Annotated in this window: 47 protein-coding genes (2 of these 47 cut by a window edge); 18 read left to right on the top strand and 29 right to left on the bottom strand. The window is 59.1% G+C overall.

Features of this window, described 5'->3' with window-relative positions:
• Together QRN31_RS12425 and QRN31_RS12420 are read left to right on the top strand one after the other, a co-directional pair.
• Positions 1-1,116, top strand: partial view of a transglycosylase domain-containing protein gene (locus tag QRN31_RS12425; protein ID WP_285432293.1) — the 3' portion only. The gene continues 2,001 nt to the left of window position 1, outside the view; only the last 1,116 of its 3,117 coding nucleotides appear in the window; its start codon lies off the left edge, out of view; the stop codon is at positions 1,114-1,116.
• Between the two features lie 390 nt (positions 1,117-1,506).
• On the top strand, positions 1,507-6,324 hold the full coding sequence (locus tag QRN31_RS12420) for an NEL-type E3 ubiquitin ligase domain-containing protein (protein WP_350310384.1): 4,818 nt from the start codon (positions 1,507-1,509) through the stop codon (positions 6,322-6,324).
• 47 nt (positions 6,325-6,371) lie between these two features.
• Here the strand turns inward: QRN31_RS12420 and QRN31_RS12415 are convergent, their stop codons facing one another.
• The 6 genes from QRN31_RS12415 to QRN31_RS12390 form a co-directional block, all read right to left on the bottom strand.
• The gene (locus QRN31_RS12415) at positions 6,372-7,589 is read right to left on the bottom strand and encodes a hypothetical protein (protein WP_285432290.1); all 1,218 of its coding nucleotides are present in this window, start codon (positions 7,587-7,589) and stop codon (positions 6,372-6,374) included.
• Between the two features lie 50 nt (positions 7,590-7,639).
• On the bottom strand, positions 7,640-8,140 hold the full coding sequence (locus tag QRN31_RS12410; RefSeq protein WP_285432287.1) for a CS1 type fimbrial major subunit: 501 nt from the start codon (positions 8,138-8,140) through the stop codon (positions 7,640-7,642).
• Positions 8,141-8,155: 15 nt separating this feature from the next.
• Complete coding sequence (locus QRN31_RS12405; protein ID WP_285432285.1) at positions 8,156-8,896, bottom strand: molecular chaperone; 741 nt, start codon at positions 8,894-8,896, stop codon at positions 8,156-8,158.
• A gap of 43 nt (positions 8,897-8,939) precedes the next feature.
• Positions 8,940-10,211, bottom strand: coding sequence for a hypothetical protein (locus QRN31_RS12400; protein ID WP_350310383.1), 1,272 nt, complete (start codon positions 10,209-10,211; stop codon positions 8,940-8,942).
• Positions 10,212-10,242: 31 nt separating this feature from the next.
• A complete protein-coding gene (locus QRN31_RS12395; RefSeq protein ID WP_285432283.1) occupies positions 10,243-12,765 on the bottom strand; it encodes a TcfC E-set like domain-containing protein in 2,523 nt (840 codons plus the stop codon).
• Positions 12,766-12,874: 109 nt separating this feature from the next.
• Positions 12,875-13,360: a CS1 type fimbrial major subunit gene (locus tag QRN31_RS12390; RefSeq protein ID WP_285432281.1), complete on the bottom strand. Its 486-nt coding sequence runs from the start codon at positions 13,358-13,360 to the stop codon at positions 12,875-12,877.
• A gap of 499 nt (positions 13,361-13,859) precedes the next feature.
• On the opposite strand from QRN31_RS12390, the gene QRN31_RS12385 reads away from it, so the two are divergent.
• Together QRN31_RS12385 and QRN31_RS12380 are read left to right on the top strand one after the other, a co-directional pair.
• Positions 13,860-14,438, top strand: a complete 579-nt coding sequence (locus QRN31_RS12385) for a PadR family transcriptional regulator (RefSeq protein WP_259156627.1) — start codon at positions 13,860-13,862, stop codon at positions 14,436-14,438.
• Positions 14,435-15,220, top strand: a complete 786-nt coding sequence (locus QRN31_RS12380) for a siderophore-interacting protein (RefSeq protein ID WP_285432279.1) — start codon at positions 14,435-14,437, stop codon at positions 15,218-15,220. Before QRN31_RS12385 ends, QRN31_RS12380 begins: the two co-directional genes overlap by 4 nt.
• 124 nt (positions 15,221-15,344) lie before the next feature.
• Here the strand turns inward: QRN31_RS12380 and QRN31_RS12375 are convergent, their stop codons facing one another.
• Together QRN31_RS12375 and QRN31_RS12370 are read right to left on the bottom strand one after the other, a co-directional pair.
• A complete protein-coding gene (locus tag QRN31_RS12375) occupies positions 15,345-16,016 on the bottom strand; it encodes a Pr6Pr family membrane protein (RefSeq protein ID WP_285432277.1) in 672 nt (223 codons plus the stop codon).
• A gap of 2 nt (positions 16,017-16,018) precedes the next feature.
• Positions 16,019-16,249: a VF530 family protein gene (locus tag QRN31_RS12370; RefSeq protein ID WP_259156632.1), complete on the bottom strand. Its 231-nt coding sequence runs from the start codon at positions 16,247-16,249 to the stop codon at positions 16,019-16,021.
• 285 nt (positions 16,250-16,534) lie between these two features.
• Here QRN31_RS12370 and QRN31_RS12365 point away from each other — a divergent pair, with 285 nt between their 5' ends.
• The 9 genes from QRN31_RS12365 to cmoB all read left to right on the top strand — a co-directional run bounded on the left by QRN31_RS12365 (position 16,535) and on the right by cmoB (position 28,862).
• Positions 16,535-17,917, top strand: a complete 1,383-nt coding sequence (locus QRN31_RS12365; RefSeq protein ID WP_285432275.1) for a carbohydrate porin — start codon at positions 16,535-16,537, stop codon at positions 17,915-17,917.
• Positions 17,918-18,126: 209 nt separating this feature from the next.
• Positions 18,127-20,535, top strand: a complete 2,409-nt coding sequence (locus QRN31_RS12360; RefSeq protein WP_285432273.1) for a glucose/quinate/shikimate family membrane-bound PQQ-dependent dehydrogenase — start codon at positions 18,127-18,129, stop codon at positions 20,533-20,535.
• A gap of 551 nt (positions 20,536-21,086) precedes the next feature.
• Positions 21,087-21,464 (top strand): DUF6124 family protein, encoded by a 378-nt coding sequence (locus tag QRN31_RS12355; RefSeq protein ID WP_285432272.1) that lies wholly within the window; start codon positions 21,087-21,089, stop codon positions 21,462-21,464.
• Between the two features lie 452 nt (positions 21,465-21,916).
• Entirely contained in the window at positions 21,917-22,294 is a 378-nt protein-coding gene (locus tag QRN31_RS12350; RefSeq protein ID WP_285432271.1) for a DUF6124 family protein, read from the top strand.
• 1,033 nt (positions 22,295-23,327) lie between these two features.
• Positions 23,328-25,745, top strand: a complete 2,418-nt coding sequence (gene lon / locus QRN31_RS12345) for an endopeptidase La (protein ID WP_285432270.1) — start codon at positions 23,328-23,330, stop codon at positions 25,743-25,745.
• A 201-nt stretch (positions 25,746-25,946) separates the two neighbouring features.
• Positions 25,947-26,339 carry a protease inhibitor I42 family protein gene (locus QRN31_RS12340; protein WP_285432268.1) on the top strand — a complete coding sequence of 131 codons (393 nt, stop codon included), beginning with the start codon at positions 25,947-25,949 and terminating at the stop codon, positions 26,337-26,339.
• A 2-nt stretch (positions 26,340-26,341) separates the two neighbouring features.
• Complete coding sequence (locus QRN31_RS12335; RefSeq protein ID WP_285432267.1) at positions 26,342-26,977, top strand: lysoplasmalogenase; 636 nt, start codon at positions 26,342-26,344, stop codon at positions 26,975-26,977.
• Between the two features lie 152 nt (positions 26,978-27,129).
• Positions 27,130-27,909 carry a carboxy-S-adenosyl-L-methionine synthase CmoA gene (gene cmoA, locus QRN31_RS12330; protein ID WP_197678923.1) on the top strand — a complete coding sequence of 260 codons (780 nt, stop codon included), beginning with the start codon at positions 27,130-27,132 and terminating at the stop codon, positions 27,907-27,909.
• Positions 27,906-28,862 carry a tRNA 5-methoxyuridine(34)/uridine 5-oxyacetic acid(34) synthase CmoB gene (cmoB, locus tag QRN31_RS12325; protein WP_285432265.1) on the top strand — a complete coding sequence of 319 codons (957 nt, stop codon included), beginning with the start codon at positions 27,906-27,908 and terminating at the stop codon, positions 28,860-28,862. The genes cmoA and cmoB overlap by 4 nt, the downstream gene beginning before the upstream one ends.
• A gap of 190 nt (positions 28,863-29,052) precedes the next feature.
• Here the strand turns inward: cmoB and tadA are convergent, their stop codons facing one another.
• Both tadA and QRN31_RS12315 read right to left on the bottom strand, forming a co-directional pair.
• The gene (gene tadA, locus QRN31_RS12320; RefSeq protein WP_222588315.1) at positions 29,053-29,550 is read right to left on the bottom strand and encodes a tRNA adenosine(34) deaminase TadA; all 498 of its coding nucleotides are present in this window, start codon (positions 29,548-29,550) and stop codon (positions 29,053-29,055) included.
• A complete protein-coding gene (locus QRN31_RS12315; protein WP_285432263.1) occupies positions 29,550-30,926 on the bottom strand; it encodes a multicopper oxidase family protein in 1,377 nt (458 codons plus the stop codon). Before QRN31_RS12315 ends, tadA begins: the two co-directional genes overlap by 1 nt.
• Positions 30,927-31,145: 219 nt before the next feature.
• Here QRN31_RS12315 and QRN31_RS12310 point away from each other — a divergent pair, with 219 nt between their 5' ends.
• Entirely contained in the window at positions 31,146-34,124 is a 2,979-nt protein-coding gene (locus QRN31_RS12310; protein WP_285432262.1) for a membrane-targeted effector domain-containing toxin, read from the top strand.
• A 70-nt stretch (positions 34,125-34,194) separates the two neighbouring features.
• Here the strand turns inward: QRN31_RS12310 and guaA are convergent, their stop codons facing one another.
• The 4 genes from guaA to QRN31_RS12290 form a co-directional block, all read right to left on the bottom strand.
• Positions 34,195-35,772 (bottom strand): glutamine-hydrolyzing GMP synthase, encoded by a 1,578-nt coding sequence (guaA, locus tag QRN31_RS12305; protein WP_285432261.1) that lies wholly within the window; start codon positions 35,770-35,772, stop codon positions 34,195-34,197.
• 99 nt (positions 35,773-35,871) lie between these two features.
• On the bottom strand, positions 35,872-37,341 hold the full coding sequence (guaB, locus tag QRN31_RS12300) for an IMP dehydrogenase (protein ID WP_090180524.1): 1,470 nt from the start codon (positions 37,339-37,341) through the stop codon (positions 35,872-35,874).
• A gap of 117 nt (positions 37,342-37,458) precedes the next feature.
• Positions 37,459-38,007 carry a sugar ABC transporter ATPase gene (locus QRN31_RS12295; protein ID WP_285432260.1) on the bottom strand — a complete coding sequence of 183 codons (549 nt, stop codon included), beginning with the start codon at positions 38,005-38,007 and terminating at the stop codon, positions 37,459-37,461.
• A 74-nt stretch (positions 38,008-38,081) separates the two neighbouring features.
• On the bottom strand, positions 38,082-38,849 hold the full coding sequence (locus QRN31_RS12290; protein ID WP_285432259.1) for a sulfite exporter TauE/SafE family protein: 768 nt from the start codon (positions 38,847-38,849) through the stop codon (positions 38,082-38,084).
• Between the two features lie 100 nt (positions 38,850-38,949).
• On the opposite strand from QRN31_RS12290, the gene QRN31_RS12285 reads away from it, so the two are divergent.
• The 3 genes from QRN31_RS12285 to QRN31_RS12275 are packed head-to-tail and all read left to right on the top strand — an operon-like array spanning position 38,950 to position 42,129.
• Complete coding sequence (locus QRN31_RS12285) at positions 38,950-39,897, top strand: LysR family transcriptional regulator (protein ID WP_285432257.1); 948 nt, start codon at positions 38,950-38,952, stop codon at positions 39,895-39,897.
• Between the two features lie 27 nt (positions 39,898-39,924).
• The gene (gene xseA, locus QRN31_RS12280; protein ID WP_285432256.1) at positions 39,925-41,304 is read left to right on the top strand and encodes an exodeoxyribonuclease VII large subunit; all 1,380 of its coding nucleotides are present in this window, start codon (positions 39,925-39,927) and stop codon (positions 41,302-41,304) included.
• Between the two features lie 3 nt (positions 41,305-41,307).
• Positions 41,308-42,129: a peptidoglycan DD-metalloendopeptidase family protein gene (locus tag QRN31_RS12275; protein WP_285432255.1), complete on the top strand. Its 822-nt coding sequence runs from the start codon at positions 41,308-41,310 to the stop codon at positions 42,127-42,129.
• A gap of 136 nt (positions 42,130-42,265) precedes the next feature.
• Here QRN31_RS12275 and QRN31_RS12270 read toward each other — a convergent pair whose 3' ends face one another.
• Positions 42,266-42,622, bottom strand: a complete 357-nt coding sequence (locus tag QRN31_RS12270; protein WP_285432252.1) for a hypothetical protein — start codon at positions 42,620-42,622, stop codon at positions 42,266-42,268.
• A gap of 398 nt (positions 42,623-43,020) precedes the next feature.
• On the opposite strand from QRN31_RS12270, the gene leuA reads away from it, so the two are divergent.
• Complete coding sequence (leuA, locus tag QRN31_RS12265; RefSeq protein ID WP_090180500.1) at positions 43,021-44,700, top strand: 2-isopropylmalate synthase; 1,680 nt, start codon at positions 43,021-43,023, stop codon at positions 44,698-44,700.
• 179 nt (positions 44,701-44,879) lie between these two features.
• Here leuA and QRN31_RS12260 read toward each other — a convergent pair whose 3' ends face one another.
• The 14 genes from QRN31_RS12260 to hscA all read right to left on the bottom strand — a co-directional run.
• Positions 44,880-45,674, bottom strand: coding sequence for an amidohydrolase (locus QRN31_RS12260; protein WP_285432250.1), 795 nt, complete (start codon positions 45,672-45,674; stop codon positions 44,880-44,882).
• Positions 45,662-46,810 (bottom strand): pyridoxal phosphate-dependent aminotransferase, encoded by a 1,149-nt coding sequence (locus QRN31_RS12255; protein ID WP_285432249.1) that lies wholly within the window; start codon positions 46,808-46,810, stop codon positions 45,662-45,664. Before QRN31_RS12255 ends, QRN31_RS12260 begins: the two co-directional genes overlap by 13 nt.
• Positions 46,811-46,968: 158 nt before the next feature.
• Complete coding sequence (gene der, locus QRN31_RS12250) at positions 46,969-48,438, bottom strand: ribosome biogenesis GTPase Der (protein ID WP_090180494.1); 1,470 nt, start codon at positions 48,436-48,438, stop codon at positions 46,969-46,971.
• Positions 48,439-48,578: 140 nt separating this feature from the next.
• The gene (gene bamB / locus QRN31_RS12245; RefSeq protein ID WP_222588328.1) at positions 48,579-49,730 is read right to left on the bottom strand and encodes an outer membrane protein assembly factor BamB; all 1,152 of its coding nucleotides are present in this window, start codon (positions 49,728-49,730) and stop codon (positions 48,579-48,581) included.
• Positions 49,723-50,364 carry a tetratricopeptide repeat protein gene (locus QRN31_RS12240; protein WP_222588329.1) on the bottom strand — a complete coding sequence of 214 codons (642 nt, stop codon included), beginning with the start codon at positions 50,362-50,364 and terminating at the stop codon, positions 49,723-49,725. The genes bamB and QRN31_RS12240 overlap by 8 nt, the downstream gene beginning before the upstream one ends.
• 40 nt (positions 50,365-50,404) lie before the next feature.
• On the bottom strand, positions 50,405-51,694 hold the full coding sequence (gene hisS, locus QRN31_RS12235) for a histidine--tRNA ligase (RefSeq protein WP_090180486.1): 1,290 nt from the start codon (positions 51,692-51,694) through the stop codon (positions 50,405-50,407).
• Positions 51,695-51,731: 37 nt separating this feature from the next.
• A complete protein-coding gene (gene ispG, locus QRN31_RS12230; protein WP_008147751.1) occupies positions 51,732-52,841 on the bottom strand; it encodes a flavodoxin-dependent (E)-4-hydroxy-3-methylbut-2-enyl-diphosphate synthase in 1,110 nt (369 codons plus the stop codon).
• Between the two features lie 3 nt (positions 52,842-52,844).
• Positions 52,845-53,897, bottom strand: a complete 1,053-nt coding sequence (locus QRN31_RS12225) for a RodZ domain-containing protein (protein ID WP_285432248.1) — start codon at positions 53,895-53,897, stop codon at positions 52,845-52,847.
• Entirely contained in the window at positions 53,897-54,655 is a 759-nt protein-coding gene (gene pilW / locus QRN31_RS12220; RefSeq protein WP_222588332.1) for a type IV pilus biogenesis/stability protein PilW, read from the bottom strand. Before pilW ends, QRN31_RS12225 begins: the two co-directional genes overlap by 1 nt.
• 12 nt (positions 54,656-54,667) lie before the next feature.
• The gene (rlmN, locus tag QRN31_RS12215) at positions 54,668-55,816 is read right to left on the bottom strand and encodes a dual-specificity RNA methyltransferase RlmN (protein ID WP_046054692.1); all 1,149 of its coding nucleotides are present in this window, start codon (positions 55,814-55,816) and stop codon (positions 54,668-54,670) included.
• 28 nt (positions 55,817-55,844) lie between these two features.
• The gene (gene ndk, locus QRN31_RS12210; protein ID WP_007903599.1) at positions 55,845-56,270 is read right to left on the bottom strand and encodes a nucleoside-diphosphate kinase; all 426 of its coding nucleotides are present in this window, start codon (positions 56,268-56,270) and stop codon (positions 55,845-55,847) included.
• Positions 56,271-56,358: 88 nt separating this feature from the next.
• Entirely contained in the window at positions 56,359-56,559 is a 201-nt protein-coding gene (iscX, locus tag QRN31_RS12205) for a Fe-S cluster assembly protein IscX (protein ID WP_285432245.1), read from the bottom strand.
• A gap of 14 nt (positions 56,560-56,573) precedes the next feature.
• Positions 56,574-56,915: an ISC system 2Fe-2S type ferredoxin gene (fdx, locus tag QRN31_RS12200; RefSeq protein WP_222588333.1), complete on the bottom strand. Its 342-nt coding sequence runs from the start codon at positions 56,913-56,915 to the stop codon at positions 56,574-56,576.
• A 2-nt stretch (positions 56,916-56,917) separates the two neighbouring features.
• A protein-coding gene (gene hscA, locus QRN31_RS12195) for a Fe-S protein assembly chaperone HscA (RefSeq protein ID WP_285432244.1) crosses the window boundary here: on the bottom strand, positions 56,918-57,671 show its 3' portion. The gene runs 1,109 nt beyond the window's last position; 754 of the gene's 1,863 nt are visible here — the last part of the coding sequence; its start codon lies beyond the right edge, outside the window; it ends in the stop codon at positions 56,918-56,920.

The raw sequence follows: 57,671 nt of genomic DNA, 5'->3' as shown, positions 1-57,671 counted from the left end.
GCCGACCGCGAAGGCACATCGTTCCTGCTGAAGTTCTGGAAGAAGTACAAAAACAAGGACACCCAGGCACGACTCGACACCTTCCTCGACAGCATGCGCCCGACCCCGATTCGCATGGCGGCGGTGCACCGTTATCTGCTGCCGCAGGCCAGTCAGGAAAGCTTCAACACCTTCGTGCGCTCGCACCTCAAAGGCGCCAAGCTCACTGAAAAACTCACCGACGAGCGCCTGCAACGCCTCTACGAAAATTACAGCCCCGGCGCCTATGACCTGCCGGACCAGGGCTTTATCGCCAAGGTTCACCCGCTGGACCTGTGGCTGATGGGCTATCTGTTGAACAACCCGGATGCCAAGTGGAGCCAGATCGTCAAAGCCAGCCAGTTCGAACGCCAGGAAGTGTATAGCTGGCTGTTCAAGAGCCGTCACAAAGGCGCCCGCGACAGCCGCATTCGCACCATGCTGGAGATCGAGGCGTTTCTCGATATTCATCAACGCTGGCAGAAAGTCGGCTATCCGTTCGATCACCTGGTGCCATCGCTGGCCACCGCCATCGGCAGCTCCGGCGACCGTCCCGCAGCGCTGGGCGAGCTGATCGGCACCATCCTCAACGATGGCGTGCGCATGCCGACCCTACGTATCGACACCCTGCACTTCGCCGCCAACACACCGTATGAAACCAAGCTGATCAACGACCCGGATGTCGGCAAACGGGTGATGCCTTCCGAAGTGGCGGCGGCGATGCGTGAAGCCTTGTCGCAGGTGGTGGATGCCGGTACAGCCAAACGTGTTTCCGGCAGTTTCGTGAGCCCCGATGGCAAACCACTGGCCATGGGCGGCAAGACCGGGACCGGCGACAACCGCATCGAGGCCATTGGTTCGGGCGGACGGATTCTCAGTTCGAAGTCGATCAACCGCACAGCGACCTTCGTGTTCTACATCGGCGACAACCATTTCGGCACCCTGACAGCCTTTGTTCCCGGGCGCTCCGCCGAAGCGTTTAAATTCACCTCGGCGTTGCCGGTGCAAGTGCTCAAGGGCATGGCGCCGATCCTGACACCGTACCTGCAGCCAGGGAGTCACACAGGATGCCTGCCTGTTGAAGTTGCCCGACGTTAATAGGGGCGGTAATTAATTATTTTCGGCATTGATAATCTCAATGCGTCGACACGTATCCAGCTGTATTCAACAGCAGGAATTCAGACTTTTACTTTGAGCCTCGGGCGTTAGGCTGATGCCTCTCTTCAACGCTCAAGGTTTAAAAAGATGCCTGAAATACAAGGAAGTATATTCAACGGCCCCTTGCAGGGGGCCGACGATACCAAAGGCCGCCATTACCCCTTTATAAAGAACCGGATCCACCCCACCTTCACCAGCGCTTCATTGCAAAGGGCCCGGGAGCTGAGCCTCACTCAGAAGGCAAACGGGCAATGGATAAAGAGCGCCAGCGACTTTGATCATGACCGGTTACAAGAAGCCAATCTCAAACTCTGGTCCACTCAAAACAGGGTGGATCGTTTTATCGATAAGTTACAAAACATCTATAAGTTCGCCGAACCGTTACTCACCGACGCATTAAGTAAACAGTACGACGTCAACGTGGACGTCAAGACGACGTATTTACACCTCTACTTGCCCAAAGAGCGCCCTTGGTATGTGGTTGACCTCTCCGGCGGTGTGGTGACCCGCACGGTTTCACTGCTGGACGCGGCGCTGCACAACTTTGCGCTGAGCGAAACCTGCGAACCCGACTCGGACTTCATCAGCCAGCCCGATGCGCGCGGGCACTTCGACATTCAGCCCATCAAACAGAAAATGTCCATCGCACAGTTCCAGGCGTTATGTCGCGAACTGGACATCGGCGCGCGCTACTCCCGGTACCTCAATGAACAGCTGCTGCCCAGTGACGGGCTGGCGCGGATTTTTTTGAAACGTAACGTGGTCGAGCACGAGAAAGCTGCGTTCAAGGCGGCTGCGCAACAGGCCGTGATGACCCATGACATAGACGCCAACGCTTGCGACCTGATCCTGAAAATGCTCGAGGGTCAGCGCAACCTCACCCGCAAGGGCCGGGTGATGCAATTCACTCAACTGTTCATGCAGGACAGCCTGCTGGCCGGGATCGTGTTGATCACCCCGGACCTGGAACGAACCCGCGACGTCGTGCCGATTTTTGCCTATGTCCCGCAAGACCCCGAGCATCCCCTCAAAGAATATCCGTCAACCGTCGCGTTCATGAATGAGCTGACTCGCCAGCTGCGTGACAACAAGGTCATCTCGTCGACCGCCATGACTTATCGCCAGTACTTCAGCCGGTTTGTCGACCAATCCGCGCGCGGGCATTTTTTCGGCGGATTGCAGCAACGTCTGTTCGAGATCAAATGGCATCCCAAAGAACCGCTGGACCCACGTCCAAGCTGGCGTGAAGAGCCGGTCAGCAGCCCCAATCTGCTGTTCAGCGCCGAACCGATCAGCGGTGACGTGTGGGAGTACCTCTATGAGCAGAAGCTGAACAAGATCTTCAATGATGCGCGGAATATTGCCGTGTCCACCGCCGACACCGATCGCAATGCACGATGGGCCTGGTGGGAAAACTTCAAGAAAGTCGTCTCGGACCTCTTCAACGTCGCGCTGCTGGTTCTCACCCCGTTCGTCCCGGGACTGGGTGAATTGATGATGGCGTACACCGCCTACCAGATCACCACCGACGTCATCGAAGCCGTCGTGGACCTGACACTGGGCCTGTGGATTGAGGCCACCGAACATATTGTCGGGGTTGTGACGGATGTCGTTCAATTGGTCGCCTTCGCCGCCGGAGCGCAGATCGGACAGATCGCCCGCCTCAAACTCTCACCGCTGATCGAAGGTATGAAACAGGTGGAACTGCCCAGTGGCCAGCAACGCCTGTGGCATCCCGACCTCAAGCCCTACGAGCAGCCGAACGTCGAGTTACCGGCCGACTCCGTGCCTGACACATTGGGCCTGCATACCCACGCAAGCCAAAAGATTCTGCCGCTGGACAACACACTTTACGCCGTGCAAAAAGACCCGAAAACGGGCACCTACCGTGTCAAACATCCCCATCGCGGCGAGGCCTATTTACCCGAGCTGAAACACAACGGTTTGGGTGCCTGGACACATGAAGCGGAAAACCCGCGAGACTGGGACCATCCGACGCTGATGCGACGTCTTGGTTACCGCGTCGACGGATTCAACGATGCACAACTGGAGCAGATTCGCATTGCCAGCGGCACCGAGGCGGCGGCATTACGCCAAATGTACGTCGAAAACAGCGCACCGCCGCCGTTGCTCACCGACGGCCTTGATCGCGCAGACATCCAGCAGCAAACCGAGCAGGCAATTGATGACATTCGCTACGGACGGCCAATCGATCCCGCTTCTTACTGGTTCGAACCGCTGGCGACTTACCTCGAGGGCTGGCCCTCGGACAAGGCTCTGAGGGTCTACGAAAACGCCGAACTGAGGGGCCGCTTTCGTACCTACGGTAATGCCTTGGCAAGCGACGAACAGACACTCGCCATCAGTCTGTCGCGCCTCATGCAGGGTGACCTGCCACAGCAACTCGTCGAGTTCCTGAGCGAAGAAGAACTTCAAGCGCTGCTCGGCCCGGGCGTCGCCAGGGAGGAACAGCTCCAGGCGCTGCGCAATCAACTGGCTGACGAGGCAGACCGCCTGCGACCCGATATCTTCAATCAGCGCTATCAAGCGTCACAAGCGAGCGCCAACCCGCAGGTCCAACAGCTGCGCGAGGTGGCTCCAGAGCTGCCGAGCCGAGCGGCAACGGTACTGCTCAACAATGCCAGCGGCGCCGAGCTCAAACGCATGACGTGGGACAAACGCCTGCCACTGGACCTGAAAAACCAGGCGCGTGAAGCGGCGTTTGAAGCGCGGGCCAACCACGCCTATGAAGGCTTCACCGACGATGCGCGTTGGGGGCCCGGAACCGAGCGACTGGTGCTGAATGCGCTCAGGATTCACACCGATGCATTGGGCGATTTGCGTATCGACGTACGCCAGGGCACCGACATCGGGCCGCTACGATGCAGCGTGGGGGCAGAAGACGCGTCGGTCATCCGGGTATTGATCAAGGACGCCGGGGCACGCTACGAAGTGTGGGACGCCGACAACCAAAAATTGCAAGACGCCGACGACTTTTACGAATCGGTACTCAACGCCCTGCCGGACGACAAACGCCTGCAACTCGGGTATCGACCCGGCCAAGGGGCCTCGTTCAGACAATGGGTACTGGTCAAAACCCAAGCCCCCGCCGAGCGCCGGATCGCGCTGGCAGAGCCGCCGATTCGCCCGGTCGGCGAACCGGACACTTTGTTGCTGTTGCGTGGCCCGGGCTTTTCCATACAAAGGGCCACCCTGGCGGAACGGGTGCAAGGCATTTACCCGCACTTGAACGAGCGCGAGATCAGCACCTTTGTCAGCTCGCTGGGCGAAGAACCTCAGGCGCGCAAGACCCTCGATAGGCTTGACCGCGAACTGTACGATCTTCAAGTCATACTCAACAAATGGCGGTATCGCCAACCAGAAGCCTGGGGCCCGAATCATAGCGGGTTCATGAACGGTGGCGGGCTGCACATTTACGAGCGGCTCATCGCCTGTTTTCAAAGAAAATCGATGGCTTTTGGCGAACGCAGCGCAACACTCGAAGGCGGGTATGTGCTGGACCTGTCAACGGAGTTCAACACCCTTGATCTTGAACTGTGGTGGCGCGAACTGCCTGATCTCAAGTATTACCTCGACCAGGTCAGTACGCTGAATCTGGACCGAACCGGCTTTTCCACCAGCGACACAGGGCTGTTGAAGGATTTTCCTAATCTTCGGCAACTGAGTGCCCGAGGCTGCGGATTGGAAAAGCTGCCGGTAACGATCGGCAAAATGCATTTCCTTCGCACGCTGCGTTTGATGAACAACCGGATCCGGTTGAGCCGGTCAGCCGTCGAGCAATTACGCCATTTGACGCACATGGAAACGCTCAGGCTCGATGACAACCCACCGTTGGGTCTGCTGCCGAACGTCGAACGCATGCCGAAACTGAAGATTCTGAGTTTGAGCAACACCGGCGCAACCGCTTGGCCTGAAGGCCTGTTCGCAAGGCATCGCCCGCGCGGGTTTTATCTGGACCTGATGCAAAATCCGTTGCGCGACATCCCTGTGGTTGTTCCCGGCTCGGACGCCGCGCGCCTCGTGGCACGCACGCGACTGTTTCCGACCGATCTTTCGGATACCAACCAGATTGTCTATACGGACTACCGGATGTCAGTCGGCATCAGCCCGGATAATCTGTACTCGGCTATCGCCGATCGTGCGATCGATCAGTGGCCTATGTCCGACGATTCCCAATGGTGGAGCCACAACTCTGCAGGCCTGGGAATCTTCAGGGTGGAAGCCTGGCATGACCTGATGACCGAGCCAGACTCCCAAGGGTTCTTCAGCTTGATCCAGAAGCAGACCGAATCGGCCGACTACCGCGCCGGTGGCGAGCGGCGCAAACAACTGAGTGACCGTGTATGGCGAATGATCGAAGCCATTGACCTGGACAAGGCATTGCGCCGGGAGCTGTTCGATATGGCCACCGCCCCAACCACCTGCGGTGACGCCGGAGCCCAGGTATTCAACAACATGGGCATCAAAGTCCTGGTCAGCGAGGCCTATGCCCAGTCGACATCGACCGCGATCCTGGAAGGCAAGCTGGTGGCCCTGGCCAAAGGCGCCGCGCGTCTTGAACGGGTGGATGACATCGCCCGGGCGGATTTCTCCAGCCGAAAAGGTCATCCTGATGAAGTCCAAGTGTTTCTCGCTTACGAGACCGGCCTTGCCCAGCGTCTCGGTTTACCCTGGCAATCGCAGAGCATGCTCTATCGACCCATTGCCGGCGTGAGTGCCAAAATGCTCGATAGGGCCTTCGATACCGTGATGTCGATGGAGGGCGGCGACGGTTTGATCAACCACATGATCGAGCAGTCGTTCTGGGAAAAACACCTGCATGACACGTATCCCAGGGAGTTCAGGCGCAATGCCCGAACGTATGAAATCAGAACCGATCAATTGGATGAATTGCGCGAGGCCCAGCGTTCCTGGGCGAATTCCAAAGGACAGGTGATTGCGCAAAGACAAGCGATCAAGAAGCGACTGCTGGACCTTGCCAACCAACTGAACGTTCAGGAAAACCGCGTGCTCACCGATGAAGAAATGACTGACGAGGTCTACGGCGGATTGCTGAACGACATCGGCTACGAGGAGAAACAGCTGAGCAGGCGGTTGACCCGACAGGCGCTGCTCAACGCCGGCTAACCGCCAGTGCCCTGAAGGCAAACAAACGCCTTCAGGGCATGCTGCGCTTATCCGATATCCGAATCCCAAACCACGGTGAAGTTTCCGGAATATTTGGAGGCCTCGCCCGGCTTCAACATGTAGTTCACGTAATAAGGTGCAATCTCGAAATGCAGAATGCCCGGCGCACGATCCAGGTAAAAACCGGGTTTGAATTCTTGTGCATTCACCTGCCCGATATGCAACGGACGACGCTTGACCGGTTGCCCGCTGGTATCCGTCAAGCCGTTCGGCAAGCTGACACTGAGTTGCACCACCGCGGCGCGTTGCGAAACGGGGTCGCGAATCATGCAATCGAACAATCCCGGAATGTCACACTCCAGATGCATCTTGAAACGGCTCGACGAAGAGATATTGAACGTCTGATCACGAAACAGTCGTGTCGGTTTACGCCCCTGAGCCAGCCAGGACTGCCAGCCACCTTCCGGGACCAGCTCCACACGATCACCGCCAGGAGGTATATCCACTTTCAAAGTGTGTTCAACCGTCAGGCTGAAGTTGAGGTTGATCAAATCGTCATCGGGCAACATGACATCACCCATATCAAAATCCTGCTGCGGCCCTACGGTGTAGTTCATGACGCCCCGGTAAGTGCCTGTCGACATCTTCAGCGGATCAGGTGTGACCAGCTCATATGAAAAACTGACATCCTGATAGGCAAATCCAAGCGTCTCGGGAATCGGTTGGTAAGCCCGTTTCGCACAGCTCCCCGCGTTGGCCGGCACTCGCCAGAAAAACGCGTAGTAATACGCGCTCCCGTAACCTACGCCGCCATAATTGCACGGCGCAGGCGCATTGACCCAAGAGGCGTCCCAAACGCCGACAGGAAGCGGTTCCTTGATGGTGTAAGCCGCCCCTATGCCATTGACGCGCATCTTTACCGTCTCGGCCTTTCCGCTGCCATCATGGATGACCGTGACTTCCTTCCAGTACGACGGTGTCCGGAACATCGGGCCTTGACGCTCGGCATGCTCAGGCAGGATAGGCGCGATGGACCTGAAGCGAACCGGTAAAGCGATGCTGAAAACGCCATTTTCGCAATACGCCGGATGATCCTTGCAATACCCCCCTTGCGGGGTCGTATTCTTGAATTCGTTGTGCATGGGCTTTGCCGGGTCAGGCCGAAACACGGCCGTCAAATCCACAGACACCGCGCCTGCCGACGCAGTAAATCCCCCCGTCAATACCAGCGCACTCAACTGGCTCGTTATTCTGATTTTGTCCATGGTTCATACAGTCCTTTTGGGTGCTTCTGTGCAAATCCGATGGGTGCGCATCACGCTCCAGGCAACACCGCATTGAAAATCAGATTGACGCTGCCAAAGTAATTTCCAGGCTTGTAAACGCCGTCGACCGGTGGAAATGGCACGACCTCCAGCAGCAACCGTTTACCCAACGCCGCTTCGCTCATCGGCAGCACTTCGCGGTTATCCAGCTCACTCAACAGAACGCCGTTGAACAGTACTCGCAAGCCAATGTCATGGGCATCAGTGCCGTTCGACAGATAAGGCCGACCCTCAAGCTTTGCTTCAATCGAGCCGGCCTCATTTTTCACATCGAAGTACTTGCGCAGACTGCCCAGTGTCGACGTCGAGAGGTTCCACGGCAGGCGTTGTTCACGATGAATCCAGCCAGGGTCAGAGGGGATCACGTAGAACGCCAGGGTCGGAATCGTCACGAACACGTCGAACGTGTGCGCTTCTCTGGCCGAGTAGGCCCACGAGCTTGCCAACAAGGCGGCAGCCAGCACGGGCATGACAGTCAGTTTCTTGAACATGGTCACCACCCGGGGTCAGCCCTTCACGTCTATTTTTTTGCTGCTCTCACCTTCGACCAAGGTGAAGCGGTACTCGCGGCCGGCCTGCTTCTCGAACTGAAACGTGCGACCAGCCAGAATGTGATGCTTGGTCGTTGGCTGGCAGTCCTGCTCGTTCTTGATCGAGCAATCCTTGAACTCGTCGATCACCACCACCGTGTTGCCGTTGTTGCGGATCCGGTAGTTGCCCGACTCGTTCTCGATCGCGCTGTCGAAACGCGCGTCCTTGGGCCGCACGAAAAACACCGCACCGTAACCTGCCAGCACGGTGACCCCGGCGGACAATGATTTTTTGTAGTCTTCGCGCTCTTCGCTGGAAACGGCGAACTCGTCTTCCTTCTCTGGAACCACCGGTATGAAACGCACCCGGAAGTAGCGCTCCCGGTCGCGTTCCCCCATGTACAGCAACCGTGTGCCCTGCATGCCTTTGGCCGGCACGATCAGCCGCGCCGGACTGGCCATCAAGCCATCCCGGGCATTGCCGTCGGCCTGGGTCTTGAGCGGCACTTCGCGCGAGGTGCCATCGGCTTCATAGAGGATTTCAAGGATGTTGACCTTGACGAAGGCCGTGCTGTCGCCGCCATTGAATACGCGCTTCAAGTAGGTACTTTTGTCGCCGTCCAGGTAGTCGTAAACGGTCCCGATATTGATGCTCGGCGCGGCGTGCGCCAGTTGCGCGAAAAGATAAAAACCAAACAGTGCCAACAGGTGTTTCATCGTACTGAACCTCATTGAATTGAATGCTGCAAAGGGCGGCTCGCTAGATGTCTGAATCCCAGATCACCGTCACATTCCCGGAGTACTGGCGTTGTTGCTCGGGCCTTATCATTTGCGCGACTTCGTCGGGAGGAATCTCGAAGTGCAGCGTTCCCGGTCTTCGCTCCACATAAAAAGCCGGTTGAAATAATCCGGTGCCGCTGCCGTCACGCAACAGGGGGCGCCGTTCGACAGCGAGGCCGTTGGCGTCATTCAAACCCCGAGGCAGGCTGACGCTGACGTTCAGGGGCACGATGTGACCGGACACCGGTTCGCGTAACGAGCAGGTCTTGCCGTCCTGGGTGTATTCACACTCCATATTCATCTTGAAGCGCGAACTGGCCGTGATATTGAAAGTCTGGTCGCGGGACAGGCGTGTGGGTCTGCGCCCCTGCTGCAACCAGGCTTGCCAGCCGCCTTGTGGCAACAGCTCGACCCGATTGCCACCGGGGGGTATCTCGACTTTGAGGGTGTGTTCGACGGTCAGGGTGAAGTCGAGTTGAATCGTGTTGTCCGAGGCCACGACGACATCGCCAAGATCGAAGTCGCCACCGGGGCCGATGGTGTAGACCTGCGTGCCCTGGTAGACGCCCGAGGACATCTTCAGCGGATCCGGCGTGCGCAGTTCGTAGGTGAAATCCAAAGACTCATAACCAAACCCGGGAATGAGGAATTTGGCCTGTTTGCCACACACAGCCTCTGTAGGAGTCAGCCAGAAAAATCCGAAGCCCGTGTTACCGGAATGGCTGATCGGGCCGATTGCTACGCAGGGAGTGGGCGCGTTTTGCCAATGATCGGTTGCCCACAACACCCGATGGGAAAAGTACATATTCGGCTCCCCCGTGATCTCCCTCACATCGTCGCTAAGCCGATAAATAGCGCCCATCCCGGCAATACGAACTTCCACTGTGGTGGCTTCGCCCGTTTCGCGGTTGGTGACCATCAATGAACGCCACGCGGCAGGTGTCTTGATCATTGCTCCCTGTCGTACATCTGTGTGGTTGGGCTGGATGGGGCCGATAGATTCAACACCTCTGATATGTGAGCGCAGACTGAAAATATTGTGAGCCTTACAGGTGGCTGATTGACTGAGGCAAAATCCTTCATTGCGCGTGGTGTTCCTGAATTCGTTTTTCTGCGGATTGCTCGGATCCGGGCTGAAAGTGGCAGTGATCTGTTTAACCACCGCTCCCACTTGCGACGGCGTGACAACCAGGCAGGCCGCAATGAAAAACGTTCTTGCCGTGCGCCATGGCACAGTCAATAAACTCATCATTTTGTGAACTCCAGACATTGAGCGGCCTTCATCAACCGGCGCTCTGCGCGGCATCACCCACATCCGCCAACGTGTCTGGCGTGCAGCGCAAATCCCCAATCATCAACACATTGTTTTCAGTTCGCCCCTGGCTAGGGTCCAGCCGGAACTGACACAGCAACTGATTGCCGTGGCGCACTTCCAGCGTCGGTGAGCCGGCGTTCATTTCCATGGAGAAGAACCCGTCCACCTCACTCACACCGCGACTGGCGTGGTTGATGATGTGGTGGCCCTTGAGCGGATTGCCCTGAGGGTCGATCAAGCGACCGAGCACGGTGAGGGTTTGCATCACGCGAATTTGCCGATAACCCACGCCGCCCTTGTTCAGGTGATAGCTGGAACGGGCCGGTTGAATGGTCGCGGCGGGGACGTCCGTGCCCTCGAAGTCGAAACTGACCGAGCTGCTTTTGTAAGCCGTGATCGGCACAAAATTGCGCCCGGGTTTGAGCACCGCACTGCCACCGCTCAAATCGTCGGCGCGCAGGATAATGCCGTCGATGTCCGATTCGACATCGATGATCATGCCGGCACCATTGCGGTGGTATTGGCTGGTCACGACCATTTTTTTACCGCCGACGGCCACGGTGCTGTCCAGGTTCAAACCGCCGGTGAGGTCGTTGTTGAACGAGGAGCGCTGGATAAACCCGTCACCGTTCGCCAGGTCCGATTGCATCGACCCCATCGCGTTCAAACCGATACCGTAGGTGTCGCTGATGACCGTGGCCGAGACGTTTTGCAGCAGATGATCCTGCAAGTCTTTGCGGTAGGTGAGCGAGGCATTGTTATCGCGGCCACCGTCACGGGCGGTGCGCGTGCCGATGCTGCCGGAGATCTGCTCACCGGGGCCGCCCAACGCAATGTTCACACTTAAGTCGATGCCCCGATTACGGTCGTCTCCCGAGCTCACGCTGCCTGGACGATCGAACAGCGACAGGCGCCAATTGGCATCGCTGCCGAACAATCGAGAACGTTGGGTCCATCCCAGATCCACACCCGTGCCATTGGTGTTGCCTTCGCTGTGGGACACCCGGACGTTAGCCGAACTTTTGCTGGTAAGCCGGTGGTTTACCGATAACGACGAGTTACTGGTTTGCCCGATGAAGACGTTGCGCTGCTGCACCCGCGTGCCGTCCGGCAAGGTGTCGTACAGCCGAGTCGTGTCGAGCCAGCTGCGGTTATGGCTGGCGACGAGGCTGCCGCTGCCATAGGAATAGAGTCCCTGCACATCGAGGCCGGTGCCGTAGTCTTCGGTTTTGTAGACGTTGGCGAAAAGGCTGGCGTTGTTGACGATTGCCCAGTCAATCGACGTGCCGTATTGCAGCGAGTCGCGCACCTGCCGCCCCGTCAGACCAAGGATCACACGCGGGTGCCACAGGAAGTTGAGCGCGGCACCGGCGGTCATGTCGCCATCGGCCTGCTGTTCCCAGTTGCTGAGCAATTTGGATTCGCGACCGGCGAACAGGTTGTAGCGCCAGCGCTCGTCATGATTGCGCCAATTGTTCGGTTTGTAGACCAGCTCCAGGGTGCTGGAAGTGATCTGGCCGTCTTCGATCAGGCGCACTTCCACTTCATAAATACCGCCGGGCAGCGGGCGCGTATCGAGGGTCTGCAACCCTGCCGGGACGGCCTGAGTGTTGATCAGCAACCCGTCGCGGTAAATCTCCACAGAACCCTGTCGATTGGCCGTGACATAGATCGGATAAACCGCCGGTTTCGGATTGTTGATCGCCAGGCTGTCGGAGCTGCCATACATGACACCCAACGCGGTATCGGGGCTCGCGCCAAACGAACGCGGCTGACGGGTCAGGCCTTCGGAGTTGGGCGTGAAGTAGCCCAGGCGCACAAAGTTGCCCTGCAATTCACGCTGGGTAAACAGCTCATGCACGGCGTGATTGGTCTGGTTGTCGACACCGCCCAGGCGCGACAGCTGCATATTGACCGCTTGGGTCCAGTTGCCCAGGCTGCTGCTGGCTTCCAGACCGTAACGACCACCGAGGTCCTGGTTCTGGCCACCATTGAGGTTCAATTGGTTGCGCACGATCAAGCCAGTGCTGCCGCCTTCGGGCAGGTTGTAATACTGCTGCACCTGATCGTCCCGTTCGGCGTTTTCCGTGAGAATCGACACCAGCGAGTTTTCGAGGCTGTAGTGCACGGCCAACAGTTGTTCGGGGCAATTGGCCTGGCAGGCGCCCAGCGCCACGCCTTGTTTCAGATAGTTGGCCCAGATCTCGCGTTCGCTGGGTTTGATGGTGCTGTCGCTGACATCATTGAAGTCAACTAAGGTGATTCGATCATCGCGGGTCAACACGACCATCGCCTCACCAAGAAACTGTTGATCAAGTTCCACGCGCACCGCCAGCGGCACATCAAAGAAGTGTTCTTCGAAGTCGCTCGGTAACCCCTTGGCTTGCGCAAGCAAACTTCGAGGTGTGTGGCCGTTGTCCGCTGGCGCGGCCAGGGCGGTTGCACAAAAACATAGGGCAAGCGCCGTCGCGATGGGAGTCATCGGGAACATGAACGAAATACTCTGAAGATAAATGCGTTGAAACCCGATCGACAGGCAGTGGATACCCATCGACCGGTAAGTGCTAACGAATAAGGCTGAGCCTTAAGTCATGGCTGACTTAGATGCGCGGAACGGCATCGAAGATCACGACTGGATTGGCCGTGTAAAGACCTGTCTGACTGTTCCCCGGCAGGGCGGCGGTAATCAACAGATCAGCCCGCATGCCCCCGTTGGATTCGGTATCGCCGACCACTTCTTTAGGCATACCGGTCAAGGTTACGCCGTTGAAGGCATAGGTCAGCGCGATGGTGCTGTTGCCGTTGTACAGGGGTTGCGGACCACCTTCCACATACGCATGGACCGAACCGTTAGTGTGGCGGATATCGTAAGCCGCACGCAGCGGGGCCAAGCTCTCGGTTATCACGTTCCAGGCCATTTTTTCATCTTTACCGAAGTCAGGATTTACCGGTTGGGCATAGAAAGCATCGGTAGGGATATAAGCGCTGATGTTGATGGACGAGCGCGCTTCTCCCGCAGCGAACGCCATCGAAGAGCTCAGTGCCAGGAGGGTCATCGGAACGGCGATTGCAAGCTTCTTGAACATTATTAAGTACCTGTCTATTTCAAAGGATTGGGCCGAGAAAAGTCTTGAAACGCGAATACCACTCAATACGAAGATGGCGATTTCGCTTAACTTTCGACGCCGGAGAATGATCGTCAAATCCGTTGAGAAAGTAAGTACGTAACTTCCTAAGAACATGTAGTAACAACGACTTTCAAGTAGCAGGAAAAAAGTCAAAAAAACACTAACGGTACTGCTTTACCCTCAGATAAATACTACACACAGTTCTAACTAAAAAAGCACACAGATATAAACTAACCCCGCCCCTGTAAGACCGGTACTACTTAACTACTGCCAGGCAATTAATGATAAGCAGACCCACTTACAATTAGTTCAATTACTCTAAAAAATCAATCGACTCATCATCCATTGCCCATGGTCTTTGAGCGCCGCTCAAGGGCGACCGTTAGTCCAGAACGCTTGCGCAAGCCATAAGATATATCTTAAGTTGTATCTAAACACGACGAGAGAAGACGCAAAAATGAGAGACCATCATTCCCATCGAGACCACGGCGACGTCCGCGACGGCTTCGAAAAACGTCCTGGCCCCGGTCGCGAACGCGGCGGTCGTGGCCCACGCGTATTTGCCCCCGGCGACCTGAAACTGCTGCTGCTGGCGTTGATCGCCGAACAGCCTTGCCACGGTTATGACCTGATCCGCCAGATCGAAAGCATGTTCGACGGCGCCTACAGCCCCAGTCCCGGCGTGATCTACCCGACCCTGACCTTTCTTGAAGAAAGCGAAATGATCCTGGGCGATGCCGAGGGCGGCAAAAAGCGCTACAGCATCACCGACGCCGGTCGTCAGTCATTGACCGACCAGGCCATTGCGCTGGACGGCGTGCGGATGCGCATCGAGGTCAGCAAGCGCTCATTGCGTGGCCAGGATCGGCCCGCCGAAATCCACGAGGCTGTGCATAACTTGCGTCACGCCTTGCAAATGCACCACGGCCGCTGGAGCCCGGAAGAAATCCTGCGGGTGCGCGACCTGCTCAACAACACCGCCAAAGCCATCGTCGACGGCCCTGCCGTTCAGCCCGTTCAGGAGAAAGCCGAATGACTGAAGTGATCGTGCAATCCATTCACCGTGTCATGCATGAAATCAAACGCCGTCGTCTGCAAGTGTTGCGGGTGGTTGACCTGACGCCGCGGATGCGCCGGATTACGTTGGGCGGGCCGGAGTTGGCCGGCTTCGTCAGCCTCGGCACGGACGACCACGTCAAACTGATGTTTCCGCAAAACGCAGCGGAACAAGCGGCACTGGAAACCCTGGTGCTCGGTGCTGGCAAGGACAACGGCCCCCTGCCGGCAATGCGCGATTACACGCCACGTCGTTACGACCTCGACACGCTGGAACTGGACATCGACTTTGTGTTGCACGGCGACGGCCCTGCCTCGACCTGGGCCGAGCAGGCGCAACCCGGCCAGTTCCTGCACATCGGCGGGCCACGCGGCTCGATGATCGTGCCGGACATGTTCGACAGCTACCTGTTGATCGGCGATGAAACCGCCCTGCCCGCTATCGCCCGGCGTCTCGAAGGCCTGGCGGCCAATCGGCGTGCGTTGGTGGTCATTGAAGTGGAAAACGGCGCCGAACAGCAAAAACTCGACAGCCCGGCTCAGGTCAACGTGATCTGGGTCCTGCGCGAAGGCGGCCGGAACAACCTGTTGACCACCGTGAAGCAACTGCAAATCCCCGGCGGCAGCCTGTATGCGTGGGTGGCCACCGAGACCAAAGTGTCGCGGCAGATCCGTCGGGTGCTGCTCGATGAGCACGGCCTGAACGAGCAATTCGTCAAGGCGGTCGGCTACTGGCGTGCGGATGGCAGCGACGAGGAGTGATCGACTCCAGGGCGCCATCGCGAGCAAGCTCGCTCCCACAGAGGGCTCGGTTGTTCACAGATCATTTGCTCACAATCGATCCAATGTGGGAGCGAGCTTGCTCGCGATGGCGATGGCTCAATCACTAAAAATCCAGATCCCTTGCACGACGTCCAAGCCACCGATCCAGCCCGATCATCAGCAATGAGATCAGCACAAACCCCGCCAGCAACCCTGCGGCATTCAAAAACACCTGTGGATAACCCAGCTTGTCCACATCAATGAATGGATAGGGATAGACCGCCAACTCATGCCCACGCAGCAGTAAATAGGCGAAATACACCAATGGGTAAATCACCCACCGGCCGATATGCCGCACCCGCAACGTGCCCTTGGGCACACAGAACCCCCAATACGCCAGAAACAGCAACGGCATGACGTCATGCATCAGCTCATCGGCCAGCAATTGCCAGCCTTCGGGATGCCACAGATGGCGCAGCAGCAGGCTGTACGCCAGACCGACCACGGCGATGCTGACGGCCACCCCACTGCTCACCCACGGCTGCAAAAACCAGCGGCGCGCCGCCGATTCGCGGGACGTCCATTCGCAGGTCAGGACGGTCGCCACCAGCGTATTGGTCAGCACCGTGAAATAGCTGAAAAAACTCAACAGCCCGCCCAGCAGACTGGCCGCCAAGGTCCAACGCGAGTAGAAAATCAGGTAGAGCTGGATGCTCAAACCGGCCCACCCGAGCACCGCCGCCACCGCCACACAACGACGCCTTGCGACAGCACCAGGCGCCAACAGCTTGACCATGTTCAGACCGGACGCTTGGTGCGCATCAACTTCACGTACAAGCGTTCGACCTTCTCCCGGGCCCACGGGGTTTTACGCAGGAACGTCAGGCTCGACTTGATGCTCGGGTCGCTCTTGAAGCAGCGGATATCGATGCGCTCGGCCAGCCCCGACCATTCGTAGTGTTCAACCAGGGCGTTGAGGATTTGTTCCAGCGTCACGCCATGCAGCGGGTCGTTGTTCTGTTCGGTCATGCCGGGCCTTCGAGCGATGTCAGGTTGGGAAGCCGCGCACCTTAGCCGACGGTGTGGCCGGGTGGAAGCGCTCTGTGCGCTATCCCCTAAATGTAGGTGACCTTTACCGGATCGGCGCACGGCACTGTTACCAAATACGAAATAATTCATGTCACTAAAAGCACTTTCTCTATTTGTAACAGGACATTATCCTTGCGCCCGTCAAGCTGAAACGCTTCCGCTGCCCGCTTCACTCCTGCCGCTTTCAGTTCACTCCCTTAGAAAAAGACCCAGAATTTCTCCTTTATGCCTGATTTTCAAACTTCGCGAGACAGCGCTGTCCGCATCGCTGTTGCCAGCCGAAAAGCACTCAACCTGATCGGCGGTTTCACCGCGATGGGCCTCGCCACGTGCACCCAGGCCGCTCAAGCCTTTGATAGCGAATCACCCTGGATGCTCGGCGACTGGAATGGCACGCGCACCGAACTTTCGGAAAAAGGCTACGACTTCAAAGTCGATTACACCGGCGAGATGGGCAGCAATCTGCACGGCGGCTACGACCATGACCGCACCGCACGCTACAGCGATCAGTTCGGCCTCGGCACCCACCTGGACTTGCAGAAAATTTTGGGCTGGAACGCGGCTGAATTTCAGCTGACCGTCACCGAGCGCAACGGCAATAACATCAGCAACGACCGGATCAACGACCCACGGGTCGGTGGTTTCACCTCGGCCCAGGAAGTCTGGGGGCGTGGGCAAACCTGGCGCCTGACGCAGATGTGGTATCAGCAGAAATTCTTCGATCAGAAGCTCGACATCAAAGTCGGTCGTTTCGGCGAAGGCGAGGACTTCAACAGCTTCCCCTGCGACTTCCAGAACCTGGCGTTCTGCGGCTCCCAGGTCGGCAACTGGGTCGGTGGCATCTGGTACAACTGGCCAGTCAGCCAGTGGGCGATGCGCGTCAAATATCACCTGACGCCAGAGCTGTACGCGCAAATCGGCGCGTATGAGCAGAACCCGTCGAACCTCGATCGCGGCAACGGCTTCAAGCTCAGCGGCAGTGGCACCCAGGGCGCGATCCTGCCGGTGGAACTGGTGTGGTCGCCCAAGCTCAATGGCCTGCCGGGTGAATACCGCGCCGGTTATTACTACAGCAGCGCCAACGCCACCGATGTCTACAAGGACAGCAACGGCCAGCCCGCCGCCCTGAGTGGCGAGGCTTACCGTAGCGCGTCGAGCAAACACGGCGTGTGGCTCGGCATACAGCAGCAGATCACCAGCCGTGCCAGCGACAACTCGCGCGGCTTGAGCGTGTTCGCCAACGGCACGATGCACGACAAGAAGACCAACGCCGTCGACAACTATGTCCAGGCGGGCGTCGTCTACAAAGGCTTGTTCGATGCGCGCGCCAAAGACGACATCGGCTTCGCCCTGGCGCGGGTTCACGTCAACCCGGCCTTTCGCAAGAACGCCGAGGCAACCAATCAGGCCCACGCGGTCTTCGACTTTGACGACCCGTCGTTCCTGCCGCCGCAGGACACCGAATACAGCGCCGAACTCTATTACGGCGTGCACGTCACGAACTGGCTGACCGTGCGCCCGAACCTGCAATACATCCGCCACCCCGGTGGCGTGGACAAGGTCGATGACGCGCTGATTGGCGGGATAAAAATCCAGTCATCGTTCTGACCCACACCACAAAACCCTTGTGGGAGCGGGCTTGCTCGCGAAAGCGGTGGGTCAGTCAACATTGATGTTGAGGCTGATGGCCTCTTCGCGAGCAAGCCCGCTCCCACAAGGATCAAGTTTCACTTTTATAACTGAACCATGCCCACGCCAGATCGTCATCTACAGTGAACTTGCGCGGGACTACTTAAAACGTCACGGAGAACCACACTATGAGCACTGATGGTGCTTTGAGTCGAAGCCGTTTGCTGCCGAGCCTGCTCGGCATCCTGCTTCTGCTAATGGGCCTGGCCATGCTGGCAGGCGGGATCAAGCTGAGCATGCTCGGCGGCTCGCTGTATTACTTGCTGGCCGGTATCGGTCTGACGCTGACCGGCGTGCTGCTGATCATGGCTCGCCGCGCTGCGCTGGGCCTCTACGCACTGGTGTTGTTCGCCAGTACGGTTTGGGCCTTGTGGGAAGTCGGCCTCGACTGGTGGCAACTGGTGCCGCGTCTGGCGATGTTGTTTGCGCTGGGCATCGTCATGTTGCTGCCGTGGTTCCGCCGTCCACTGCTGATCACCGGCCCCGCGCCGATGGGCACTGGCGCGCTGAGCGTTGCCGTGGTGCTGGCAGGCGTTGCCGCACTGGCCAGCCAGTTCACCAACCCTGGTGAAATCAAAGGCCAACTGGACCGCGACAGCGTGCCGGGCATGACCAACACCGCCCCGGCCATGCCCGACGGTGACTGGAACTCCTACGGCCGCAGCGCCCATGGCGATCGTTACTCGCCACTGGCGCAGATCACCCCGCAAAACGTGAACAAACTGGTCCCGGCCTGGACCTTTCGCACTGGCGATCTGCCAGGGCCGAACGACCCGGGCGAAACCACGGCCGAAAACACCCCGCTGAAAGTCAACGGCATGCTGTATGTCTGCACGCCGCACAGCAAGGTGATCGCGCTGGACCCGGACACCGGCAAGGAAATCTGGCGTTTCGATCCGAAGCTCTCCACGCAGAACGCGGCGAACTTCAAGGGCTGGGCGCACATGACCTGCCGTGGCGTGTCGTATCACGATGACGGCGCTTACGCCTCCGAACAAAGCCCGACCGGCAGCGCCAGCGCGCCAGTCGCCAGCGCCTGCCCACGCCGGATCTTCCTGCCGACCGCCGACACCCGTCTGATCGCCCTGAACGCCGACACCGGCAAGATGTGCGAAGACTTTGGCAACAAAGGCCAGGTCGACCTGAGCGCCAACATCGGCGGCTTCAATGCCGGCGGTTACTACTCGACTTCGCCGCCAGCCGTCACCAAAGACCTGGTCGTGATCGGCGGCCACGTCACCGATAACGTCTCCACCGACGAGCCAAGCGGCGTGATCCGCGCGTTCGACGTACACACCGGCAAACTGGTGTGGAACTGGGACAGCGGCAAACCGGACGACACCACGCCGATTGCCGAAGGCAAAACCTACACCCGTAACTCGCCGAACATGTGGTCCATGTTCGCCGTCGACGAAAAACTCGGCATGCTCTACCTGCCGATGGGCAACCAGACCCCCGACCAGTTCGGTGGCGCTCGCACCCCGGAATCGGAACTGCACGCTGCCGGCCTGACCGCCCTCGACATTGCCACCGGTAAAGTGCGCTGGCACTTCCAGTTCACCCACCACGACCTGTGGGACATGGACGTCGGCGGCCAGCCAACCCTGATGGACCTGAAAACCGCGGACGGTGTAAAACCGGCCGTGCTCGCGTCCACCAAGCAAGGCAGCATCTACGTGCTGGATCGCACCACCGGCAAAGCGATCGTGCCGATCAACGAAGTGCCTGTTCCGCAGGGTGCTGTCGAAGGTGATCACACTTCGCCGACCCAACCGAAATCCGACCTCAACCTGATGCCGCCGCCCCTCAAAGAGCGCGACATGTGGGGCGTGACTCCGTTCGACCAACTGATCTGCCGGATCGACTTCAAATCCATGCGCTACGACGGCCCGTTCACGCCGCCATCGCTGCAAGGTTCGATCGTTTATCCAGGCAACTTCGGCGTGTTCGACTGGGGCGGCATCTCGGTTGATCCGGTGCGTCAGATCGCTTTCATGAACCCGGACTACATGGCGTTCAAATCGAAACTGATCCCGGCCGCCGAAATCGCCGCCCAGGGCCCGCGTAAAAGCGAAACCCAAGGCGTGCAGCCGAACAAGGGCGCGCCATACGGCGTCATCCTCGAACCCCTGCTCTCGCCTCTGGGCCTGCCATGCCAGGCACCGGCCTGGGGTTACGTGACAGCGGTCGACCTGACCACCACCAAAATCATCTGGAAACACAAAAACGGCACCGTGCGCGACAGCTCACCGGTTCCAATCCCGCTGAGCATGGGCGTACCTAGCCTGGGCGGCACCTTCACCACCGCAGGTGGCGTGGGCTTCCTGAGCGGCACCCTCGACCAGTACCTGCGTGCCTACGACATGAAAAACGGCAAGCAACTGTGGGAAGGCCGCCTGCCCGCTGGCGCGCAAACCACCCCAATGACCTACACCGGCAAAGACGGCAAGCAATACGTGCTCGTCGTCGCTGGCGGCCATGGTTCGCTGGGCACCAAGCAAGGTGACTATGTGATGGCGTACAAACTGTCCGAGTAAGGTTTAGCGGCGGTTAAAGCAAAGGCGACTCCTGTGAGGGGGTCGCCTTTTTTTGTGGCCGCTATTTTCGCCTCACCACTGATCACCAGTGGGAGCGAGCTTGTTCCGGGCGGCGTTCCGACGATAGCGGTGTGTCAGACGACTGAGATGTTGAATTTTAAACAGCCATCGCGAGCAGGCTCGCTCCCACATTTCGATTGAGATCAGTCTGAAAAATCTGTGGAGGTCCTACAGACGAAGCGATTGTTGAGGGGGATTCCGACAGGTTGTGTCGGTTGTTGTGTCGGAAGCCGGGGGGATAGGCTTTGGGTGTCGCTGCAAAATCAGCGGCCGGGCTTCGCGGTCTGAACTGGATTACTTGGTGCATAATCACCGCCCTCAACCGACTCTCCTTCATAGTTTGTCGATTGGTTTCATGGTGGCTGTGCGCGGGATACCTTCGGGTATGCCGGGTTTACCAAGTGCTCGGTCCGCGAACCTGCGTACAGCTGCCACCCTCCATCGCATCGCGGCGATTAGTGGCAGCTCCATTACTGACTTGGAGCTTCACCATGATCAAAGAAACACCCAATCCCCCGGAAGCCGACGACGTCTCCCCCTACGAATCCGCCGACTCCAAAAAATTCAACGAAGCCGCCGAACGTGCGCTGGACCACTACCTCAACCCTGCCGCCCTCAAATCACCGGCCAACCGCAAACCCAGCACCCTGTTCCTGGTTGCGCCGGACATCAAAGACGAAGACCTGCTGGCCCACACCTGCGAATCGTTGGCCCAGGCCAGCGTCATGGCCAGTGACTTCGCCGGCTATCTGGAAGGCCCGCACCGACACACGGCAATGGCGATTCAGCAGATTGTGATGCTGGCCGAGCTGGCGGTGAACCGGATGCTGGATAACGTCGAACTGCCGACACCTTCGCCACACCGCTAATCCCTGTGGGAGCGAGCTTGCTCGCGATGGCGGCGTGTCAGTCGATACCAGTGTTGAATGTTAAACAGCCATCGCGATCAGGCTCACTCCCGCATTTGGTCGAGGTTGGCCTGAAAAAATCTGCGAACGTCCTACAGAAATGAAAATTCCAGAGGACGATTCCGACATGTTCTGGCGGTTGTTGTGTCGGAAGGCTGGGAGATAGGCTTTGAGGGTCGCTGCAAAATCAGCGGCCGGGCGTCGCAGTCCGCTTAGTTCATTTGGTGCATAATCGCCGGCCCAAAACCACAGCGCTTCGGTGTTAGTCGGTTGCTTTATGGTGGCTGTGCGCGGGATACCTTCGGGTATGCCGGGTTTCCAAATGGCTCGGTCTGCGACCCCGCGTACAGCTGCCTCCTTCACATCGCGTCGCAGCGATCAGTGGCAGCCGAACCTTCATTTGGAGTATCACCATGATCAAAGAAACACCAAACCCGCCCGCCGCAGACGACGTCTCCCCCTACGAATCCGCCGACTCCAAAAAATTCAACGACGCCGCCGAACGTGCGCTGGACCACTACCTCAACCCTGCCGCCCTCAAATCACCGGCCAACCGCAAACCCAGCACCCTGTTCCTGGTTGCACCGGACATCAAAGACGAAGACCTGCTGGCCCACACCTGCGAATCGTTGGCCCAGGCCAGCGTCATGGCCAGTGACTTCGCCGGCTATCTGGAAGGCCCGCACCGACACACGGCAATGGCGATTCAGCAGATTGTGATGCTGGCCGAGCTGGCGGTGAACCGGATGCTGGATAACGTCGAACTGCCGACACATTCGCCACACCGCTAATCCCTGTGGGAGCAAGCTCGCAGCCACAATAAGTTTTGTACATCTGCAAGAGATTGGTCGGCTGGCAGGGCGCCATCGCTGGCAGGCCAGCTCCCACAGGTTCGGTGTACATCTGTATGAGATTGGTTGGCTGGTGGGCCGCCATAGCTGGCAAGCCAGCTCCCACAGGGTTCGGTGTACATCTGCAGGAGATTGGTCGGCTGGCAGGGCGCCATCGCTGGCAGGCCAGCTCCCACAGGGTTCGGTGTACATCTGCAGGAGATTGGTCGGCTGTCAGGCCGCCATCGCTGCGATGCGGCGACCCGACAGGCCAGCTCCCACAATAAAAACCGAGGTACACCGCCCGCTCCTCACCACTCAACAGGCCGAGCGTTAGCTCGCCTGCAGCTCTTGATCTTGATCCACCTGCCCCTTTGGAACGCGGAGCGTCCCGGGCTGCATTCCCACGCGGAGCGTAGGGAACGATCATGGGGCGGCAGGAAGAGACTGTTCGGCTGTCAGGCCGCCATCGCTGGCAGGCCAGCTCCCACAATGGACGGTGTTTACCGCCAGCTTTTCACCACTCAACAGGCCGAGCGTTAGCTCGCCTGCAGCTTTTGATCTACCCGCCCCTTCGGCAGGCTGAGTGGAGGCGTTCATCTGGGGGGTGGGCGCGTAGCGCCGTGCGGCGAAGCCGCACACATCGAGAGGAGGTCGTCGCGAAGCAGACCGGAGGCGATGCCCCCAGATGAATGCCGGAACGAAGGAACACCGAGCCCCAGCGAGGGGCCGGACGCCGGGGCGAGCCTTTTTTTTGCTTACTTTTTTTGAGGCGTTTGTCAAAAAAAGTGAGTCGCCGTCAGGGCGAAACCCTAAGCCGCCGTTACCGCAGCAACGGATATATACACCCCCCCATAAGAACATGGTCGGCCCAAAGGCCGCCAAGTCCCCAGCACCTGTCCAAACCCTGAACACACCCAGAAATATCCCAGCCCATTGAAACCACAGCCAACCCGCCCCATCTAAGACCCATACCCCATTGCGCAGGTGCCCCATGAGCGACCAGCAAGAATTCCCCGAAGACCCGAGCGAATACGCCGACCCAGAAAACGCCGAACACCCCGCCTCCAGCAAAGGCCTCGCCCTGCCCGGCCAAAACCTGCCGGACAAGGTCTACATCATCCCGATCCACAACCGCCCGTTCTTCCCGGCCCAAGTCCTGCCAGTCATCGTCAACGAAGAACCCTGGGCCGAAACCCTCGACCTCGTCAGCAAATCCGACCACCACTCCCTGGCCCTGTTCTACATGGACACCCCCCAGGAAGACCCACGCCATTTCGACACCTCGGCCCTGCCGCTCTACGGCACCCTGGTCAAAGTGCACCACGCCAGCCGCGAAAACGGCAAACTGCAATTCGTCGCCCAAGGCCTGACCCGCGTACGCATCCGCACCTGGCTCAAACACCATCGCCCGCCGTACCTCGTCGAAGTCGAATACCCGCACCAGCCCACCGAGCCGACCGATGAGGTCAAGGCCTACGGCATGGCGCTGATCAACGCCATCAAAGAACTGCTGCCGCTCAACCCGCTGTACAGCGAAGAACTGAAAAACTACCTCAACCGCTTCAGCCCCAACGACCCCTCGCCACTGACCGACTTCGCCGCAGCCCTGACCTCGGCCACCGGCAGCGAACTGCAAGAAGTGCTCGACTGCGTGCCAATGCTCAAGCGCATGGAAAAAGTCCTGCCGATGCTGCGCAAGGAAGTCGAAGTCGCACGCCTGCAGAAAGAGATTTCAGCCGAAGTTAACCGCAAGATCGGCGAACATCAGCGCGAGTTCTTCCTCAAGGAACAACTCAAGGTCATCCAGCAAGAGCTGGGCCTGACCAAGGACGACCGCAGCGCCGACATCGAACAGTTCGAGCAACGCCTGGAAGGCAAAGTGTTGCCGACCCAGGCGCAAAAACGCATCGAAGAGGAAATGAACAAGCTGTCGATCCTCGAGACCGGCTCCCCGGAATACGCAGTCACCCGCAACTACCTCGACTGGGCGACCTCGGTGCCGTGGGGCGTGTACGGCGAAGACAAACTCGACCTCAAGCACGCGCGCAAAGTGCTGGACAAGCACCACGCCGGCCTGGACGACATCAAGGACCGCATCCTCGAATTCCTCGCTGTCGGTGCTTACAAAGGCGAGATCAGCGGTTCCATCGTGCTGCTGGTCGGCCCACCGGGCGTAGGTAAAACCAGCGTCGGCAAATCCATCGCCGAATCCCTCGGGCGACCGTTCTATCGCTTCAGCCTCGGCGGCATGCGCGACGAAGCCGAAATCAAGGGCCACCGCCGCACGTACATCGGCGCGCAACCGGGCAAACTCGTCCACGCGTTGAAAGACGTCGAAGTGATGAACCCGGTGATCATGCTCGACGAAATCGACAAGATGGGTCAAAGCTACCAGGGCGACCCGGCCTCGGCGCTGCTGGAAACCCTCGACCCGGAACAGAACGTCGAATTCCTCGACCACTATCTTGACCTGCGCCTGGACTTGTCCAAAGTGCTGTTCATCTGCACGGCCAACACCCTGGACTCGATTCCCGGCCCGTTGCTGGACCGGATGGAAGTGATTCGCCTGTCGGGTTACATCACCGAAGAGAAAATCGCCATCGCCAAGCGCCACTTGTGGCCCAAGCAGCTGGAAAAGGCAGGCGTATCCAAAAGCAGCCTGAGCATCAGCGACAGCGCGTTGAAGGCCCTGATCGACGGTTACGCCCGTGAAGCCGGGGTGCGTCAGTTGGAAAAACAACTGGGCAAACTGGTGCGCAAGGCCGTGGTCAAGCTGATCGACGAACCCAAAGCTGTGATCAAGCTCGGCCCCAAAGACCTCGAAGCCTCACTTGGCCATCCAGTGTTCCGCAATGAGCAAGTGCTGTCCGGGGTCGGTGTCATCACCGGCCTGGCCTGGACCAGCATGGGCGGCGCGACCCTGCCGATCGAAGCCACGCGAATCCACACCTTGAACCGAGGCTTCAAACTCACCGGGCAACTGGGCGATGTGATGAAAGAGTCGGCGGAAATCGCCTACAGCTACGTCAGTTCGAACCTGAAGTCATTTGGCGGTGATCCGAAGTTCTTCGACGAAGCCTTCGTCCACCTGCACGTCCCGGAAGGCGCAACTCCGAAAGACGGCCCAAGCGCCGGCGTGACCATGGCCAGCGCCCTGCTCTCGCTCGCCCGCAACCAGCCGCCGAAAAAAGGCGTGGCCATGACCGGAGAACTGACGCTGACCGGGCACGTACTGCCAATTGGCGGGGTGCGAGAGAAGGTCATCGCAGCGCGGCGACAGAAGATTTTTGAATTGATCCTGCCCGAGCCGAACCGTGGAAGCTTTGAAGAACTGCCGGACTATCTGAAGGAAGGGATTACCGTGCACTTCGCCAAACGCTTTGCGGATGTGGCGAAGATTCTGTTCTGACCCCACAACCTGATCGTTCCCACGCTCTGCGTGGGAATGCATTCGGTGACGCTCTGCGTCACGCCTGTAAAGGGACGCGGAGCGTCCCGGGCGGCATTCCCACGCAGAGCGTGGGAACGATCCCTCCCGCAGCGCCGTCACACTTTGTCTCATCTTCAGTTATGCTCGCCGTTCGTCGTGAACGCCGGAGCCACTGCCCCCATGTCCCCCACTCGCCTGTTCGTCCCCCTCGCCCTTTCACTGTTGGCGGCTTGCGCCACGCAACCGAAACAGAACGTGACCGTGGAAAAACAAAGCGAATGCCCCGTGCAACTGCGCAGCGGGCAAAACCTGATCCTGACCCTGCCCAGTAACCCGACCACCGGATATCGCTGGGCGATTCAAGACTCCGCCGGCGGCGTGTTGCAAGCACTCGGCCCCGAGGTCTATAGCAACCCCGAAGACGCCGGAATTGTCGGCAGTGCCGGTATTTCCACTTGGCGCTTTCAGGCGTTCGCCGCCGGCAACGGTCGTCTGCGCCTGACTTCCCAACAGCCTTGGGCGCCGGAAGTGCTGCCGGTGGACACCTTCGACTGCGCGATCTCGGTTAACTGATCATGGGTTGGCTGATCCTGGCGCTGATGGGTGCGGTGACGTTCCTCTATGGGCTCAGCGTGCATGCCGCATTGTTATGCCTGCTGGTCAAGCCACTGCCGGTGCTGGCCTTGCTCGGTTGGTTGCACGACGCACCGCCCACTGAATACCGCCGCTGGATCAGTCTAGGTTTGATTTTCTCCCTGCTCGGCGATGTGTTGCTGGCGTGGCCGGGGGATTTGTTTGTGTTTGGCCTCGGTGCGTTTTTGGTCGCGCATCTGGCGTATCTGAAGGCCTATTTGAGCGACTGCCGGCGGTTGGCGTTGTTGCCGTTGGTGATGGCCCTCGTGGTGGGCTCGGTGCTGCTGGGGATCCTGATTTCCCACGGACTGGGCCCGTTACTGATTCCGGTGATCGTCTACGGTTTGGCCATCAGCGCGATGCTCTGGCGCGCGCTGGCTCGTTTGGGCAGCGATGTGCCCCAACGTTCGGCCCTGCTGGCGGCGGCCGGTGCGGTGGCGTTTGTGTTCTCCGACAGCGTGATTGGCATCAGCCGATTTGTCGTGCCGTTCGAAGCAGCGCCTTACGTGATCATCCTCAGCTATTGGTTGGGGCAATGGGGGATCACCGCGTCGGCGTTTGGCCCGAAACCGCACTGAGTTCATCGCGGGCAAGCCCGCTCCCACAGGGACAGCGCTGTCCCTGTGGGAGCGGGCTTGCCCGCGATAGCGGTCTCCCTGAAAACATAGTGTCCGGATCTGCCCGGCGCTTTATCAGACAACCCGCGCATCCCCCCGTCAATTTGGCTAAAATGCCAGCCTTTTCAACCGAAGCTGCTGGAACCGCCGTGAGCAAAGAACCCGATCGCCTTTTCGCCCAGCCTTTGGCCCAGGTGCCCGACTTCGCCTTTAACGAGGACGTGGTGCGGGTGTTCCCGGACATGATCAAGCGCTCGGTGCCAGGTTATCCGACCATCGTTGAAAACCTCGGCGTGCTCGCCGCGCAATTCGCCCAACCCAACAGCGTGCTCTACGACCTCGGTTCATCTTTGGGGGCCGTGACTCAAGCGTTGCGTCGCCACGTACGCACCGACGGTTGCCGCGTTATCGCTGTGGATAACTCCGCAGCGATGGTCGAGCGTTGCCGCGAATACCTCAACGGTCAGGACTCGATGTTCCAGGAGTTGCTGCCGGTGGAAGTGATCGAAGGCGACATCCTCGCCCTTGAGTTCCAGCCTGCTTCGGTCGTTGCGCTGAACTTCACCCTGCAATTCATCGCCCCCGACCAGCGCACCGCCTTGCTCTCGCGCATCCGTCAATCGCTGCTGCCCGGCGGCGCGCTGATTCTGTCGGAGAAACTGCGCTTCAACGATCCTGAAGAACATGCGCTGCTCACCGATCTGCACGTCGCGTTCAAGCGCGCCAACGGCTACAGCGAGCTGGAAATCGCCCAGAAACGCAGCGCCATCGAAAACGTCATGAAGCCCGACAGTCTCGAAGAACACCGCGAACGCCTGATGGCGGCCGGGTTCTCGAAAGTCGTGCCGTGGTTCCAGTGTCTTAACTTTGCCTCGTTGATTGCCTTGCCATGATTGATCTGTCCCCCCTCGCCCGCCGTCTGGCTGGCACCCCGCTGGCCGAATGGGCCAACACCCTGCAAGCGCAACTAGACAAGAAAATGGAGAAAGGTCACGGCGACCTGGAACGCTGGCAAAGTGCGCTGGACGCCTTGCCGAAGATCCAGCCGAGTGAAGTCGACCTGCTCAATGGCCTGACGCTGGACACCGAGTGCGACGACGAAACCCGTGCGCAAATGCGCACAGCGCTGATGGGGCTGTCGCCGTGGCGCAAAGGGCCGTTCGACTTGTTTGGCGTGCACGTCGACACCGAATGGCGCTCGGACTGGAAGTGGTCGCGGGTCGCGCCGCATCTGGACCTCAAGGGCAAACGCATCCTCGATGTCGGCTGTGGCAACGGCTACTACATGTGGCGCATGCTCGGCGCCGGGGCCGACAGCGTGATTGGCGTCGATCCGAACTGGCTGTTCTTCTGCCAGTTCCAGGCGGTGCAGCGCTACCTGTCCGAGCCCAACGCCTGGCACCTGCCATTCCCGTTCGAAGACCTGCCGCCGAACATGGAAGGCTTCGATACCGTGTTTTCCATGGGCGTGTTCTATCACCGGCGCTCGCCAATCGAGCACTTGCTGGCGCTGAAGGATTGCCTGGTCAAGGGCGGTGAGCTGGTCTTGGAAACGCTAGTGATCGAAGGTGATCAGCAACAGGTGCTGGTGCCGGAAGACCGTTATGCGCAGATGCGTAACGTGTGGTTTCTGCCGTCGGTGCCGGCGCTGGAGTTGTGGTTGCGCCGCGCCGGGTTTACCGATGTTCGCTGTGTCGACGTGAGCGTGACCACGGTCGAGGAACAACGCGGGACGGAGTGGATGAAGTTTCAGTCGCTGAGTGACTTCCTTGATCCCGAGGATCACAGCAAGACCATTGAAGGACTGCCGGCGCCGATGCGTGCCGTCATCGTCGCCCGCAAATAAACCTCCAATTTCTCAGACACCAGATCGATCGTTCCCACGCTCCGCGTGGGAATGCATCCGGTGACGCTCTGCGTCACGCTTGCAAAGGGACGCGGAGCGTCCCGGGCGGCATTCCCACGCAGAGCGTGGGAACGATCATGGACTGATACGCCGCCATCGCGAGCAAGCTCGCTCCCACAGGTGTCGGTGTTCAGTCTGCTGGTTTAGCTCTTCGGGCCTTGAAGAACTCGCTCAACACCGCCCCGCACTCCTCGGCCAACACCCCGCCTTCATACAGCACCCGGTGATTCAAAAAGCCCTGGGTAAAAAACTGCCCCTGACTCTGCACAATCCCGGCTTTCGGTTCCAGGGCGCCATACACCACCCGCGCAATCCGCGAATGCACGATCAGCCCGGCGCACATGCTGCACGGTTCAAGCGTCACGTAGAGCGTGCTGCCCGGCAGGCGATAGTTGCTGGCCGCCAATGCTGCAGCGCGGATCGCGACCATCTCGGCATGGGCACTCGGGTCGTGGCGGCTGATCGGACAATTGAAGCCGCGCCCGATGATTTCACCGTCCTGCACCAGCACCGCGCCGACCGGTACCTCGCCAAGCGTTGCACCTTCAGCCGCAAGAGCCAGGGCTTCGCGCATGAAGTCGCGGTCGCGGCTGCGGTCAATGATTGCGGCGGGACGAATCTGGCGCATCAGGCCACCTCGATTGCGGCCATCAGGCCGGTTTCCATGTGGTCGATCACATGGCAATGGAACATCCACACCCCCGGGTTATCCGCCACCAAGGCCACTTGCGCACGCTCGTTCTTGCCCAGCAAGTAAGTGTCGGTGAAATACGGAATGACCTTGTGCCGGTTCGAGGCGATGACTTTGAAGCTCATGCCATGCAGGTGAATCGGGTGCTGATACTGAGTCATATTCTTCAATTCGAATATGTAGCTCTTGCCCTTCTCGAGCTTGGCAATCGGGCGGTCGGCGCAGGTCTTGTCGGTGATGTCCCAGGCCTTGCCGTTAATCTGCCACAAGCTGGGTGGCTTGCCGTTGTCGACGTTCACCGAGACCGAGCCCACCCATTCGAAATTGAAGTTGAGTTTCTCGGCATTGGCCAGGTCCGGCTCGGCCACCGGATTGGCGGGCAGCGCGGGCGGCCACGCGGTGGGAGCATCGGTGTTCGCCACCGAACGAAACGTGCCCAAGCGAACCGGGCCGTTGCGCAGGGACAACTCCTCACCGGCCGGCGGTGCCTTGATCGCCAGGCAAATCCGCATGCCCGGGCCAAGCCAGTATTCCTTGCCTAACGGGCGCGGTTCGATCGGGTTGCCGTCCAGCGCGTAGATCTGCGCTTCGACGCCGGGAATATTGAGGCGATACGTCAGCGTGTTATCGAGGTTGAGCAAACGCACGCGGGTGATTTGCCCGGCGGGCAAGTCGATCACCGCTTGCGATTCACCGTTGATGGTCGACAGGCGCCCGGCGGTGCCACCACGGGCGGCTTCGCGAGGAACGCTGAAAGCGACGAAAGCGCCCTCTTCATCGACATGCCAACTCTTGAGGCTCAGGGTTTTCTCGTACTTGAAACCGGTGGGCTCGCGCTCTTCGATGATCAGCGGGCCGACCAGGCCGCGACCAAGTTCTTCGCTGCTGTTCACGTGTGGGTGATACCAGTAGCTGCCAGCGTCGGGCACGCGGAATTTGTAGTCGAAGTATTCGCCGGGCAGCACCGGCAATTGCGAAACGTACGGCACACCGTCCATTTCCAGCGGCAGGCGGATGCCATGCCAGTGGATGGTGGTCGCCACCGGCAGGTGGTTGATGAACCGCACCCGCAGCCATTCGCCCTGACGCACGCGCAACTCGGTGCCAGGCGCCGACGGGCCGAACGCCCAGGCTTGCGTCTTGTGCCCGGCGACCAGCTCGACGTCCAGCGGCGCAGCGATCAGCTCATAGTCATGGCCGGCGTCAGCGTCGGCCCTCTTGCCCAACCAATAGCGCGACGCGCCACCGGCCCCCACGCCAACCACCACAAGACCGGCCAGACCACCGAGTATTTGTCGACGGGTAAAGGACATGAACTCAACTACCTCACGTATCAGCGACAGGCCTGCGGGCCTGCAAAAGGCGAATACGATACACCTGCGGATGAGAAACAGTAAGGGCTGCGTGGCGGATGGCCGCAGTGCGTCGCTGCCTTTACACGATTGCGCATCCCGTGTGGGCATATCTATGTAGTGCACTCCTCCTGAGCAAATGGGCGATCCTCACCGTCCCATTTTCTCAAGGAGCGAGAAATGAACTTACCTGAACCAATTGCCCCATCCCTTTTGCCGAATCCCACGGACGAGCAATCCCTGAAAGCACTGGTGCTGCCTTTTACCGAGGCCTGCCCCGACATGCATGCGATGGCCTACGACGTCGCAAAAGGCATACTCGATAAACACGGAATCAAAGGCATCGACCCGGACAAGGTCTGGTGGCACCGTTTCGATAATGTGTCAGTCAGCAGCACCAAGGCTTTTCTGGGCTGGGAGCGTTATCCGAAGCCTTGCGAGTCGCTGACCTTGCCGCAACTGGTGGTCCAGCGATTCCGCCTCAGCGATCAGGAAGACCCTGGCATGCCGGATGGCGACGGCGGCTTCTACAGCGTAGGCCCTCACGCCTCGATTTTTAACGAAACCAACGAAATCAGGATGTACCCAAGGGATGTTCTGAAGGACTTCTGGGCCCTCAATTTCGCTCAGTCCTACCGAGAAAAAATGGAGCGATTCTGGCCACTCCATTCGGACGATTTTCGGACCCTCGCCAAACTCAACTTCCTGGTGCAGGCACTGGACGAACACGACGGCGCCCGACTGAACAACGAAAACCTCAAGACAGTGATCAAAGCCGTGGCCAGCAATGTGAGCTGGCCAGTCAGCCTCGACATGCTGCAAGCGCAGGCACCGACGGTGGACGGATTACGCGTGTGCGCACTGGATATCGGCGGTTATCAGGCGACCGATATCCTGTGCATCACCGATCGCAACGGCGTGAACATTCTTTACACACCCGGTGAAACCCAGACGTTCCACATCTTTACCACCCTGCTCGATTTTCATTGGTGGCTATTACTGCAAAACAACTATGCAGAGAATCGGGCGCGATTCATGAGCCATTTCCCGTTGTCCGCCCAACAGCAGGACGACGGCAAAATCGGTTTGAACGCCACGATCGACCTGCTCTACACCACGTGGGGCGCCTACGACCATCACCTGATCAATCAAAACGCCGAGCCGATCACCGGCGATGTTTTCAGCTGGTTGCGCGACTCGGTGAAGGCGCGCATGTACAGCGATGCGGACCTGTCCCTGCACTCCAACGGACAACTGCGAAAAAAGATGTGGATCGGTTATTTGAACGCGTTCGTCCACCTCTTCAGTTCGATGGCGGGCCTTGGATGGCCCGTGGCGCTGGCTGCCGTTGGCGCCGGCATTGCCGATATGGGTTTGAACATTGACCAGGCAATCAATGGCAGCACTAAGGCTGAGCGTAAGGCGGGGGTCTTGGGTGCCATCTTTAGCGGTATCGAAACCCTGTTCAACCTGCCTTTCCTGCGTGGGGCAACGGAGCTCGCCGAAGTCAGTGAAGCCAGCGAAACCTTCACGCCACAGGACAGCGTCACTGAACCTGTCAATGAACGCCCCACCAGCCCTTCAGGGCTCCCACCCATCGCCCGATTCGCCCCCGGCCCGGCGTATGCCGAGCAGGGTGCGGAGCTGCTGTCATCCTTTGAAACCAATGAAGTGCTGGATGGCTTGTTGCCTGTAAGCGACGAAGGCAAATTCGCTGGCATCTATCAGCCGCCGAACGGCGGCAACTATGTGCTGATCAACGACAGTTACTACCTTGTACGCTACGTCGAGGCACTGAAAACCTGGGTCATCATCGACCCGGCCAACCCCTATTCGTTTTATCGCAGCCTGCCGGTCCGGCTGGATGCAGCGGGAGAATGGCAACCCATCAACCGTCCGGGTCTGTTCGGTGGCGGCAAGTTCGACGGACTATGGCCGTGGGGCCGTGACAGCACCGCACTGCCTGACATCGATAGCCCGCCCAGCGCATACGATATGCCACAGGCCTCGCGCGAGCAGCTCAAAAACCTTGCTCAAGGGGGAGGAAGCAAATACGACCTCAAAGACTACACCGCCAGCCTGCCCAAGCCTGACGGCAGCAATCCCGTTGCCGACTTCAAGGACATGCGCAAAACCCTGTACAGGGACGCCACCGCGTTCTTCGAATCAAACACCTTGCCAGCCAGGCCCGAAATCCCTGCTCTGCCAGGCCGTCTGCCCAATAAAGAAATCATAAAGAAGCTGTTTCGCCAGACATCAGGGCTGGTGGTCGGTGAGAGCCATTCAAGTGTCGCCAGCAAGCAGTTCCTGATTGAAAACATGGAGGTGCTCAGCAAGCAAAAGGTCAAGACGCTCTACATGGAGCACTTGCTGACCGACTTTCATCAGGCCGACCTGGATGTCTTCAACCGAACGGGAACGATGTCGGAAAATCTCGAGAACTACCTGAAAGTTCTGGATCAAGGGCACGGCACCGACCCCAGCGGTCAGTTCACCTTTCTGGAAGTGGTCAAGGCGGCCCGCCGAAACCATATCCGGATACAGGCCATCGATTGCATGGCCAGCTACCGGAGCACGGGAATGACCGGTGTCGAACCTGATTTCCGGCAAAGGATGATGAATTTTTTTGCCCATCAGGTCATCAGCGCCGACCAGGCTGCCCGAGGTACTCATCGCTGGGTCGCACTAATGGGCGACAGTCACGCCAGCACATGGGGCGGCGTGCCCGGTGTCAGCGAACTGGAGGGCGGCATCAGCTTGCGCATAGAAAGCACCGATGCAGGTACGGCGCGAGGTATCGAAGTGGACCCGGGACGCATTCCTACCGATAGCTTCGGCCGGCCGCTGGCCAGCGTCAAAGGTGATCTGCGTCTGCAACTGGATACACCGCCCAGTGTTGTGCTGGCCGAAACACTGGAAAAGAGCCTGCGCAATACGGGTGATTGCATGGTGACGAATATCGATAACACGCCCACGCTCATCCACCGCAGCAGCGACGGCACTATCGCTCGCACAGTGATCCATCGTGATTCCGGTACGTTCTACATTGAGCGGCCAAGTTGGCCGTCCCTCAACGGCCGACGTTTCCCCAACATCACTGACCTCTCGACAGCGTTAAGACTCATCGGCCTGAGACCGATCAGAGTAGCTGGCTCCTGATATAAAAAAAGCCCCGTGAACTCGCGTTCACGGGGCTTTCAGGTGTTACAGACGATCAATCAGACCGGGATCACTCCCACTCGATCGTCGCCGGCGGCTTGCTCGACACGTCGTAAGTGACGCGCGAAATACCTTCGATTTCGTTGATGATCCGGCCGCTGACGGTTTCCAGCAGTTCGTAAGGCAGGTGTGCCCAACGCGCGGTCATGAAGTCGATGGTTTCAACGGCACGCAGGGCAACTACCCAGGCGTAACGACGGCCATCGCCAACCACGCCAACCGATTTCACCGGCTGGAACACCACGAATGCCTGGCTGACCTTGTGGTACCAGTCGGCCTTGCGCAGTTCTTCGATGAAGATGTGGTCGGCACGACGCAGCAGGTCGGCATATTCCTTCTTCACTTCACCGAGGATCCGCACGCCCAGGCCCGGGCCCGGGAACGGGTGACGGTAGACCATGTCGTACGGCAGGCCGAGTTCCAGGCCCAGACGACGGACTTCGTCCTTGAACAGCTCGCGCAGGGGTTCAACCAGCTTGAGGTTCATTTCTTCCGGCAGGCCGCCCACGTTGTGGTGCGACTTGATCACGTGAGCCTTGCCGCTTTTGGCGCCAGCCGACTCGATCACGTCCGGGTAGATAGTGCCTTGAGCGAGGTACTTGATGTTGTCCAGTTTGTTGGACTGGGCATCAAACACGTCGATGAAGGTACGACCGATGATCTTGCGTTTTTTCTCTGGGTCGGACTCGCCGGCCAGGTTGTTCAGGAACTGCTCTTCGGCATTGGCGCGGATCACTTTGACGCCCATGTTCTCAGCGAACATGGCCATCACTTGCTCGCCTTCGTGCAGACGCAGCAGACCGTTGTCGACGAAGACGCAGGTCAGTTGGTCGCCGATGGCTTTGTGCAACAGCGCGGCAACTACCGAGGAGTCAACGCCGCCGGACAAGCCGAGCAGTACGTTGTCGCTGCCGACCTGGGCGCGAATGTTGGCAATGGCGTCTTCAGCAATCTTCGACGGCGTCCACAGGGCTTCACAGCCGCAGATGTCGAGGATGAAGCGCGACAGGATGCGACCGCCCTGCTTGGTGTGGGTCACTTCCGGGTGGAATTGCACGCCGTAGTAGCCGCGAGCATCGTCGAACATGCCGGCAATCGGGCAGCTCGGGGTGCTGGCCAGGATGTGGAATTCCTGCGGCATCTTAGTGACTTTGTCACCGTGGCTCATCCATACGTCGAGGCCGAACAGGCCATCGGCGTCGATGTGGTCTTCGATGCCGTCGAGCAGGCGGCTCTTGCCGACCACGTCGACACGGGCGTAACCGAACTCACGCAGATCGGAGCCTTCAACCTTGCCGCCCAGTTGTTCGGCCATGGTTTGCATGCCGTAGCAGATACCGAAGACCGGCACGCCCAGGTCAAACACCGCTTGCGGGCAACGAGGGCTGTTGGCTTCGTGCACGGACTCGGGGCCGCCGGCGAGAATGACGCCTTTTGGAGCGAATTCGCGAATCGCTTCTTCATCCATGTCGAACGGATGCAGTTCGCAGTACACGCCGATTTCACGCACGCGGCGGGCAATCAGCTGGGTGTACTGGGAACCGAAGTCGAGGATCAGGATGCGGTGAGCGTGAATGTCGAGGGCCATGATTCAGTCTCGTCTAAGTAATTCAGAAACAGTCGTGATTCAGAAACAACTCGGGGCTGAATAAAACAGCCCCGGTTACTTAACTTTTTGCTTGAAGCCTCAACCTACGCGGTAGTTTGGCGCTTCTTTGGTGATTTGCACGTCGTGAACGTGGGACTCGGCCATGCCAGCACCGGTGATCCGCACGAACTCAGGCTTGGTGCGCATTTCTTCGATGTCGGCACTGCCGGTGTAACCCATCGAGGAGCGCAGGCCACCCATCAGTTGATGAATGATGGCGCTCAGGCTGCCCTTGTACGGCACACGGCCTTCGATGCCTTCCGGTACGAGCTTCTCGGCGCCTGCCGAGGAGTCCTGGAAGTAACGGTCGGAAGAACCTTGAGCCTGGGACATGGCGCCCAGCGAACCCATGCCGCGATAAGCCTTGTACGAACGGCCCTGGAACAGTTCGATCTCGCCCGGCGCTTCTTCAGTACCGGCGAACATCGAGCCCATCATCACGCAGGAAGCACCGGCTACGATGGCCTTGGACAGGTCACCGGAGAAGCGGATGCCGCCGTCGGCGATCAACGGCACGCCTGTGCCTTCAAGGGCAGCGGCGACGTTGGCGATGGCACTGATTTGCGGGACGCCGACACCGGCGACGATCCGGGTGGTGCAGATAGAGCCAGGGCCGATACCGACCTTGACTGCATCGGCGCCGGCTTCGGCCAGGGCCTTGGCGGCAGCGCCGGTGGCGATGTTGCCGCCGATGACCTGCACTTCAGGGAAATTCTGTTTGACCCAGCGAACGCGGTCGATCACGCCTTTGGAGTGACCGTGTGCGGTGTCGACCACCACCACGTCAACGCCGGCATTGACCAGGGCCGCGACGCGGTCACCGGTGTCTTTACCGGTGCCGACCGCAGCGCCCACGCGCAGACGACCTTGATCGTCCTTGCTGGCCAGCGGGTAAGCCTTGGCTTTTTCGATGTCGTTGACGGTCATCATGCCTTTGAGGGCGAATTTGTCGTCGACGATCAGGACGCGTTCGATGCGGTGCTTGTGCAACAGCTCGCGGACGTCGTTCTTGTCGGCGCCTTCCTTGACCGTGACCAGACGCTCTTTAGGCGTCATCACTTCACGGACGGTGGCGTCCAGACGGTTTTCGAAGCGCACGTCACGGGAAGTGACGATGCCGACCAGGTCGCCATCGTGCAATACCGGAACACCGGAGATGTTGTGCATGCGGGTCAGTTCGAACAGCTCACGAACCGTGGCATCGGCCTCGATAGTGATCGGGTCCTTGACCACGCCGGCCTCGTAACGCTTGACCTTGCGCACTTCGGCAGCTTGCTGCTCGATGGTCATGTTCTTGTGGATGATACCGATGCCACCTTCCTGAGCCATGGCGATTGCCAGACGGGCTTCAGTAACGGTGTCCATGGCGGCAGAAACCAGAGGAATATTCAGCTCGATGCCACGGGTTAGGCGGGTCTTGAGACTGACTTCGTTAGGAAGCACCTCGGAATAACCAGGCACTAGGAGAATGTCGTCGAATGTCAGAGCTTCTTGGCTGATACGCAGCATCGCGGGGGCTCCCGAGCGGGAAAATGGAAGCGCGCCATTATAGTCAGACACCCCCTCGGGTTCAATGTAAAACTCTGTCTATTATTAGCATTACTGATATACGGGGATTGTCACTTCCTACAACTCGACTTTCACCCAACTGACGGGCAGATCAAGCCAATCGGCAAACTCGTCGATAAAGCTCTGCTTGAACCCGGCCTCGGCCCAGTTGTTAAAGATGAACCCCAGGTTGGAAAAGCCGCATTCCTGCAAGAAAAGAAACCCGTTGATGTCATCTTCATGCCCGCACTCGGGGCAGGTGAAATTATCGGTGCGTCCTGGCATCCAGTCTTCCAGGCTTTCGAACAACGCTTCACCGATTTCCTTGCGACACTCGGGGCAGCCAGCCTCACTCAGGAACCCCTTGGCGGGTGTATAGATGCAGCGTTTGGTGATGATCTCCAGGCCATTGATCGGCTCGCCGAATGGCAACGCTTCGGGGCGCAACACCACATCGCGGGCACCCTCGGCAATGGCGTGGGCCATGCGGTTACCGGTACGACCGCACGTGGTCAGCTCTTCCTTGACGATGTTCTTGCGCACCAGCCAACGCACGACGGCCCGGGCCCGGGGTTCGTGAACCGGCAGCGTGGAGATTTTCGGGACGATGATGCTTTGCGAGTTCATGGTGCAAGCCTGCCAATACTTAATGATCCCCCTGTGGGATTGCGGACGGCAGCTTAATCCCTGACGAAATCCGGTCAAGTACTCAAGTAACGCCCGATCAAGGCGATCCCGCTGGCCAATACCAACCAGGTCACCAGCCGCACGAACGCCTCGCGGGACAACTTCATGGTCAATCGCCGGCCGATCCACAGCCCCACCGCCATCGCTGGCAACAAACACAACGCCAATATCAACAAGGGTAGCTCGGCATACACCCCGGCGATGGCAAACAGGCTCAAACGCACCACCGTGCTGCAACTGATCAGCGCACTTTGGGTGGCCCGGGCCTCGTCCTTGGGTAACCGACTGTTCAAATAGATCGCATACAGAAAACCACCGCTGCCAAACAGTGCCCCGAACATCCCGCCCACCGTGCCCATCGGCACCGCCCAAGCAGCAGACAATTGCGTCGGCCGGGTTTTGACCCACAGGCTGTAAATCGCATAGGCACTGATAAACAGCCCCATCAACAGCAGCAACACATCGGACTTCAGGTTCAGCAGAAAAATCACCCCCAACGTGCAACCCACCGCCATGCACGGCAGCAGTCGCAGCAACTCCGACCGCTCTACATTTCGCCGCGAGGGCAGCAGATTGCCAAACGCGGCGACGAAATCCAGCAGTACCAGCAGCGGCACGATTTTCGACAGAGGCATGAACAGAATCAGAACCGGCCCAGCCACCAGCGCGGTGCCAAAACCGGCGATGCCGAACACGATGTAGGCCAGAGCGATGCCCAGCCCAATCACCAACCAATCCACCGCACCCCACGGCCACTGGTTTAACAACTCCAACACATTCATCGACGCGGCTTCCTTTTATTCCTGTGATGACTTTAGCCAGCACCCGGTGTTGCGACTAATATCTTCAACACCGGCCACTCATCTCAAAAAGGCATACCTCGTGCTTTCAACCCGCCAATTGCGTTACTTCGTGGAAATCGCCGAGAGCGGCAGCTTCAGCGCGGCGGCCGAACGCCTGTTTATTGCTCAATCGGCCTTGAGCCGACAGATCAAGGACATGGAAACCCGCCTGCAAACACCGCTGTTCGAGCGTACCGCGCGCCAGCCACGATTGACGGCGGCGGGTGAAGCCTTTTTGCCTCGCGCCAGAAATCTGCTGAACGAACTGACCAAGGCCAGCGAAATGGCCACCCAGGTGGGAACCGGTCAACGGGGCATTTTGCGCTTGAGTCACTCAAGCACCGTGACGATGAGCGGCCGACTGCTGCGCGGCATCAGCGTTTATCTGGATCAGCACGCCGGCGTGTCCATGGAAATCGCCAAGCTGTCTTCCGAAGCGCAACTGGAAGACCTGGCCGAAGGTCGCCTTGATGTGGGTGTGTTACGCCTGCCGGTGCTGCGTCAGCGTGAGGGGGTGCACATTGTTCCGCTGTACAGCGAACGTCTGTTGCTGGCGGTGCCGCCGAATCATCGGCTGGCTGTGGATAAGTCCGCAGGCGGCATCGATCTGGCACAGTTGAAAGACGAAGCGTTCATTTCCATCCCTCATCCACAGCGCGGCGGCCTGAGCTATCTATCCGCCGAGTTGTGCATGCGCCAAGGCTTCTTTCCCCAGGCGGCTCGGGTGGTGTCGCGTAAAACCACGCAGCTGCAATTGATCCAGGCCGGGTTCGGCATCGCGCTATTGCCGGAATCGATGCAGGACATTGCGCCGCCGGATATCCACTTTCTCCCCTTGGCCGATCCGGATTGCCACAGCACCGTCGCCCTCGCCTGCCGGCAAGATCCCACCGCGCTGGTTCAACACTTCATCAACACCTTCACGGATCATTGTGGGAGCGAGCCTGATCGCTCCCACAGGGGATTTTCGCCGGATCATGGAGATTGAGCGCCGAATGCCTTTAAACTGCGCCCCATGATTAAAGATCCCTTTGCAAGACTCGGCCTGGACCGTGAAGTCCTGACTGTCAGCCAGCTCAACGGCCGCGCGCGGGTGTTGCTCGAAGACGTGTTCAGCAATATCTGGGTCGAAGGCGAGATCTCCAACCTCGCCCGCCCGGCATCCGGCCACGTGTACTTCACCCTCAAGGACAGCGGCGCCCAGGTGCGTTGTGCGTTGTTTCGGCAGAATGCGGCGCGGGTTCGCCAGGCGTTGAAAGATGGCCTGGCGGTGAAAGTGCGCGGCAAGGTTTCGCTGTTCGAAGGTCGCGGCGATTATCAGCTGATCCTCGACACGGTGGAACCGGCGGGTGACGGCGCCCTGCGCCTGGCTTTCGATGCCTTGAAGGAAAAGCTCAGTGCCGAAGGCCTGTTCAGCGCCGAACGGAAGGTGCCGCTGCCGGCGCATCCGCAGCGCATCGGCATCATCAGTTCGCCGACAGGCGCAGTGATTCGCGACATCATCAGCGTATTCCGCCGCCGCGCGCCGCAGGTTCAACTGACGCTGATCCCCACCGCCGTGCAAGGCCGCGAAGCCACCGCGCAGATTGTCCGTGCGTTGAAACTGGCGGACGCCCGGGGTTTTGATGCGTTGATCCTGGCCCGGGGCGGCGGTTCGCTGGAAGACCTCTGGTGTTTCAACGAAGAAGCCGTGGCCCGCGCCGTGGATGCCTGCGTGACGCCGATTGTCAGCGCCGTCGGCCATGAAACCGACGTGTCGATCAGTGACTTCGTCGCCGACGTTCGCGCTCCCACGCCATCGGCCGCCGCCGAACTGCTCGCCCCGGACTCCAGCGACCTGGTGCGTCGGGTCGAAAGCCTGCATCGTCGCCTGGTGATGCGCATCCGTGACCGCCTGATGCGCGATCGGCTGCGCCTGGAAGGCATATCCCGCCGCCTGCGTCATCCCGGCGAACGCCTGCGCCAGCAAGCACAACGTCTGGATGATCTGGACATGCGCCTGCGACGAGCCTTCGAGCGCAGCCTCAATACCCGTCGCGAACGACTGATCCGTCTGGAAACCCGCCTCGCCGGGCAACACCCGGGGCGGCAACTGGCGCTGCTGCGCCAGCGCCTCGACAACTTTGCCGAACGCCTGCCCCGAGCCATGCGCGAAGGCCTCAAGTCCCGTCGCCTGCAACTGCAAAGCCAGGTGCAGACGCTGCAAGTGGTCAGCCCGCTGGCGACGCTCGCTCGTGGTTACAGCATCTTGCTGGATGAGCGCGGCAATGCGATCCGCAGCGCCGGGCAAACCCATACCGGTCAACGCTTGAAAGCCAAGCTCGGTGACGGCGAGTTGCAAGTGCGGGTCGAAGACAACCACCTGACGCCTGTCACCCTTTCTTTACTGGATTAATCGATGCCGCGTTTTTTCGCTTCACTGCTGTTGCTGTGCCTGACCTTCAACGCTCACGCCGACAGTTACATCACCCGCCTGCTGAACAAGCCGGTCCCGGGCGGCGTGGCCGTGGTGGATCTGGGCGCTGCGGCGCAGGCACCGAAAGCCAGCTATCAAGGCAAACCGGTGCTGGTGGTCAAGGAACAGAATAATTGGCTGGCAATTGTCGGCGTGCCGTTGACGGTCAAACCGGGCACGCAACAGGTCAGCAGTGGCGGGCGTAATCTGAGTTTCACGGTCGGCAACAAGAAATACCCGGAACAGCACATCACCCTGAAAAATACGCAACAGGTCAATCCGAACCCGGAGAATCTCAAGCGCATCGAGGGCGAACTGGCCGAACAAATCCAGGCCTACCGCAGCTTCAGCCCCAACACCCCAAGCAACCTGCTGCTGGACAAACCGGTCAACGGGCCGCTGTCGAGCAAGTTCGGGGTACGCCGGTTCTTCAACGGCGAGGAGCGCAATCCGCATGCTGGCCTGGACTTCGCGGTGCCCGCGGGCACTCCGATCAAGACTCCGGCGGCGGGCAAGGTGATTCTGATCGGCAACTACTTCTTTAATGGCAACACGGTGTTTGTCGACCACGGGCAGGGCTTTATCAGCATGTTTTGCCACATGTCGAAGATTGATGTGAAGGTCGGCCAGTTACTGGCACGTGGCGATGTGGTCGGCAAAGTCGGCTCCACCGGGCGCGCGACCGGGCCGCACATGCACTGGAATGTCAGCCTGAATGATGCTCGGGTGGATCCGGCGATTTTTATCGGGGCGTTTCAACCATAAACTATTGTTGAGGCTGATGGCCTTATCGCGGGCAAGCCCGCTCCCACATTAGCTTTTCGGCGTTCACAGAATATGTGTTCACGCCGATCAAATGTGGGAGCGGGCTTGCTCGCGAAAGCGGTCTCATTGGCACCACTTACTCAGCATCCAGATCCTCAATCCCATGGACTTCCCGGTGCGCCAGACACTCTTTGATCCAGTCCTGGGTTTCCTGCGAGAAGCCCGCCAGCTCTTCGGCCGTGATCAACTCACGCGAACACAGCCCCAGCAAGTGACCGGGCGCCTCATTGCGGGAATGCCTGAAAGCGTCAAACGCCCAATACAGCTCCTTCTGACCGGCTTTGAGCCTTTCTTCACTGGCTTCAATACGCTCGTAGGGCGTCAGGCTTTTATCCAGCACCGTGCGCTCGACCTCATCCATGATCCGGATGCACATCCGCTCATGGGCCCATGGACGCAACGCGCTATAGAGCTTCCAATCCGACTCGTTCATGGCTGACTCCTGCGTACAAGTCGTCCTGTTGTGGCTTTAAGAATAGCTGTACTGACACGTCCCATCCGCTGAAGTCTGCGATTGCGCATCGATCAAACCTCGCGCAACCATCCAGACGATCATCGTCTTTCAGAACAATAAAATCGCGACAAATCCGCTTTTTCGGGTATTCCTCTCAATTTTTTTCGACTGCTTGCCATCCTCCACAACGGCGGTTAGGGTTGAAGACATGAAAACCTCTCACACCCTCATTCAGCTTCGCCAGCACCGCAGCCTGTGCCTCGTCAGTGCACGACTGCCGGGCTGAATTTGCGGTGCCTCGTCCTACGCTTTTCCCCAAGAACATTTGATCCACCGGCAGGCCGCCTTTTTTCGGCCCACACAATAAGGATTTCCCGATGAGCATGCTCAAAGACCCGTCTTCGAAATACCGCGCGTTCCCGACCATCGACATCCCTGACCGTACCTGGCCATCGAAGACCATCACCGCCGCGCCGATCTGGTGCAGTTCCGACCTTCGTGACGGCAACCAGTCGTTGATCGAACCCATGGACGCGGTCAAGAAGCTGCGTTTCTGGAAAACCCTGGTGCAGGTCGGCGTGAAAGAAATCGAAGCCTCCTTCCCGGCCGCTTCGCAAACCGACTTCGACTTCGTACGCACCCTGATCGAAGGCAATCACATCCCGGACGACACCACCATTCAGGTGCTGACCCAAGGCCGTGAAGACTTGATCGAGCGCACCTTCGAATCCCTGCGCGGGGCGAAGAAAGCCATCGTTCACCTGTACAACGCGACCTCCCCTTCCTTCCGCCGCATTGTCTTCAACCAGGACAAGGACGGGATCAAGGCCATCGCCGTGAACGCGGCCAAGCTGTTCGTCAAATACGCAGCCCAGCAGCCGGACACCCAGTGGACTTTCGAGTACTCGCCGGAAACCTTCAGCGCGACCGAGCTCGAGTTCGCCAAGGAAGTCTGTGACGCCGTGATCGAAGTCTGGAACCCGACGCCTGAGCACAAGGTGATCCTCAACCTGCCAGCCACCGTGGAATGCGCGACCCCGAACATCTATGCCGACCAGATCGAATGGTTCGGCCGTCACATCAACCGTCGTGACAGCGTGATCATCAGCCTGCACACCCACAACGACCGTGGTACTGGCGTTGCCGCCACCGAGCTGGGCCTGATGGCCGGCGCCGATCGCGTTGAAGGCTGCCTCTTCGGTAACGGCGAGCGTACCGGTAACGTCGACCTCGTGACCGTGGCGTTGAACCTCTACACCCAGGGCATTCACCCTGAGCTGGACTTCTCCGACATCGACGGCGTGCGCAAAGTCGTCGAAGAATGCAACCAGATCCAGGTGCACCCACGTCACCCTTACGTTGGCGACCTGGTTCACACCGCGTTCTCCGGCTCCCACCAGGATGCCATCCGCAAGGGCTTCGCCCAGCAGAAACCGGACGCGCTGTGGGAAGTGCCGTACTTGCCGATCGACCCTGCCGACATCGGCCGCAGCTACGAGGCGGTGATCCGCGTCAACAGCCAGTCGGGCAAAGGCGGGATCGCTTACCTGCTGGAACAGGAATACGGCATCAGCTTGCCGCGCCGCATGCAGATCGAGTTCAGCCAGGTCGTGCAGCGTGAAACCGATCGCCTCGGCCTGGAAATGACTGCCCAGCAGATCCACGCGTTGCTGCACAGCGAATACTTGCAGGCCAACACTCCGTACGCGCTGGTCAGCCATCGCCTGCAGGAAGAAAACGGTCACAGCGCCGTCGAAGTGGAAGTCTCGGGCAAAGGCCAGGGCGAAACCAACCTGCACTGGCGCGGCAAGGGCAACGGCGCCCTGGAAGCGTTGGTGGCCGGTCTGCCGATTCCGGTTGAGATCATGGACTACAACGAACACGCGATCGGCGCGGGCACCAATGCCAAGGCTGCGGCCTACATTGAACTGCGCGTGAACGGTGAACGTGCGGTGCACGGCGTCGGTATCGACGAAAACATCACCACCGCCAGCTTCAAGGCCCTGTTCAGCGCGTTGAACCGCTCCCTGAGCCAGCCGGAAGCGAAAGCGGCGTAAGCCTTCGCTGCAAACAAAAAGGCCCCGAGGTGCGAACCTCGGGGCCTTTTTGTTTGCCTGATCGTTCCCACGCTCCGCGTGGGAATGCAGCACGGGACGCTCCGCGTCCCATTAGAAGCCGAACGCAGAGCGTCCGTAGAGGCATTCCCACGCAGAGCGTGGGAACGATCTGTTAACGATCAGTTGGTGAATTCGAAGGTATCGGCATCCAGATTCGCTGGAAAGCGGGTGCGGTAGGCCTGCAGATCCGCGGCATTCAGCACCACCTGAAACACCCCGTCCGCCTCGCCTGCGCTGAGCAATGTCTCGCCCTGGAAATCCAGCACCTGACTGTCGCCGGTATAGGCAAACCCTTTACCGTCAGTCCCGATGCGATTCACCGCCGCCACATAGCAGAGGTTTTCAATCGCCCGCGCCGGCAGCAAACGGTTCCAGTGTTGGCGCCGGGCACCCGGCCAGTTGGCGGTGTACAGCAACAGGTCGGTGTCCTGTGCATCGCGGCTCCAGACCGGGAAGCGCAGGTCGTAGCAAATCAGCGGCCGCACACGCCAGCCCTTGAGTTCGAACTGCACCTGACGCTCACCCGGCGTGTAGTGGTTGTGCTCGCCGGCCATGCGGAACAGGTGGCGCTTGTCGTAATGCCACACCTCCCCGTCCGGTCGCGCCCAGAGCAGACGATTGCGATGGCTGCCGTCAGCGGCCTGGACGATGATGCTGCCGGTAATCACCGCATCGAGCTTCGCAGCCTGAACCCGCAACCATTTGCTGGTAGGACCGTTTTCCGGCTCGCAGAGGGTTTGCGACTCCATGGAAAAACCGGTGGTGAACATCTCCGGCAGGATAATCAGGTCAGCGCCGCGAGCCTGTTCAATCAATTGCTCGAAATGCTCCAGGTTGGCCTGGCGGTCATGCCAGGCCAGGGTGGTCTGGATCAGCGCGATATTCAGATTGGGCAGAGCACTCAAATCACGCATAGTTTTGCCGCTGCTTCACGCAGGGTCTCCTCGCGTTTGGCGAAGCACAGTCGCACCAGGCGCTGACCTTCGGGCGGGGTCTGGTAGAACACCGAAATCGGGATGCTCGCCACACCATGTTCGCGGGTCATCCACAACGCCATTTCGACGTCATTGAGGTCCGGGCGGATCTGCGAATAATCAACCAGCTGAAAATAGGTGCCGGTCACCCGCTTAAAGCTGAATCGCGACGGCGTCAGCAGATCGCAGAACAAATCACGTTTGGCCTGGTAGAAACCAGGGAGCTCCTCGACGTGTTCCGGGTGCTCGGCCATGAAGTCGGCCAAGGCATATTGCAACGGCGTCACGCCGCAGAAACTGACGTACTGGTGCACTTTGCGCAGTTCTGCAGTCAGGGCCGGCGGTGCAACCACGTAACCGGTTTTCCAGCCCGTCACGTGATAGGTCTTGCCGAAGGAACTGACCACGAACGCTCGTTGATACAGCTCTTCGTGATTCAGCACGCTGACGTGAGGCACGCCGTCGAAGACCAGGTGTTCGTAGACTTCGTCGCTGACGATGTAGATGTCGCGGTCTCGAATCAAGGTCGCCAGCTGATCCAGTTCCGCACGGCTGATCAGTGCGCCACTTGGGTTATGCGGAGCGTTGAGAACGATCATCTTCGTGCGGGGCGTAATCGCCGCCGCGAGCTTTTCAAAGTCGATGGCAAAATCATTCAGGCCCAGTTGCACATGCACGCAACGGCCACCGGCCAGCTCCACCGACGGTTCATAGCTGTCGTAGCACGGATCAAAAACGATCACTTCGTCGCCGCTGTGGATAACTGCCTGTATGGCACAGAAGATCGCCTGGGTGGCGCCGGGCGTGACCGTCACTTCATGGTCGGCATCCACGTTGACGCCGTAGCTGCGAGCAATCTTGGCCGAGATTTGCTGACGCAACGCCGGCAGGCCGGTCATCGGCGAGTATTGGTTATGGCCATTGGCAACATGCCGACCGACCGCATCGCACAGGGCTTGCGGCGCATCGAAATCGGGAAAACCCTGGGACAGGTTGATCGCCCCGGTTTGCGCCGCGAGCTGAGACATCTGAGTGAAGATAGTGATGCCGACATTCGGCAGCTTACTGGTGATCATCGGTGATTCCCTGCTCAACACCCGGCTCTAACGGCGGCGCGGGAGAGCCCGAGGATAGCCCATCCGGCGCCCATAAAAAAAGGGCACCCATTGGCGGGTGCCCTCTCTATGTTGATCGTTCCCACGCCGGAGCGTGGGAACTATCATTGAAGCTGCTTCTACTTCTTATCGCGGCGCTTTTTGTCGGCTTTCTTGTGGTGCGACATCATGCGACGCTTCTTGTTGACCTGGCGGTCGGTCAGCGTGGTCTTTTTGCCTTCGAACGGGTTCTCGCCGCCCTTGAACTCGATACGGATCGGCGTACCGACCAGCTTCAACACGCGACGGTAGGTGTTTTCCAGGTAACGAACGTACGACTTCGGCACCTTCTCGATCTGGTTACCGTGGATCACGATGATCGGCGGGTTCGCACCACCCAAGTGGGCATAACGCAGCTTGATCCGGCGGTTGTTGACCATCGGTGGTGCGTGCTCGCCAACCGCATCTTCCAGAATCTGGGTCAGGCGGTTGGTCGGCCAGCGGGTGACCGCAGACTTGAACGAGTTCTGTACGGACGCGTAGAGGTTGCCCACGCCAGTGCCATGCAGGGCCGAGATGAAGTGGATGTCGGCGTAGTCAACGAAGAACAGTCGACGTTGCAGCTCGACCTTCACGAAGTCGCGCTCGCTTGGCGTCATGCCGTCCCACTTGTTGATCGCGATGACCAGCGCACGACCCGACTCAATGGCAAAGCCCAGCAGGTTGAGGTCGTGGTCCACCACGCCTTCGCGGGCGTCCATCACAAAGATCACCACGTTGGCGTCTTTGATCGCTTGCAGGGTTTTGACCACGGAGAATTTTTCGACTTCTTCGTGGATCTTGCCGCGCTTGCGCACACCGGCGGTGTCGATCAGCGTGTACTTCTCGTCGTTACGCTCGAACGGGATGTAGATACTGTCGCGGGTGGTGCCGGGCTGGTCATAGACGATTACCCGGTCTTCACCGAGCATGCGGTTGACCAGGGTCGACTTGCCGACGTTCGGGCGGCCGATGATTGCGATCTTGATCCCGTCTTTTTCGCTTGGACCAGGAATGCGCTTGGCTTCCTCGCCTTCGGCAACGATCTCTTCTTCGCCTTCTTCCTGCTCATCTTCGTCTTTCGGGAAGTCGCTCAGGGCGATTTCCAGCATCTGGGTGATGCCACGACCATGAGCACCGGCGATTGGAATCGCGTGGCCCATGCCCAACGGGGCGAATTCAGCGCGGGCCATTTCAGGGTCGATGTTGTCGACCTTGTTAGCCACTACGTAGGAACGCTTGTTACGTTTGCGCAAATGCTCGGCGATCATCTGGTCGGCGGCGGTGAAACCGGCCTTGGCATCTACCAGGAACAGAACGACATCCGCTTCTTCAATGGCCAGCAGCGATTGCTCGGCCATTTTTTCGTCCATACCGTGCTCGTCACCGGAGATACCGCCGGTGTCGACCAGAATGTAGGAACGCCCTTGCCACTTGGCCTCACCGTATTGGCGATCACGGGTCAGACCGGACAAGTCGCCGACGATGGCGTCACGAGTCCTGGTCAGGCGGTTGAACAAGGTGGACTTGCCGACGTTCGGTCGGCCCACCAGGGCGATTACGGGAACCATGCGGCTCTCCACTTCGTTATTTCAGAAAATACAAAAGCCGCTGCGAGGCAGCGGCTGGTGCTCGGGGCAGCGCTTGAGGGCGCTGCGAACCCCGTGGTTACGGGGCTGCCTGGGGACTAACCCCAAGCATAGTCAAACCTTTACTTAATGGTCAGGGCTTCCAGCTTGCCACTGTTGCCATAGACATAAATCGTGTCACCCACCACCAGCGGACGGGCACGCAGGCCGTCGCTGTCGATGCGCTCGCGACCGACGAAACGACCGTCCACCTGGCTCAGCAGGTGCAGGTAGCCTTCCATGTCGCCGACTGCAACGTAGCTGGAGAACACTTCCGGAGCCGACAGTTGACGACGGGCCAGCGAATCGTTGCTCCACAAGGCTGTGGTGGAACGTTCGTCGACGCCTTCAACGGTGCCCGAAGACAGGCTCACGTAAACGTTGCCAAAACCCTGGGCGACACCGGCATAGCTGGAAGCATCACGCTGCCAGAGCTGACGACCGCTTTCCAGGTCCAGTGCCGCAACGCGACCCTGGTAGCTGGCAACGTACAGAGTGCCGCCGGACAACAGCAGACCGCCGTCGATATCGACAACGCGCTCCAGTTCCGAACGACCCTGTGGAATCGCAACCCGTTGTTCCCATACCGGCACGCCGTTGGAAATATCGAGAGCGACCACTTTACCGGTCGACAGGCCAGCCACAGCGAGGCGGTTGGTCACGATCGGTGCGCTGGTGCCGCGCAGGGTCAGGACCGCAGGCGTGCTGTCATACAACCAGCGCTGGTTGCCGGTGGCGGCATCCAGACCGATCAGACGGTCGTCCTGAGTCTGAACCACAACCACGTCACCGTTGTTGGCCGGCGGTGCGAGTACTTCGCTGGACACGCGAGCGCGCCATTTCTCTTCACCGTTGATAGCATCCAGGGCAACGATTTCGCCCTTGAGCGTACCGAACGTAACCAGACCGTAACCCACGCCAACGGCGCCGGAAACAGGCAGATCAAGATCCTTCTTCCATTTGACGTCGCCGTTGCTGCGATCCATCGCCATCACCACACCAGTGACGTCCGCGGCATAAATGGTATCGCCGTCGATCGCCGGAACCAGCATGTTGTAGGTTTCGCCCTGACCGTTACCGATCGAACGACTCCACTGCTTGTGCAGAACCACTTCTTCCTTGAAGTCGGTCAACTCGGCCGGAGGCAATTCTTTTTTGCCGTTGCTGCTGCAACCCGCGGCCAATATGGCCAGAGCCAGCAATGCTGCATGTTTCCAACGAATCACGTCACGCATCCCCTTTGGCCAGGTCGTCCAGCTTGATTTGTAGGCCACCGACTGCCGCTTCATCCGACAGTGCCGCCTTGGCTTTTTGATACGCCGTATTTGCTTCGTCGGTACGACCCAACTGCACCAGCAGGTCACCCTTGAGTTCTTCGCGAGTAGCCAGGAACGCCTTGTCGGCATCGCCTTCGAGCAGCTTCAAGGCCTCATCGGCCTTGTTCTGCGCGGCCAGTACCTGCGCCAGACGCTGACGGGCGATTTCGCCCAGCGCCGGGTTTGCCGGTTTGTCGACAATGGCTTTCAGTTCGGTGCCAGCATCGTCCAGCTTGCCGCTGTCGACCGCGACTTTCGCCACGAACAGGCTGCCGTACTGCGCATAAGCGGTGCCGCCGAACTCGCTTTTAAGCTTGCCGGCCAGATCCGAAACACGGGCAGCGTCAGGCTTGCCGTCAGGCGTCAGCGTGGTTTCCAGCAGTTGCTGATAGAGAATCGAGGCAGTTTGCGACTGATTGCTCTGATACTTGTGAAAGGCCTGCCAGCCGAACACGATGACCAGCGCCAACAGGCCGCCAGTGACCAGGGGCTTGCCGTTGCGTGTCCACCAGTCCTTCAAATCCGCCAGCTGTTCGTCTTCGGTACTCGACACCCCAATACTCCTTAATCGCTAATTCGGCTGTTTGACAGCTTCAACCCTGCACGACGCAGGTGGCCAGGTGTGCAGCAAGCGCATCCCAGGCAATGCTTTGTTGTTCGCCCTGGCCACGCAGGGGTTTGAAACCTACCACTTGCTGGGCCATTTCATCGTCGCCGAGGATCAGCGCGTACAGCGCACCGCTCTTGTCGGCCTTCTTGAACTGGCTTTTGAAGCTGCCGGCGCCGGCATTGATCTGCAGGCGCAGGTTTGGCAACTGATCACGAACCTTCTCGCTCAACGTCAGGGCAGCCAGTTCGGCCGCCTCGCCGAAGGCGCACAGGTAGACATCAACCTGACGGGAGATTTCTTGCGGAATCTGTTCCAGGGTTTCAAGTAGCAGCACCAGGCGCTCGATACCCATGGCGAAACCTACGCCCGGGGTCGGCTTGCCGCCCATCTGCTCGACCAGACCGTCGTAACGACCACCGGCACATACGGTGCCCTGGGCGCCCAACTTGTCGGTGACCCATTCGAAAACGGTCTTGCTGTAATAATCCAGCCCGCGAACCAGCTTCGGGTTGATGACATAAGGAATACCGGCGGCGTCCAGGCGAGCCTTCAGGCCCTCGAAGTGCACGCGGGATTCTTCGTCCAGGTAGTCGGCCATTTTCGGCGCATCGACCAGGACTGCTTGAGTGTCGGCGTTCTTGGTGTCCAGAACCCGCAGCGGGTTGGTCTTCAGACGGCGTTGGCTGTCTTCGTCCAGTTGATCCAGGCGGGCCGAAAGGTATTCGACCAGCGCTTCGCGATAACGACCGCGAGACTCGCTGGTGCCCAGGCTGTTGAGTTCAAGCTTGACCGCATCACGGATGCCCAGCTCGCCCCACAGGCGCCAGGTCAGCACGATCAGCTCGGCATCGATGTCCGGACCGTCGAGGTTGAACACTTCGACACCGATCTGGTGGAACTGACGATAACGGCCTTTCTGAGGACGTTCGTGGCGGAACATCGGGCCGATGTACCAGAGTTTCTGCACCTGGCCGCCGCCGGTGATGCCGTGCTCGAGCACCGCACGCACGCAGGCTGCCGTGCCTTCCGGACGCAGGGTCAGGGAATCGCCGTTGCGGTCGTCGAAGGTGTACATCTCTTTTTCGACGATGTCGGTCACTTCACCGATGGAGCGCTTGAACAGTTCGGTGAACTCGACGATCGGCATGCGGATCTGCTTGTAACCGTAGTTATCCAGCAAACGCGAGACGGTGCCCTCGAAATGACGCCACAGGGGTGTCTGATCGGGCAGGATGTCGTTCATGCCACGTATGGCTTGCAGAGACTTGCTCACTATAAATCCTTAAATTCGTTCAGCGCTTTAGTCGGGCTCAGCCACGCGCGATAACGGCAGCGTCGGCTTCGACCTTTTCGGCCGCTTTCTGGCGGATCAAGCGTTCGAGCTCATCCACCAGATTGTCATTCGTCAGTTTCTGCGACGGTTTGCCGTCGATGTAAATCAGGTTTGGCGTGCCGCCGGTCAAGCCGATATGGGCTTCCTTGGCTTCACCCGGCCCGTTGACCACGCAACCGATGACCGCGACGTCCAGCGGCACCAGCAGATCTTCGAGGCGCCCTTCCAGCTCGTTCATGGTCTTGACCACATCGAAGTTCTGCCGCGAGCAGCTCGGGCAGGCGATGAAGTTGATGCCACGGGAACGCAGGTGCAGGGACTTGAGAATGTCGTAGCCGACTTTCACTTCCTCGACCGGGTCGGCCGCCAACGAGATGCGGATGGTATCGCCAATCCCTTCGGCGAGCAGCATACCGAGGCCTACGGCGGATTTCACCGTGCCTGAACGCAAACCACCGGCTTCGGTGATACCCAAGTGCAGCGGCTGGACGATTTCCTTGGCCAGCAAGCGGTAGGCGGCGACGGCCATGAACACGTCGGAGGCTTTCACGCTGACCTTGAAGTCCTGGAAGTTCAGGCGTTCAAGGTGCTCGACGTGACGCAAGGCAGACTCGACCAGCGCAGCCGGCGTTGGCTCGCCGTACTTCTTTTGCAGGTCTTTTTCCAGGGAGCCGGCGTTGACGCCGATGCGGATCGGAATCCCGCGGTCGCGAGCGGCATCGACCACCGCGCGCACACGGTCTTCACGACCGATGTTGCCCGGGTTGATCCTCAGACAGTCAACGCCCAGTTCGGCTACGCGCAATGCGATCTTGTAGTCGAAGTGAATGTCGGCCACCAATGGCACCTTGACCAGTTTCTTGATCTTGCCGAAAGCCTCGGCGGCATCCATATCCGGCACAGAGATGCGCACGATATCGACGCCCGCTGCTTCCAGGCGATTGATCTGGGCCACGGTGGCGGCCACGTCATTGGTGTCGCTGTTGGTCATGCTCTGCACAGCGATAGGTGCATCGCCGCCCACAGGCACGTTACCGACCCAGATCTTGCGGGATTCGCGACGTTTGATTGGAGATTCGCCGTGCATGACTTATTGACCCAACTTCAGGCGAGCAGTCTCGCCACTGGTGAACGGAGCGACATCAACCACCTGACCGTTGTAGCTGACTTGAGCGCCACGGGCGAAGCCCAGACGCACTGAAAACGGTGGTTTGCCGCTGACAGAAACATTTTCGCCTTTGCGCTTGAGACCGCTCAACAACACCTTGCCGGTGCCGTCGCTCACTTGCGTCCAGCAATCAGCCGTGAATTGCAGTTGAACCTGGCCTTGGCCGGCCACCGGAGCAGCTGCTGCGGCTGGAGGAATGGTCGGTGTCACCGATGCACTTGCCGGCGGGGTCGACACGACAGGGGCTGTCGGCGCAGGCGAGAGCGGTGTCGTGACGGCTGGCGCGGTGCTGTGAGCCTGGGCCGCGACAACTGGCGCGGTGCTATGAGCCGGGGCCGCAGGCGTTGGCGCAGGCGCTGTCGGCGCGACCGCTTCAGCGGCTGCCGGTGCTTCGGCGGATGTCTCGGCTTGTGGCAATGCAAGTGCGGTGGTGCCTTCAGCCTGACCTTGCGCGACAGCCTGGTCTTCCGGCTCGTCCAGCGGATGGATCTGGGTGGTGCCGTCGGCGCCTTCGACTTCAACGTGTTCCGGAGCCAGGGTGGTCAGGTCCTTGGTACGCGACGAAGTTTGATCCTGCCACCAGACAAAACCACCGCCAATCACCGCGATCAGCAATAGCAGGCTGACGATACGCAAAATAGTGTGGGAAACCCGAACCGGCTCTTCGATGCGACCCAGGCTGTGGACATTGCTGCCTTGGGAGTCGGTACCGGTGGATTGGTCGAACTGTTGGACCAGAACGGTCTGGTCCATGCCGAGCAGCTTGGCGTACGCGCGAATATAACCGCGAGCAAAGGTGTGCCCAGGCAGCTTGTCGAAAGCGCCCGCTTCCAGATTACTCAAGGAATTGACGGTGAGGTTGAGCTTGAGGGCCACTTCGGCCAGCGACCAGCCATTGCTTTCGCGGGCCTGGCGCAAAGTCTCACCGGGGTTAACGCGATTCGCTGCTACAACTTCGGGATGCGCCGCTTTCATCATTGCTCCGACAGGTATTGCTGATATTCCGGCGTACCGGGATAGAGTCGTTTTAATTGCAGGCCTGCACTTGCAGCCTTGTCGCGATCTTCAAACACTTTTGCCAGCCGAACGCCGAGCAATAGACTACGTGCATTTTGTTCGGTGAGCAGGCTAAAACGATCGTAGTAGTCACGCGCGGGCACATAATGCCTGTCTTCGAAGGACAACTCAGCCATTTCCAGCAATGCACGTGGTTGTTGGCGGTTCAAACGCAGGGCTTTTTCCAGCTGCTGCTTCGCCAGATCACGTTCCCCCAGCTTCGAAGCCGTCATGCCGAGGTTCTCGAACACCCGCGAACGCTCAGGATACAGGGTATCGGCGGCGGCCTGTTCAAAGCGCTCGTAAGCTTCCTTGTAACGCTTTTCTTCGAAAAGAAAGCTGCCGTAGTTGTTCAGTATTCGTGCATCGCCGGGACGTGAAGACAGTGCCTTGCGAAAATGTTCGTCCGCCAGCTCCGGCTCCATCTCAGCCTGGAACACCAGCCCCAAGGCCGCATTGGCGTCAGGGTCAGAGCTATCCAGATCCAGCGCCTTCTTCAACGGCACCTTGGCGCGCTCGGTCATGCCCTGCTGCAAGTAGCCCAAGCCCAGTTGCACGTAGGCGGTGCGCGCTTCATCGCGGCCCTTGCTGGTCTTCATCGGGTTGAAATCGCCCGACAGGACGCAACCAGCACACAGGCTGGCCAGCAGCAACAGCAGCGCAAAGCGCAGGGACATAGAGATCCTCTCTTAATTATTGTTCGCAGCGTTCTGTGCGATATCGTTTTCGGCGCTCAGCTCGCGCACGGCGATATAACGTTCGCTGCGACGGGTGCGATCCAGCACCTGCCCTACCAATTGGCCACACGCGGCATCGATGTCTTCACCGCGAGTGGTGCGTACGGTGACATTGAAACCGGCATGGTGAAGCTGATCCTGGAACCGGCGAATCGCGTTGTTGCTCGGGCGCTCGTAACCGGAATGCGGAAACGGGTTGAACGGAATCAGGTTGATCTTGCACGGGATGTTCTTGAGCAGCTCGATCATCTCAACGGCATGCTCGACCTTGTCGTTGATGTCCTTGAGCAAGGTGTACTCGATGGTCAGCACGCGCTTTTCGCCCAGGGACGACATGTAGCGCTGGCACGACTCGAGCAGCATCTTAAGCGGATACTTCTTGTTGATCGGCACCAATTGGTTACGCAATGCGTCGTTTGGTGCGTGCAGCGACAACGCCAGGGAGACGTCGATGTGCTTGGACAGCTCATCGATCATCGGCACCACGCCCGAAGTGGACAGGGTTACGCGGCGCTTGGAGATCCCGTAGCCCAGGTCATCCATCATCAGATGCATGGCGGCCACGACGTTGTCGAAGTTCAGCAGCGGCTCACCCATGCCCATCATCACCACGTTGGTGATGGCACGGTCGGCGGTTGCCGGGATGCTGCCGAACGATTTATTGGCAATCCACACCTGGCCGATGACTTCGGCGGCAGTGAGGTTGCTGTTGAATCCTTGCTTGCCGGTGGAGCAGAAACTGCAATCCAGGGCACAGCCTGCCTGGGACGAAACGCACAAAGTGCCGCGTTTGCCCTGGGGAATGTAGACGGTCTCGACGCAGCTACCGGACGCCACGCGCACCACCCACTTACGGGTGCCGTCGGTGGAAATGTCCTCGCTGACCACTTCGGGACCGCGAACCTCAGCAATCACCTTGAGCTTGTCGCGCAAGGCTTTGCTGACGTTCGTCATGGCGTCGAAATCATCGACGCCAAGGTGGTGAATCCATTTCATTACCTGACCGGCACGGAAACGCTTCTCCCCGATTGAGTCGAAGAATTTTTCCATTTCCTGTTGAGTCAGACCCAGCAGGTTGGTTTTTACAGTCGATGTAGTCATGGATTCACCTTCACTCTTAAGCCAATGCTTAGCGAGTGGTTACTTCAGTAGCTGCGAAGAAGTACGAGATTTCGCGAGCAGCAGCGGCTTCGGAGTCCGAACCGTGTACAGCGTTGGCATCGATGGAGTCAGCGAAGTCAGCACGGATGGTGCCAGCAGCAGCTTCTTTAGGGTTGGTAGCGCCCATCAGCTCACGGTTCAGAGCGATAGCGTTTTCGCCTTCCAGAACCTGAACGACAACTGGACCGGAGATCATGAAAGCAACCAGGTCGTTGAAGAAACCACGAGCGCTGTGCTCAGCGTAGAAGCCTTCAGCTTCAGCTTTGGACAGTTGCTTCAGTTTCGAAGCTACAACGCGCAGGCCTGCTTTTTCGAAACGAGTGGTGATCTCGCCGATGACGTTTTTTGCAACAGCGTCAGGCTTGATGATGGAGAAAGTACGTTGAACAGCCATGGTGTAACTCCAGAAACGGTAATTTGTGAAAAATTAAACCCGCGAATTATACGCGGGTTCTTGGGTATTGCCTAACCTGCAGCGTGGCTCAGTCGCGTTCTTCGATCCAGTGGGCTTGGATAGCCTCCAGGACCTTCTCACCACAATGCTCAGGCTTGTCGTCGAACTCGGGCAATTCCATCACCCATTTGCGCAGATCGACGAAGTTGACCGACATAGGGTCAACACCGGGCTTGCTTTCAGCCAGCTGGATCGCGATCTCCAGCACATCAGTCCACTTGAGACTCATGACAATTCCTTGAATCAGTGCGGCGCTTCGGCTGCATGGTTGAGCGAATATTTCGGAATTTCGATGGTCAGGTCTTCAGTCCCGACTTTTGCCTGACAGGCCAGACGCGACTGCGCCTCCAGACCCCAGGCCTTATCAAGATAGTCTTCTTCCAGCTCGTCAGCTTCTTCCAGCGAGTCAAAGCCTTCGCGGACCAGGCAGTGACACGTTGTGCAGGCGCAAACGCCGCCGCAAGCGCTTTCCATCTCGATATGGTGTTCGTGAGCCAGTTCGAGGATGGAGATGCCGGGCTCAGCCTCGACAACCATGCCGTCCGGGCAAAACTTCTCGTGTGGCAGAAAAATGACCTGCGGCATCGTTATTCCTCAATCTCATTCAGGTTGCGCCCCGCCAGCGCGGCTTTCACCGTCGAATCCAGGCGGCGGGCAGCAAAGGCGTCGGTCACTTGCGACAGACGCTTGGTCTGCTGCTCGATGGCGTAACCATCGGTACCTTTCATCAGTTCGGTCAGTTCCTGCATCTGCAATTCGATGACCATGCGCTCTTCGGCATCGAGCAGGCGGTCGCCGTCGACATCCAGAGCGCCTTGCACGGCTTCGATCAGACGCTGGGCATCGACCTGATGCTCACGCAGCACGCGGGCGACTTTATCGTCGTTGGCATGCTGGAACGAATCCTTGAGCATCTTGGCGATCTCGCCGTCGGTCAGGCCGTAGGACGGCTTGACCTGGATGCTGGCTTCAACGCCCGAACCCAGTTCGCGCGCCGAAACACTGAGCAGACCATCGGCATCGACCTGGAAGGTCACGCGAATTTTCGCCGCACCGGCCACCATCGCCGGAATGCCGCGCAATTCGAAACGTGCCAACGAGCGGCAGTCGCTGATCAGCTCGCGCTCGCCCTGCAGGACGTGAATCGCCATGGCCGACTGGCCATCTTTGTACGTGGTGAAGTCCTGGGCGCGGGCAACGGGAATGGTGGTGTTGCGTGGAATCACCTTTTCCATCAGGCCGCCCATGGTTTCCAGCCCCAGGGACAACGGAATGACGTCGAGCAGCAGCAGTTCGCCGCCGTCGCGCTTGTTGCCCGCCAATGTATCGGCCTGGATCGCA

Source organism: Pseudomonas sp. fls2-241-R2A-110, assembly GCF_030209165.1.
Lineage (GTDB): Bacteria > Pseudomonadota > Gammaproteobacteria > Pseudomonadales > Pseudomonadaceae > Aquipseudomonas.
Note: the sequence above shows the minus strand (reverse complement) of the source record. Positions and strands in the feature narration are given on the sequence as shown.

Bases quoted from the DNA above. Each gene is read 5' to 3' on its own strand.
- QRN31_RS12360 (WP_285432273.1), top strand. From the start codon at position 18,127: ATGAGCACTGATGGTGCTTTGAGTCGAAGCCGTTTGCTGCCGAGCCTG.
- der (WP_090180494.1), bottom strand. From the start codon at position 48,438: ATGGTTCCCGTAATCGCCCTGGTGGGCCGACCGAACGTCGGCAAGTCC.
- QRN31_RS12255 (WP_285432249.1), bottom strand. From the start codon at position 46,810: ATGATCACCAGTAAGCTGCCGAATGTCGGCATCACTATCTTCACTCAG.
- ispG (WP_008147751.1), bottom strand. From the start codon at position 52,841: ATGCACGGCGAATCTCCAATCAAACGTCGCGAATCCCGCAAGATCTGG.
- cmoA (WP_197678923.1), top strand. From the start codon at position 27,130: ATGCCAGCCTTTTCAACCGAAGCTGCTGGAACCGCCGTGAGCAAAGAA.
- bamB (WP_222588328.1), bottom strand. From the start codon at position 49,730: ATGCGTGACGTGATTCGTTGGAAACATGCAGCATTGCTGGCTCTGGCC.
- rlmN (WP_046054692.1), bottom strand. From the start codon at position 55,816: ATGACTACATCGACTGTAAAAACCAACCTGCTGGGTCTGACTCAACAG.
- QRN31_RS12295 (WP_285432260.1), bottom strand. From the start codon at position 38,007: ATGAACTCGCAAAGCATCATCGTCCCGAAAATCTCCACGCTGCCGGTT.
- ndk (WP_007903599.1), bottom strand. From the start codon at position 56,270: ATGGCTGTTCAACGTACTTTCTCCATCATCAAGCCTGACGCTGTTGCA.
- QRN31_RS12335 (WP_285432267.1), top strand. From the start codon at position 26,342: ATGGGTTGGCTGATCCTGGCGCTGATGGGTGCGGTGACGTTCCTCTAT.
- QRN31_RS12275 (WP_285432255.1), top strand. From the start codon at position 41,308: ATGCCGCGTTTTTTCGCTTCACTGCTGTTGCTGTGCCTGACCTTCAAC.
- QRN31_RS12350 (WP_285432271.1), top strand. From the start codon at position 21,917: ATGATCAAAGAAACACCAAACCCGCCCGCCGCAGACGACGTCTCCCCC.
- cmoB (WP_285432265.1), top strand. From the start codon at position 27,906: ATGATTGATCTGTCCCCCCTCGCCCGCCGTCTGGCTGGCACCCCGCTG.
- QRN31_RS12310 (WP_285432262.1), top strand. From the start codon at position 31,146: ATGAACTTACCTGAACCAATTGCCCCATCCCTTTTGCCGAATCCCACG.
- QRN31_RS12355 (WP_285432272.1), top strand. From the start codon at position 21,087: ATGATCAAAGAAACACCCAATCCCCCGGAAGCCGACGACGTCTCCCCC.
- QRN31_RS12260 (WP_285432250.1), bottom strand. From the start codon at position 45,674: ATGCGTGATTTGAGTGCTCTGCCCAATCTGAATATCGCGCTGATCCAG.
- pilW (WP_222588332.1), bottom strand. From the start codon at position 54,655: ATGTCCCTGCGCTTTGCGCTGCTGTTGCTGCTGGCCAGCCTGTGTGCT.
- QRN31_RS12405 (WP_285432285.1), bottom strand. From the start codon at position 8,896: ATGAAACACCTGTTGGCACTGTTTGGTTTTTATCTTTTCGCGCAACTG.
- QRN31_RS12315 (WP_285432263.1), bottom strand. From the start codon at position 30,926: ATGTCCTTTACCCGTCGACAAATACTCGGTGGTCTGGCCGGTCTTGTG.
- guaA (WP_285432261.1), bottom strand. From the start codon at position 35,772: ATGGCCCTCGACATTCACGCTCACCGCATCCTGATCCTCGACTTCGGT.
- QRN31_RS12365 (WP_285432275.1), top strand. From the start codon at position 16,535: ATGCCTGATTTTCAAACTTCGCGAGACAGCGCTGTCCGCATCGCTGTT.
- QRN31_RS12415 (WP_285432290.1), bottom strand. From the start codon at position 7,589: ATGGACAAAATCAGAATAACGAGCCAGTTGAGTGCGCTGGTATTGACG.
- QRN31_RS12410 (WP_285432287.1), bottom strand. From the start codon at position 8,140: ATGTTCAAGAAACTGACTGTCATGCCCGTGCTGGCTGCCGCCTTGTTG.
- QRN31_RS12290 (WP_285432259.1), bottom strand. From the start codon at position 38,849: ATGAATGTGTTGGAGTTGTTAAACCAGTGGCCGTGGGGTGCGGTGGAT.
- QRN31_RS12395 (WP_285432283.1), bottom strand. From the start codon at position 12,765: ATGTTCCCGATGACTCCCATCGCGACGGCGCTTGCCCTATGTTTTTGT.
- QRN31_RS12270 (WP_285432252.1), bottom strand. From the start codon at position 42,622: ATGAACGAGTCGGATTGGAAGCTCTATAGCGCGTTGCGTCCATGGGCC.
- lon (WP_285432270.1), top strand. From the start codon at position 23,328: ATGAGCGACCAGCAAGAATTCCCCGAAGACCCGAGCGAATACGCCGAC.
- guaB (WP_090180524.1), bottom strand. From the start codon at position 37,341: ATGCTGCGTATCAGCCAAGAAGCTCTGACATTCGACGACATTCTCCTA.
- QRN31_RS12340 (WP_285432268.1), top strand. From the start codon at position 25,947: ATGTCCCCCACTCGCCTGTTCGTCCCCCTCGCCCTTTCACTGTTGGCG.
- QRN31_RS12385 (WP_259156627.1), top strand. From the start codon at position 13,860: ATGAGAGACCATCATTCCCATCGAGACCACGGCGACGTCCGCGACGGC.
- QRN31_RS12400 (WP_350310383.1), bottom strand. From the start codon at position 10,211: ATGATGAGTTTATTGACTGTGCCATGGCGCACGGCAAGAACGTTTTTC.
- QRN31_RS12225 (WP_285432248.1), bottom strand. From the start codon at position 53,897: ATGAAAGCGGCGCATCCCGAAGTTGTAGCAGCGAATCGCGTTAACCCC.
- iscX (WP_285432245.1), bottom strand. From the start codon at position 56,559: ATGAGTCTCAAGTGGACTGATGTGCTGGAGATCGCGATCCAGCTGGCT.
- QRN31_RS12375 (WP_285432277.1), bottom strand. From the start codon at position 16,016: ATGGTCAAGCTGTTGGCGCCTGGTGCTGTCGCAAGGCGTCGTTGTGTG.
- fdx (WP_222588333.1), bottom strand. From the start codon at position 56,915: ATGCCGCAGGTCATTTTTCTGCCACACGAGAAGTTTTGCCCGGACGGC.
- QRN31_RS12390 (WP_285432281.1), bottom strand. From the start codon at position 13,360: ATGTTCAAGAAGCTTGCAATCGCCGTTCCGATGACCCTCCTGGCACTG.
- tadA (WP_222588315.1), bottom strand. From the start codon at position 29,550: ATGCGCCAGATTCGTCCCGCCGCAATCATTGACCGCAGCCGCGACCGC.
- QRN31_RS12370 (WP_259156632.1), bottom strand. From the start codon at position 16,249: ATGACCGAACAGAACAACGACCCGCTGCATGGCGTGACGCTGGAACAA.
- QRN31_RS12380 (WP_285432279.1), top strand. From the start codon at position 14,435: ATGACTGAAGTGATCGTGCAATCCATTCACCGTGTCATGCATGAAATC.
- xseA (WP_285432256.1), top strand. From the start codon at position 39,925: ATGATTAAAGATCCCTTTGCAAGACTCGGCCTGGACCGTGAAGTCCTG.
- leuA (WP_090180500.1), top strand. From the start codon at position 43,021: ATGAGCATGCTCAAAGACCCGTCTTCGAAATACCGCGCGTTCCCGACC.